Below are 57,671 nucleotides of genomic sequence, written 5' to 3'. Positions count from 1 at the left end.
TAAAGCCGTTTCATATGCGCCTCGAGGAAGACAATCACACCGTCGTGGACGCGCAAGCCCTCCCAAACGCCGTCACCAAGGATATAGCCGCTATCGAATACCGACACTTTGGCGTCCTCACGCGGGTACAACGTGCCACCAATATTGATAAGAATATCGCGGTTGCGCGGGTCGTCTTCATAGTCATGGGTACCGTGGGCCAAAGCAGTTTCTCTTTCTTGTCAAGAACGGGAATCGGTGTAACGCTGAACAGGTTGTTGGGAAGGATGAAACATGCTTCGGATACTTGCAATCCTCTTTCTGATTCTGGGCACGCACCCCCTCGCGGCCCAGCCGTTTGATCCTGCCTCGCTCAAAGCGTGCGGCTCGACGGTGGCAGGCGAAGCCATAAGCGGCGCCCGCTTCAAGTCGGCAGAAGGACAAACCGTTAAAATCGCATTGGTAAAGGCGCCCGAGCTTTGGGCCCCGGATGCGGCGTATAAAAGCTGGCCGTATGGCCCCGAAGCAAAGGCTGCGCTTGATGCGAGGATTCGCGGCAAAATTGTCACGCTTTATTGCGAGGGACCCAGCACAAACCGGTTGGGGGAGTTGGTCGCCCATGTCGTGATGGAAAATGGTGACTGGCTCGCGCTTGACCTTGTACGCGAAGGCCATGTTTTTGTTTTCCCCGGTGCGATACGGCGACATGGCCTGACAACCCTGTTCCAGGAGGAGGAAGGCGCAAGAAACGACCGCCGCGGCTTGTGGCGATTTAGTAACCTCGACCCCGTGGAAGCGCAAAGCGAAGCCGTCAATCCCGGCTGGTTCCAGATTATACGTGGTCAGGTACAGGACGTATCCATCGTGCGCGGCACCTACTACATCAATTTTGGCGAAGACTGGCGAACCGACTTCACCATTGAAATCCCACCGCTTGTCGCACGGCAGTTTGCCAAACAGTCGGTCGACCCCATGAGCCTGAAGGGCGAAAGAGTGGAAGGCCGGGGGTGGGTTGACTTTAAATCAGGGCCACGGTTGCTGGTGCAGGGTCCGGGCCAACTGCGGCAACTGCCAGCCCTACCCTCTCCGTAATACCCAACCCTCACAACATATGCCAAATCACAAGAGCCAAAATCAGTTGGCCAAAGCTGAAGAGCGCAAGACCTTGTCGCACGACGTTCTTTGGCGGACCATCCTACCCGGTGATGAGCTCAATCGAGCCGTGCTGCCCGCCGTTGTCCGCGTGTTGGAAGACAGCGCCTTCAGGACCGAAACTGCCACCGGCACCGCCGCCACCACTAAAGCTCACCCCGCCATCACCGCCAGCCCCGCCGCCCCAGCCGCCGCCACCGCCGCCGCCGTAGCTCCAGTTGCCCTGGCTGCTGCCGCCGCTACCGCCGTTACCACCACCGTTATAACCGATACCGCCTCCACCACCGGTGCCGGTATTGCCTCCGGCACCGCCAGAACCTCCATTGCCGGTACCACCCGCGCCACCATTACCGCCACCCGGACAGTCTCCGCCGGAACCCAGCTCACCGCCCTGGCCACCCGGTCCGCCGCCGTTGGAGCTTCCGTATTGGCCCGCACCGCCGGACCCGTCTGAATTGCCCGCGTCCCCGCCCTTGACGGGCAGGTTCATGCCCGCACTGCAGCCGCCACCGCCGCCTGCGATGATCATATTGGGGCCATTCGGGTCCAGCACGCTGGCACCACCGCCACCGCCAGCATTGTTGCCGTTTTCGCCGCCATACCCGCCCGCACCGCCGACAAACATATGCAGTGTCTGGCCAGCTTGGACGGGCAGTACAGCGGTCACAAGGGCACCGCTACCGCCCGGCACCCTAACGGCGCCACCACCGCCGCCGCCTTTCACAATCGCCTTCAGGCTTGTCACGCCACTTGGCACCGTGTAGCTGCAAGCGCCCGGGTTGGCAAAAAGCGCGCGGGTCGCAAAGCTCAGGGTGTCACTGGTCACGGTTCCGCTGGTGGTCGTCACCGATACCCGGTAATAATATGTCTGACCGACCTGGAGGTTGGATAAATTTGCCACGACCTTAACCGGCGTATTGGCATCCACGGTTGAAGGCGAAATGTCCGCCACCGAACCACCACCAAGATTGATACTGGCCTGATTGGTACTGTAGTGAATCGATAGCGCGGTGCTGGTATCGCCAAATGTATCGACAAGACAGCCAAGGGTCGCGCTATTCCCGGTAATATCTGTCGCCTGGCATTTGGTGATGGTCGCCTTTGGGAAGGGCGTCGTGAATTGTGTCGCGCTGGATGCGGACGAACCACCGTCATTGCTCGCCGTCGCTTTAAAATAATAGACTGTGCCATACTCAAGCCCGTCAATGGTTGCAGAGACCTCGGTCGGGGCGTCGCCGCTAATATTGGCCGGTGTCGGAGTAACCGCTGTTCCTTCTGCGGTTTTGTCTGTGCCATACTGCATGGAGACCGCTGTATCCGTATCCTTGGATGCGGTGACAAGGCAGCTGAGCGTCGCCGTATCACTGGTGACAGACGTTGCCTCGCACTGGCTGAACGTTGCCACGGAGGCTTCTGTAGCAAATCTGGCCGGGGTGGAGGTTGAAGAACCAAGCTCGTTGTTGGCTGTCACTTTGAAATAATAGACGGTGTCAGGCGAAAGCCCTTCAATGCTTGCTGAAACGTCGCTCTCGGCTCCCGCACCAATACTGGCTGGCGACAGCGTGGCGCTCATGCCTTCGGCATTTTCGTCGGTGCCGTAATGGAGAGAAAGGGTGGTATCGGTCTTGCCGTAGCTTTGCACACGACCGCTTATTTTCACACTGTCACTGGTAATATCTGACGCTTGGCATTGGCTGAAAGTAGCCGCTGTCAATGATGTGGTGAAATGGGATGGCACACTGGGAGAAGAGCCGTTTTCGTTGCTGGCGACAACCATATAATAATAGGTCGTGTCGGGCGTTAGACCTTCAACCGTGACCGAAACATTTATTTGCCCATCAGGGTCTACGACACTTGAGGTTGGGTATGCCGTGTTGCCAGACGCATTGGCATCGGTGCCATAGCTGATGTAAATGTCGGTTTCAGGTACGCCGCAAGGTTCCACATAACCACTCAGTAAAGCGCTGGTCGCCTGAACGTCGGTTGCTGACTGCGAATATACCATTGGGGGCGGGCCGCCATAGGTGCCTTTTGTCTTGCCGGTGTCCGTCACTGTGAATTCCCCCTCAAAGCATTGTATTCAGGTTATAAAATACTGTTCACCGATTGGCCTTGGAGGGGGTAGGGGAGAGAACAGGAGGATGTCGCATCAGAGAGTGAAATCCTCCCTGAAACTGGACCGCCCCCCAAGCGCCGCCCACAGCCCTCAACGTCACTTCAGAAGCAACGGTTCAAGACTACAAGCGCGTTATACAATTAAAGCGTGTATAAAGTAAAGTTCGAGTTTGGGCGGTCAGGTTTAAAAGGGATATACGGCATCCGAGGGGAAGAGACACCGGCGCCACCAGAGCAGCGCCGGGGTTGTATGACCGACGCCTAGCCGCCGGCAAGACCCGCCAGCACAGGATCACCAACGTCGGCTGTCAAAGCCTGCCGCAGTTTGCCCAGTGCCTGGGCTTCAAGCTGGCGGACGCGTTCTTTCGAGATGCCAAGCTGCGTGCCAAGAACGGCCAAGGTTACACCTTCTTCGCGCAGTTGACGTTCGCGGATGATATAGCTCTCCCGTTCGGTCAACTGGCCCATGGCTTTTTCAATAAGAACGGCTTTTTTGTTGCCATCATGGCTTTCCATGAACAATTGATCAGGTTGCGGTGTATCGCTGACCAGAAGGTCCTGCCATTCCTGCGCACTTTCGTCCGCGACCGGGGCATTAAGCGACCGGTCAACCCCCGACAAGCGCCCCTCCATGGCTTCCACGTCACGCAGCCGCACACCCATTTCGTCAGCGATCTGGTTTCTTGATCCCATAGACAGGGGCCGGTCAGGGTCCACACCCATACGGGCCTTGAGCCGCTTGAGGTTAAAGAACAGTGCCTTGTGGGCGCTTGTGGTACCGGTACGCACAATAGACCAGTTCCTGAGAACATAATCCTGCACGGCGGCCCGTACCCACCAACTGGCATAGGTTGAGAAACGCACATCGCGTTCCGGCTCGAAGCGGTAGCCAGCCTCCATAAGGCCGACGGTTCCTTCCTGAATGAGATCAGCAACCGGCAAACCATAGTGCCGGTAACGGCTTGCTGCGGCAATCGCCAAGCGCAGATGCGCTTCGGTCAAGCGCTTAAGCGCACGTTCGTCCCGTTCCATCTGCCATGCCAGCGCCAGTTCACACTCTTCTTCCCGGTCGAGCATCGGCGCACGCATTGCAAAACGAATCAAGCGGCGATCTTCCCCAGTGGCCCAGTTTCCTCGGCTCACGCTCACCTCCCAATTTTTAATGACCTTGATTAATGTAGTGCATTATGACGAGTTTTTTTTACCAATGCAGCAACTTTTTTGTCGCATACCGTAAAATCGGTGTGAGCGCCGGGATTCCGCGGCACTGATAAACAGGCACAGCAAAAGTGACGGTGTATTTTCCCCCGACTCGGATTGTTTACATATGTAATCATAATGCTTGCTTTTATCGATTACATATGTAAACGTTGATTCATGAGCGAGGATAAAAAACAGATCAGCATAGCTGAAAGCAAGGTGATGGAAGCGCTTTGGCGCGCCCATCCCCTGAGTGCGGAAGATGTCACCACCGACGTCGCCGCAGAGCACAACTGGAGCGTGGGCACCGTAAAGTCCCTGCTGAACCGCCTTCTGTCAAAAGGCGCGATTTCGGCGGAGAAAGACGGCCGACGATATCTCTATAGCCCGGTGCTGAGTCACGACGACTATATGACCCGCGAGGGCCAAGGCGTGCTGGACCGACTTTTTGACGGTCGGGTTTCCGCCTTGCTGACACACTTCTCCCGGCACGAAAAACTGAGCGGCGACGACATTGCCGAGCTCAAAAAACTGATAAAGGAGCTGGACGATGATGAGTAATATTTTCGACCTCAGGATACAGGCCGCCATCGGCACCAGCGCCGCCATACTTCTGGTTCTTCTTGTGCGAAAGCGCGTGCGCGCCGCCTTTGGCGCGCATACCGCCTATGCGATGTGGCTTCTTGTACCCGTTGCCATGCTGGCAAGCCTTCTGCCGGCAGACCTTGTCGTCCGGGAAACCGCCTATGTTGGCGACCGCACTGGCGGCACCATCCCAGCGGCGGAAACCGCATCTGCCGACCTGCCCGCCAGCCTGCCTGTCCGGGGAACAACCTTCCTTGGTGACCGCACCGAAGTCAGGGCGCCGATGCTGGAACCTGAGGCGTTTAACGGACAGGCTGCCGCAGGCATGCGCATGCCCGAGCTACCACACGGCTGGGTTTTGGGTCTTTGGCTCATTGGAGCCGCGGCAAGCCTTGGCACTCTTGCCTATGGTCAGCACCGTTTCATGAAGCGGCATGGCCTGAGGACACAGTCCAGCAAAAAAAGAGTATCACGGCACGCAGATGTCGGTCCCGCCGTGCTTGGTTTCGTTGCGCCGCGCATCGTTGTGCCGAGCGACTTTCGAGATGCCTACAACCGGCTGGAACGTAAGCTTATCCTGGCGCATGAACAGGCGCATATTCGCGCCGGTGATATGCAGGCAAACGCGCTTGCTATCGCCATCCGCAGCCTGAACTGGTTCAATCCGCTTGCCTATATTGCGTACGGCTTTTTCCGTATCGATCAGGAAATGGCATGCGACGAACGCGTGATGCGCCGTTTCGGCCAGCACCGCAGGACCTATGCCGAAACGCTGTTGAAATCACAGTTGATGGGCGAACGCGCACCGCTTGGCTGTTCATGGTTTGGCGACACAAGACATCCGCTCAAGGACCGCGTGGCACGGCTCGCACGGCGTGAGCTGAGCCCCACGCGGCGCATGCTGGGTGTTGCACTTTTGCTTGGCGCCACCAGCCTGACCGGTGTGGCCGCATGGGCGACGCTTTCAACACAGGTGATTTATGTCGCAGCCGCTAACACTCCGGGCACCAACACTCAGGGATCCAACACTCAGGGGCAAGTCGCCCAAGTGGACGCTTTCATCAATCCCGAAATCGGAATGGGTGGCGGTTTGGGCGGCGCCGCTGCGGAGGAACGCGATAATCTCGCTGATGATCTCGCCGACGCGCAAGCCGCTGCGCTTGTGCATGCCATTCTGGAACGCCGGGACAATCATGCCCGCGCGCTTCTGACCGCAGGCGTTAACGTGAACTATCATGCCAAGCGCGACGGCACACCGCTTCTGGCCGCTACCCTCACCGGCAACCGCGAGATGGTGCAAGCCTTGCTGAAGGCCGGGGCCGATATCAACCAGACCTCGCCCGGCGACGGCACGCCCCTACTGGTCGCTGCCAGACGCGGTGACATGGCTATGGTGCAGTATCTGCTGGGGGCTGGTGCTGACGTAAACGGGTATTCGCCCGGCGACGGCACACCCCTGCTGGTTGCTGCCCGCAATGGTGAACCAACCATCGTCAAGCTGTTGCTGGAGGCCGGGGCTGACATAAATCAGGTTGCACCTGGTGACGGAACGCCCCTGCTGGTCGCGGTGCGGCAGGGCAACCCAGCCATGGTTGAGCTACTGCTGGAGGCTGGCGGTGACATCAATGCGGTTGCACCCGGCGACGGAACACCGCTTATTGTGGCCGCCAGCCGCGGCAGCGAAAAAATGGTCAAAGCACTGCTTGACGTGGGCGCCGATGTCAACGGATACGCCCCCGGCGACGGCACACCCCTGCTGGTTGCTGCCCGCCACGGCGACGAAAAAATGGTTGAACTTCTGCTGAAGTCGGGCGCAGACGTTAACCTGGCCGCGCCCGGAGACGGGAATCCCCTGATTGCCGCCGCAACTGTGGGCGACCTCGATATGGTTAAACGGTTTGTTGATATCGGTGCAGACGTGAACGGTTTTGTGCTGCATGACGAAACCCCGCTCATCGGCGCGGCACGCAGCGGTGAACTGGAGATCGTGAAATATCTGGTGGAAAAGGGCGCCGACGTGAATATGCGGGTGCTGTCTGGCCACGAACACCCGCGCAGCCGCTACCGCACGGCGCTTGGACAAGCGCTGCGCTACGGCCATGATGATGTTGTCACCTACCTGCGCAAAAAAGGGGCAGCCGACCCGGCGGAACAGGAGGACCGCTAGGCCGGAGCAGCGGCCGGAACAAACAAAAAACCCGCCTCGGCTTGAGGCGGGTTTTCTTTGAATGACTTGAAAATATCGTGGCTTAGGCAGCCAGTTCTTTCTCAAGCTTCACCATCGCTGCTGCTTCGTCGATATCTTCGACAGCTGCAAGCTCGCGTGCGAGACGACCAAGGGCCGATTCGTAAATCTGGCGTTCGCTGTAGGACTGTTCAGGCTGGTCCGCACCACGGTGCAGGTCACGCACGACCTCCGCGATGGAAACAAGATCACCGGAGTTGATCTTTGCTTCATATTCCTGCGCCCTGCGGCTCCACATCGTGCGTTTGATCCGTGCCTTGCCCTTAAGCGTGGTGAAAGCTTCCTTGAGCGTGGCATCGTTGGACAGACGGCGCATGCCGCTGACTTCTGCCTTGCCCGTCGGAACACGCAGGGTCATGCGCTCTTTTTCAAACCTGATCACGTACAGTTCAAGCTTGAGGCCGGAGATTTCCTGCACTTCAAGTTCCGTGACCCGGCCTACGCCGTGCTTGGGGTAAACGATATAATCGCCAACTGAAAAGGGATGTTTAGTGGATTTTGCCATAGTGGTTCTATGTCCTTCTTATCTAAAACAGGCACACCTGGCTGGGTCAGGCTTACCGGCTATAAAATAGGCTCCCGCTGGGCACGGTCCTCGCATGGCAGATACCTGCCAAGGCCGCGGAAACCCTTGAGAAAAGCGGCAACTCACGCTTTTCTGGCAAACTGCGTCAAAAAAAGCCTTGCACCGCCCCGCTTGGGGAGGCACAGTCAGGCCTCAGATCAGCATCTTCATTTTTCGGCGGTCCAGCCACCACGCACCCACCCGTTCGCCACAAACAGGTCGCGTAATCCCTTCTTGTAACACAATTTTAGTGATTTTGACAGTCTAATTACGTGTTTTTGGCTCTATTGCTGAATTGCGCGGCACTTTGGCGCAATAAAAAAGCCGGGCAAAGGCCCGACTTTCCTGATGATTCAGTGAATGCTCACGCAACAATATTGCGGCAGATACCCTAGTTGCCGGACCCCGGATTCGGCGAGAAATGCGCCATCTTGCCGTCTTTGTCTTTCCAGTCATCCGCGTCGGCAGGCTGCTCACCCTTGACGGTAATGTTCGGCCATTCTTCGGAATATTTGGTATTGAGCTCAAGCCATTCTTCCATGCCGTCTTCGGTATCGGGCAGGATGGCTTCGGCCGGGCACTCAGGCTCGCACACGCCGCAGTCAATGCATTCATTCGGGTTGATCACGAGCATGTTTTCACCCTCGTAGAAACAGTCAACCGGGCAGACCTCGACACAGTCCATGAATTTACATTTGATGCAGGCCTCAGTGACAACATAGGTCATGAGCGTCTCCTTATATTCCGCAACAGTGGAAAACGGTCGTTTTCATTTATCTGGCTTTATGCCGAAAAGCGAAAGCCGGGGCAACGCCTTTATCTGCAATAGATTCTTATGTGCACAAATTGTTTAGCTTACGATCGGAGGCTTAGTCCCAGTCCTTCAGCTTGTCTGTGGCGCGGCGGTCGGCTTTGGTGGGGCGGCCACTGCCTGCTTCGCGCACCGCGACGGCGGTCTTGCGCTCTTCCTTGAGAGCTTCTTTTTGTGCTTCAATGGGCGAGAGGTCATCATAAAGCGCCTGCGCTTCGGTGGCGGGGCCACGGCGGGTGCCGAGCGCGAGGATTTTCACCACGCGGATATGCGGGCCTTGGGGGAAGGTCAGCACCTGGCCCGTGCGTACAGTGACAGACGCCTTGGCGGCGATAGTGCCGTCAACGCGCACCTTGCGGGCCTTGCAAACCGTTGAAGCGATGGAGCGGGACCGAAAAAACCGGGCATGCCAGAGCCATTTATCCAGCCTGATCTGCCCGGTCTCGAGATTTTCAGCCATAAGACGCGGCTATTTTTTCTTTTGCAGGCTTTCTTTCAGACCTGCGAGTGCCGCGAACGGCGAATCGGGGTCCGCCTGCTTTTCCTTGCGGGGCGGGCGCGCGGTGTGCACACGCGGGCCCTGCGGCTTGCCGCCCTTGCCCTTTGGTCCCTTACCACGCGGGCGGTCAGCTTTTGCACGGTCCCCTTTAGGGCGGTCGCCCTGACGGTCACCACGATCACCCCGCTCACCGGGCTTGCCGCTACGGCGGCCTTCGCCAGCCGGGCGTGCCTTGCGCTTGGGCGCCCACGCGAAGAAGTAACGCTCAACAAGCTCTTCCCCGCCGGTTTCGGCGTCCGCAGCGGCGGCATTCTCTGCCGCACCGTCAGCCTTTTCGGCAACATCGGTAGCGTCACTAACTTCAGCGACAGGTGCTTCGGCGGGCGCTTCGGCAGGCGCAACGTCCACGGGCTTCGGCTCTTCCGCTTTGGCGGCTTCAGTCTCGGCCTCGCCGGTTTTGGCGTCTTCAGGCTTGGCCTCAGGCGCAGGGGCCTCTGCCACTGCTTCGGTTTTTGCTTCAGCTTCCGCCGCCACTTCAGCGGCGGGCGCGGCAACGCCGTCTGGCTTGGCGTCCGTGCCTTCTGCTGCGGTTTCTTCTTTGGCTGGTGCTTCTTCCTTAGCAGCGGGGGCCACTTTGCGCACTTCGTTCTTGTAGCCCGCAGCCTGCATCACTTCGGCAAAGTCTTCACCTGACAAGCCAACAAGGCCCATGATCTCCGGCGTGACTTCAAACCAGTCACCGCCCTGACCCATGGGCCGCACGGCGTCGGCGAGACGCTCCAGCATGTCCATGCGTACGGCTTTTTTGCCGCACACTTGGAAACCTGCCATCTCATAGAACTCACGCGGGGCCGTCGCTTCGGTCTCAACCCAGACCATGCCGGGGGTTGGCAAGCTTGGCAGCGCCGTCAGCTTGCCGGCCATTGCCCACATCATCAGCCTGAGCTCATTGGCATGCGGCTTGAGGATCACAGGGATATAAAGCGAGCTGGCACCAATGCGGATACCAAAGCGGCGCAAGCCTTTGCGGGCGTCCTGGTCAAGCTGGCGTAGGTCACCATCCACTAGCGCGCGGGAGATAACACCGTAATTTTCCAGCAAGCGGTACGCCACGCCCCGGGCAAGCCCGCTGAGCGGCGCGGCACCTTCAGGTGCTTCGGTATCGCCGTTCAGCTCACCCGCCAGCTTCATCAGTGGCTCAAGCTTTTCAGCGATGCGGCTATCAAGCCATTCCTGCGCTTTTTCCCGCACGAGGTCGGCATTGTCACCCTGCAGCAGCGTTGAGGCCACCAGCTTCACACGGGGCGCAAACAGGGCACCGCTGTCGTGCAGGGTCGCGATGGGCGCGCCCTCCCACACCAGCTTGGGATACGCGAGGCCTTCCGAAAAATCGAAGCCCAGCGTCTTGTAGCCCACATTGGCAAACAATTTGGCCCGGCGGGTCAGTTCCACCTGCAAGGCCGCTTCGGCTGCTGCTTTCAGGGTCTTCTGGTCGTCACGAGCGGCGCCCGGCTCGACACGGAAGGAAAATCCATTCAGTTCACCGATCTCGTGTCCTTCGACCGAAACCTGGTTTGTCTCTTCATCAATGCTCACGCTAAGTTCGCCCCTATGCCTGAGCGAGCGCATGAGAACAGCCGTTCGCCTGTCCACAAAACGCTGGGTTAATTTTTCATGCAGCGCGTCGGACAAACGGTCCTCGACACTGCGCGTTACATGGGCCCAATGGGCCGCATCCTTGAGCCAGCCTTTCCGGTGCGAAACGTAAGTCCAAATCCGGATACTGGCAATTCGACCGGCCAAGGTATCTATATCGCCGCTTGTATTGTCAAGGCGCTTAACCTGCCGGGCAATCCAATCATGCGGGATTGTGCCCCCAGGGCCCATCAGATCGACATAAATACGACGTAGAAGGGATATGTGGTCATCATGTGACAATTTCCTGAAATCCGGAATTTGGCAGACATTCCAAAGCCTTTCGACAGCCTCGGGGTGTGCGGCAAGCCCGGATATCTCCTCATCTTCCGCAAGCCGCTTCAGCGCAACGAGGTCGACCGCGTCGCGCGTGCGGTGCAGCCCCTCCGTGCTTGCCGGGGCCTCAAGCGCACGCACGAGCCGCGGAATCGTTGCAAAATCAAGCCGGTGATTCCGCCAATACAGCCGTTTGACGGGCGCGAACTGATGCTCCTCGATCTGCGCGATCATGAGGGGGTCCATCGGCTCCCCTCCCGTGAGCGTGGTGAAGGTGCCGTTCTTCTTGTAACGTCCGGCGCGGCCCGCGATTTGGGCAGCCTCGGCCGCTGTCAGTTCGCGGTAACTGCGGCCGTCAAATTTCGAAAGCCCGGCAAACGACACATGGCCGATATCAAGGTTCAGCCCCATGCCGATAGCGTCGGTGGCGACCAGATGATCGACCTCGCCGCTCAGGTACATGTCTACCTGTGCATTCCGTGTGCGGGGGCTTAGCGCGCCCATGACAATCGCCGCGCCTCCCTTTTGCCGGCGGATGAGCTCCGCCATGCCGTATACATCAGCCGAAGAAAAGCCTACCACAGCAGACCGTCGCGGCAGGCGCGACAGCTTGTTTGGCTTGACCGCCTTGAGCTCCGAGAAGCGCGGGCGGGAGATAATCTCGGCCTCAGGGATCAGGCGGCGCACCACATGGTGCATGGTGTCTGCGCCCAGAAGCAGGGTTTCATGTGTGCCGCGACTGTGCAGCAGGTGTTCGGTAAAGATATGGCCGCGCTGCGCGTCGGCGGCCATCTGGATCTCGTCAAGCGCGACAAAATCCGCGACCGCATGGCGCGGCATGGCTTCAGCGGTACACAGGAAATAGCGCGCGCCCTCAGGCACGACGCGTTCCTCGCCGGTCACGAGCGCCACCTGGTTTTTGCCTTTGACCGCCACGACGCGGTCATACACCTCACGCGCAAGCAGCCTGAGCGGGAAGCCCATGACGCCGGAGGCATAGCCCATCATACGCTCCACCGCATAATGGGTTTTACCCGTATTGGTGGGGCCAAGAACCGCCTTGATGATGCCAGCCATAAAAACGCCTAACAGTGACTTAATAGTAAAGTTTTAGATAACGGTTCCCCGCCAGAAAGTGAAACCCTATAATAAAATTAAACGGGAGCGTGTATGGCTAAACTTGGAATGGACAGGCGACAGATCCTTAAGGGTGCAGGCATATTAGGTGGTATTGCGGCGGCAAGAGCGGCCTATGCCTACACGCCCGAAACACCGAACCCGCCGTTGAAGAACCCTGACGATCTGGCCATTGCCGAACGTATCGCCGGTGTGACTTACACGCCGGATGAACGCGCCATGATCCTCGATGAGCTTGAGGACATGCTCGACCGTCTCAGGCGTCGGCGCGCAGGTGTAACGCTTAAAAACAGCGATGCCCCAGCCATGGCGTTCGACCCACGCCTGCCCGGCAAAACCTATGCAGTGCAGGCGGGCGGGGTACGGCTGGCGTCAGAAACGCCGGGAAGTTTGCCAAGCGATGAAGGCATCGCCTTCGCGCCTGTGCATGCGCAGGCGCACTGGATCAAGAACGGGCTTCTGACCTCAAGCCGCCTGACAGATATCTATATATCGCGCATCAAGCGCCTTGATAGCAAGCTGCACAGCTTTATTACACTGACCGAAAGTGTCGCCCGTGAACAGGCCCGGCAGGCAGACGTCGAGATTCGCTCCGGCCGCTACCGGGGGCGGCTGCACGGCATCCCATACGGCATGAAAGATATCATCGACACCAAAGGCACCCAAACCACCTGGGGCGCAGCCCCTTATCAGGACCGGGTGGCACAGGACGATGCTGTGGTGACAAAGCGGCTCAGGGACGCAGGTGCGGTGTTGCTGGGCAAGGTTGCACTGGGGGCGCTGGCATACGGCGACCTGTGGTTTGGCGGAGTGGTGCGCAATCCGTGGAATCTGGATGAAGGGGCCTCAGGCTCAAGCGCGGGTTCGGCGTCCGCGACCGTGGCGGGCTTGTGCAGTTTTGCTATCGGGACCGAGACCATGGGCTCCATTGTCTCGCCGTCCACGCGTTGTGGTGCGGTGGGGTTGAGGCCTACCTTCGGCCGTGTACCGCGCACCGGCGCCATGGCGCTGTGTTGGTCGCTTGATAAAATCGGCCCGATCTGCCGTAGCGTTGAAGACACCGCATTGGTGCTGGAAGCCATCAACGGGCACGACGCGGGCGACCCCGGCTCGCTTGACTGGGGCTTTAGCTATGACGGCAAAACCGCCGCGGCAGGTGAGATCAAAATCGGCTATGACCCTGCGTGGTTCAACGGCAAGGATGCCACCGACCTTGACCGGCAGGTGCTGGACCAGCTCAAGGGCATGGGTTTCAAGCTGGTAGAAATCCGCCTGCCCAAACTGCCCTATTCCACACTTCTGACCACAGTGGAAGTTGAAGCCGCCGCCGCCTTTGAGGAGTTGACCCTCTCGGACGAGGATGACGCGCTTATGTGGCAAGGCGAAAAGGCATGGCCTAACACGCTGCGCGCCGCCCGGTTCCACAGCGCCATTGAATATGTGCAGCTTGACCGCTTTCGCCGACAGGTGATGGAGATGATGCACGGCATCTATGAGACGGTGGACATGATCGCCTGCCCGAATTTTGCCGGGCACATGCTGGTGATCACCAATTATACCGGCCACCCAAGCCTGACCCTGCCGCTTGGCCTGATCAAGCGCGAAACTTTCCCGCTCACGGGGGCAGACAATAAGAAACTCGGCTTTGAGCGGCGCGTGCCCTACGGCTTCAGCCTGTGGGGCAACATGTTCCGTGAGGATCAACTGGTGGGCGTCGGTCGGCTGCTGGAACGCGCCGCCAACTTCACCACCCACCGCCCAGTGCTTCTTGAAAGCCTGAACCGGGAGGCGTAAACCGCGCAAAGCCGCGCAAATGCTATGGTGTGCGAGTCAAAAGGCTTGACCGGGGATGACGAATCGTCTACCTACCGCGCCAGCTATTGCCCAAAACGGTCATTAGCGAACATGGTTTCATAAAGATTCCCGGGGCATATCCCCGAGCAGAAAAACAAGGATAACGAACATGTCGCGCGTATGTGAACTGACCGGCAAGAAAGTCATGACTGGTAATAACGTGTCTCACGCTAATAACCGCTCCCGTCGTCGCTTCCTGCCAAACCTGACCAAAGCAACCCTGATTTCCGACACACTGGGCCGCTCTGTGAGCCTGCGTATCTCGACCCACGCCCTGCGCTCTGTTGAGCACAACCACGGCCTGGACAACTTCATCCTCAAAGCTCGCGACACCGACCTGTCGGCTGCGGCACAGAAGCTGAAGCGCGAGATCAAGAAGAAACAGGCTGCTGCGAAGGCCTAAGGGCAAGCCTCAACTGAGGCAAAAGCGCAAGTTTCAGAAAAACGCCGTAGCTTCCCGCCGCGGCGTTTTTTAGTGGCTGTCAGGTTGCCTACCGGTCGAGCCGGAAAACCAGCAAAAGCGTGCGCTGGCTTGAGCGGAAGTTATCATCGGAGATCATCACCACCAGCGGTGCCTCGCCCAAACGTTCGATCACATCCAGCCCTTCCATGTTATCGACCGTCTGGGGTGGTTCAAGATGCAACAGCTCCGTGCCCACCAAGGTGGCACCGGGCGTGATGTCGGCCGCAGCGATGCGCAGCAGTTTCACCGACACCCCGTCCATCAGGGAATATCGCCGCAGCAACACCAGCACGTCGCCGTTTTTCATGGTGGCGGCATCTGTCGGCGAATAGTTGCGCGGCGGCTTGAGATAAACCGTCTCGCTACCGCCGTCCCCCACAAGCCAGCCGCGCAAGCGGCCAAGTTCGTCAACCCCGCGTTCAGGGAAAGCAAGCAGCTTGCCACCCACCTTCGCCAGCGCCTCAATACCGCTATTGTTGGCAACACCGGAAAAATCCATCAACGCCGTCAGGGGAGACGGCGTAACGCCGCCATCGGCAGCCACCTGCATCAGCCGGTGGTCTCCCTCAAAAGCCACGAGAAAGCCGTCGCCGTCCGTGATGATACTTTCGGAATCAAACGCGGCTTTGCTTTTGCCGCGCGCCTCTTTGGAGAAGGGGCGCATGAATGCATTGCTGATCGGTGTTTCTGTGGTGAAGCTGAAGTCGGCCTCCAGCCATTCGCCCCTGTCGCTGATGGCTGTCAGTTGACCGCGCTCGCTGACCACAAGGCCTGAAAAACCGCCGAAATGGTCGTTATCTGCCGTCAGCGCCCAGCCCGCCACATACTCAAGCGCCCCCGCGCGCCTTACAGTCGGATCACTTTCAAGCAAGGGAACCTTCCGGGCTTTCACCTCTATCGCTGCGCGTTCTGAAAGGACATCTTCGGGTTTGTTACCGCGGATATGCTGATATCCGGCAAAACCTGCAAGGAACAGCGCTGACAGAAGGAGCGCTGCGAGCTTTTTTGAATGCCTGGCCATGGTATCTACCGCTTGCGCCTTGGTGTGGGCAACGTTTCCTCAAAAAGCGAAGCAAGCTGTTCCGTCATGGCGCCGCCGAGCTGTTCGGCATCCAGAATGGTCACCGCGCGTTTATAATAGCGCGTGACATCATGGCCGATGCCGATGGCTATCAGCTCTACCGGTGAGCGGTCCTCGATCCAGCCAATGACCTGCCGCAGGTGGTTCTCAAGATAGACGCCTGAGTTGACGCTGAGCGTGCTGTCATCCACCGGCGCACCGTCCGAGATCACCATCAGGATGCGCCGCTCTTCCGACCGTGCCATCAGGCGGTTATGCGCCCACATCAACGCCTCGCCGTCGATGTTTTCCTTCAGCAACCCCTCGCGCATCATCAGGCCGAGATTGCGGCGCGACCGCCGCCAAGGGGCATCACCGGTTTTATAAATGATATGCCGCAAGTCATTGAGCCGTCCCGGTGCCTTTGGCCGACCGGCCTGCAACCATTTTTCGCGGCTTTGCCCACCCTTCCAAGCCTTGGTGGTGAAGCCGAGAATTTCCACCTTCACGCCGCAACGCTCAAGCGTACGAGCCAGAATATCGGCGGAAATGGCCGCGATAGAGATCGGCCTGCCACGCATGGAGCCGGAATTGTCCAGCAGAAGCGTAACCACCGTGTCCTTGAATTCGGTTTCGCTTTCCAGCTTGTAGGAAAGCGGCTTGGTCGGGCTTGAGACCACGCGCGCCAACCGTCCGGCATCAAGGATGCCTTCCTCAAGGTCAAACTGCCAGTGGCGGCGTTGCTGCGCAAGCAGGCGGCGCTGTAGCCGGTTAGCAAGCTTGGACACGGCGCCCGAGAGATGGGCCATCTGCTGGTCGAGATATTTACGCAAGCGTTCAAGCTCTTCCACATCACACAGCTCTTCCGCCTTCAGAACCTCGTCATACTCTTCGGTGAACACTTTATAGAAGGGACTGTCCGGCAACTGGTCCAGCGGGCGATTGGGTCGCCACGGGATCGCACCTTCGTGCTTGCCGTCCCCGGCCTCCGCTTCGCTGTCGTCCATTTCTTCCATGGCAGCTTCGGAGGATGCCTCATCTTCGGCGGTATCCCCTTCGCCGTCATCGGACGACTCGGCACCGTCGGCATCGCCGTCTTCATCCTCACCCGGATCACCGTCCGGGCTGTCGGGCGCGCCGCCGTCACCGTCCTCGGGCTGGTCGTCCTCTTCATCGCGGTCCCGTTTCTCACCGTCACCATCGCCGATAAGCTCAGCGATGATACTGCGCGAGACAACCGAAAGGCTGCGCTGGTCGTCCACTTTGTCTTCAAGGCTATCGAGCAGATGACCGACACTTTCCTCAAGCCACTTGCGCTGCCCTTCTACGGCGACAACAGCGTTTTCAGGCGGCGGGGCGCCGGTCAGCCGTTCACGCACCAAAAGCCCAATCACGGACGCGAGCTTGCCTTCTTCATCATCGCTCGGGCGTGCAAGGCCGCTTTCCAGTGCGCGGCGTTCGGTGACAGCGGCGAGGTTAGCTTTCATACCCGACATGGCCCGCGCGCCGATGGCCTCATAGCGTGCCTGTTCCACCGCGTCAAAAATAGCACGACCAATGGCACCGCCGGGGGCAAGCTTTGAATGCAGCCGGGCGTCATGGTGGCGGTGGCGGAGGGCATAACTGTCGGCCTGCCCACGGATTTCGGCAACGTCTTGCGCGCGCACTTTATGTGGCAGGAGGGAAACACGCATCTCTCCGGCAGCATAGCCGGGCACGTCAGCGGTAAACTTGACCTCAAGGGCCTTGTCTTCCGCCACGGCACGCGCGGCGGCCGCAACCGCGTGCTCAAACGTCTCTTTCGGATTTTGGCTGCCGTCTGCCATTTGGTTTACCCTAATCTCGCTTTCACCGCCATGTGGCCTCAGGCGCTAATAACCAGGTTACTGGCCGATTCCTTCAGCTCTTCGCCAAAAGAACGCTGGTAATATTCAGCGACAATCGCGCGCTCTGCCTCATCACATTTGTTGAGGAAGCTGACGCGGAAAGCAAAAGCCACGTCATTAAAGATGCGGGCATTTTGCGCCCAGGTCAGCACGGTGCGCGGGCTCATGACGGTGGAGATATCACCCGCCATGAAACCGGTACGGCTGAGGTCCGCCACCCGCACCATATTGGCAACGGTCTTGCGGCCTTCGTCGCTGTCATAACCCGGTTCCTTGGCGATCATTATCTCGGTTTCAGTGGCGTGCGGCAGATAGTTGAGCGTGGCCACAATGTTCCAGCGGTCCATCTGGCCCTGATTGATCTGCTGGGTGCCGTGGTACAGCCCCGTGGTATCACCAAGGCCGACTGTGTTCGATGTGGCAAAAATACGGAAGGCCGGATGCGGGCGGATGACACGGTTCTGATCGAGAAGTGTCAGCTTGCCCTCGACTTCCAGCACCCGCTGGATCACAAACATGACATCGGGACGACCGGCATCATATTCATCAAAGACAATCGCGGTCGGGCTCTGGAGCGCCCACGGCAGGATGCCTTCCTGAAATTCGGTCACCTGTTTGCCGTCGCGCAGCACAATGGCGTCCTTGCCGACAAGGTCGATGCGGCTGATGTGACTGTCGAGGTTCACACGAATGGTCGGCCAGTTGAGGCGCGCGGCCACCTGCTCAATGTGGGTGGATTTACCGGTGCCGTGATAGCCTTGGATCATCACCCGCCTATTGTGGGCAAAGCCGGCGAGAATCGCCAGCGTGGTGTCAGGGTCAAACACATAGGTGCTGTCGATGTCCGGCACATGCTCGGTTCGCTCGCCAAATGCAGGCACTTCCATGTCGAGATCAAGGCCAAAGGCCTCACGCACGGAAACTTTTTTCTCTGGCAAGGTCAGGCTAGGGAGCTTTTCAGCCGCAGCGGCACTCATGGACAGTATCCTCTTGTCTAAAAACTTTTGATAACCATTCTAAAGAATGCATCTTGGGTTTACCAGTGACTGGGTCAATATGAAACAGCACATTTCGCATGAACGGTATACGCATGGGCTCACGCATTAGCCTTTGTTGCCGGTCACCAGAATAGGAAAGTATGTCAAATATGGGTGAAGTCACCGAGAGAATCGAAAAAAAACTGCGCGCTGCGCTCGCGCCAACCCACCTTGAGGTGATTGACGAATCGGAAAGTCACCGCGGCCACGCGGGCTTTCGCGACGGCGGGGAAAGTCATTTCCGCGTGGTCATCCGCTCGCAGGCGTTTGAGGGCCAGAGCCGCGTCGCGCGGCAGCGCCTCGTTATGGGCGCGCTCAAGGAAGAGCTCGCTGGCCCCGTGCATGCACTCTCCATTCAGGCGGACGTGCCGCAAGGCTGAAATTGCTTTCGGCGCAGACAAGACAGAGCGATGGCGGGGGACATGGTAAAAGCCATGAGGCATGTAACTCAAAATTTCATCGCTCCCGAATAAATTAAACCTGATTATGCTCAAAAAATTCAGTATAGAGAGTACAATTTTTTGATGATTTTGACTGTCAGGCGTTGCAATGAAAATATTAATGATATGCGAGTTCTATAACGAGAAACTTGAGTATCAGGAGAACCTGCTCACCAAATATTATGCCAAACACGGCCATGACGTAACGGTGATTACGTCCACTTACGAATCCGTTTTTGACTATTATGAAAACCGCCACGACAACGCCTGGCCCGCGCGTGAATACCGCACCGAAAATTGCACGGTTATCAAGCTGCCGTTTCGGTACAATATTTTATACAAAATGCGTGCCTACACCCGGATTGATGACATCCTTGAGCGCGAAAAACCTGATCTGATTTTCATTCACGACATTATGCTCAATATTCCGGAAATCATCCGGTACAAAAAAAAGCATCCAGACTGTGTGATCATTCTCGACTATCATGCCGACTATAGCAATTCGGGCAAAAACTGGTTGTCGCTGCGTATCCTGCACGGTGTTCTGCGCAAATGGTTTCTCGACCGCATCCGCAAATATACCAGCCGTATCTTCCCGATTGTACCGGCGGGCACCACCTTCCTGCATGAGGTATACAAGGTACCGCTTGAGGAAATGGAGGTGCTGCCCCTTGGAGCGGACACGGACCTGGGCGCAGAGGCGAAACAATCACCGCGCCTGCCGGAATTGAGAAAAGCCTACGGCATTGCACAAGGGGACCGCGTGATACTGACGGGCGGCAAACTGAGCCCCCGCAAACGCACAGAACTGATTATTGACGCCGTCAACGAGCTTGAAGACAAAAGCCTGCACCTGATTATTGTCGGCGACGCCAGCGAGGAAGATCAGGACTATAAGAACCTGCTGCTGTCCCGGGCACAGCAGGGCGGCAACATCCATTTCGCCGGCTGGCTGGGAACGCGCGAGATATATGAGCACATGGCGATCAGCGATATTGCTGTATTCCCGGCAAGCCAATCTATTTTATGGCAGCAGGCCATCAGCATGGGTTTACCGCTCATTGCCGGCAATACCGGCCACCAAAGCATTCAATATTTAAATTTATACGAAAATATAGTGATTCTGGATAAAGACCGCATTAACACTAGGGCAATCAAAAAAGAACTGACGGCAATTCTGGAAAACAGTGAGCGGCATCAGGAGATGCGGGAAGGGGCAGAGCGGGTCACCCGAGAACAGCTGGACTGGAACACACTGATTGACAGGACACTCACATTGCCGCCCAAACGGGGCTGAGTTCGCGTACACTCTTTTTCTGGTGCGCGCCGCTCAGGATTTATATTTAGATAATATGTTTTGAATTTGAGTATTGATCAGATGAATTACAAAGACACGTTTTGTGCTCGTATCACAGAAAAGACGGCGGTCATCGGTATCGTAGGCTTGGGATATGTCGGCCTGCCACTGATGTTACGGTACAACAGCCTGGGTTTTAAGGTCATTGGCATTGATATTGATGCTGACAAGGTCGAAAAACTCAACGCCGGTAAAAGCTATATCGAGCATATCGACGCAGCATCGATTGCCGACGCCTGCAAAAGTGGCTTTGTCGCCACGTCCGACTTCGCAGACGCATCGCGATGCGACGCTATTATCATTTGCGTGCCAACCCCACTGAACAAATACCGTGAACCGGACATCAGTTTTGTCACCAAGACAACCGACGCGCTGGTGCCTCACCTCAGGGCCGGGCAGGTCCTTTCCCTTGAAAGCACCACCTACCCCGGCACTACCGAAGAAGAATTGTTGCCACGCGCACAGTCTACCGGGCTGAAAGCTGGCGAGGAAATATTTCTCGTCTACTCACCAGAACGAGAAGACCCAGGCAACCCGAATTTTGAAACCAGCACCATTCCCAAGGTCGTCGGCGGGCACACACAGGCTTGCCTCGAGGCCGGGATCGCGCTTTATAGCCCCGCAATCAACAAGGTGGTGCCGGTAAGCTCCACCAAAGCGGCGGAAATGACCAAGCTGCTGGAGAACATCCACCGGGCTGTCAACATCGGGCTGGTCAATGAAATGAAGATCGTCGCGGACCGCATGGGTATCGATATCTTCGAGGTGGTAGACGCGGCGGCGACCAAGCCTTTTGGCTTCACACCCTATTATCCGGGGCCCGGCCTTGGTGGCCACTGTATCCCGATCGATCCCTTTTACCTGACATGGAAAGCCCGCGAATACGGCGTTAACACCCGCTTTATTGAACTGTCCGGCGAGGTGAATCAGGCTATGCCGGACTATGTCGTCGGCAAGCTGACGGAAGGGCTGAACAATCGGGGCAAAGCCCTCAAAGGCAGCCGCGTTCTGGTGCTTGGGATCGCCTACAAGAAAAATGTCGATGACATGCGCGAGTCGCCGTCCGTGCGCATCATGGAACTGGTCAGGGACAGGGGCGCCATAGTCGCCTACAGCGACCCGCATGTGCCGGCCTTCCCGAAAATGCGGGAACACCATTTTGACCTCACGAGCGAGGAACTGACTGCGAAGAACCTCGCGAGCTTCGACGCCGTGCTGTTGTGCACCGACCATAGCCGCTTTGACTATGACCATATTAAAGCCCACGCAAAACTGATTATTGATAGCCGGGGTATATACCGCACCCCGGCCGACCATATTATCAAGGCATAACGGAAAGACTGTCTGATGAAAAACTTTGCCATGATCGGGGCGGCTGGCTATATCGCGCCTCGGCACATGAAGGCCATCAAAGACACTGGCAACACCCTGATTGCCGCGATGGACCCAAACGACAGCGTCGGCATTATCGACAGCCATTTCCCCGACGCTGCTTTTTTTACCGAGTTCGAACGTTTTGAAAGCTATCTCGACAGCCTGCGTCGGGCCCAAGCAGACACCGCAGACTATATTGCCATCTGCTCACCCAATTACCTGCACGAGCCACACATGCGCTTTGCGCTGAAATCGGGTGCCGACGCCATCTGCGAAAAACCGCTTGTGCTGGACCCGGCGGACATCGATGCCCTGCAAGCCATTGAAGGTGATACCGGCCAACGGGTGAATACGATTTTGCAGCTGCGCCTGCACCCGGCGATCATCGCCCTGCGGGACAAAGTGGCCGCGGGCGGGCACGACAAAAAACATGAAGTTGACCTGACCTATATCACCTCCCGCGGGAACTGGTATCTGCAGTCATGGAAAGGCGATACCCGTAAATCCGGCGGCATTGCCACCAATATCGGCGTACATTTCTATGACATGCTGCATTTTGTTTTCGGCGCTTTGCAGGACAATGTCGTACATTATACCTCTGATACCAAGGCTGCCGGATATCTCGAATATGAACACGCCCGCGTGCGCTGGTTCCTGTCCATTGACGTAACCGATGTACCGGAGGACGTGCGGGCGACAGGCCAACGGACCTACCGGTCAATCACCTGTGACGGTGACGAAATAGAATTCTCGGGCGGATTCACCGACCTGCATACCCGTAGTTATGAAGAAATTCTGGCCGGACGCGGCTTCGGGCTTGAGGACAACCGGGTGGCCATCGACACAGTAACAAATATCCGGACAATGACACCGAACGGTGCCACTGGCGACTATCATCCGTTCATCAAAGGCCTGCTGTGATGCCCTACCAGCAACACCCAACCGCTATTGTGGATGACGGCGCCACCATCGGTGACGGCAGCCGGATATGGCATTTTGTGCATGTTTGCGGCGGCGCCGTGATTGGCGAAGGTGTGTCGCTGGGTCAGGGTGTCTTCATTGGTAACCGGGTAACAATCGGCAACCGCTGTAAAATTCAGAACAATGTATCCGTATATGACAATGTGCACCTTGAAGACGGGGTTTTTTGCGGTCCCAGCATGGTGTTCACCAATGTCTACAACCCACGCGCGCTGATTGAACGCAAGGCGGAATACCGAGATACTCTGGTAAAAAGGGGCGCGACTCTGGGCGCCAACTGTACCGTGGTCTGCGGTGTCAGCATCGGCGAATACGCATTTGTCGCGGCCGGTGCGGTGGTCAACAAGGATGTTCCAGCCTATGCACTGATGGTGGGTGTCCCTGCAAAACAGATCGGCTGGATGAGTGAATTTGGTGAAAAGCTGGACTTGCCGATTGAAGGCGAAGCCATAACCGTTTGCCCGCATACCGGTACGCGCTATGCCCTTGAAGGCAAAACCCTGCGTACCACCCCGGCGTCGTAGGAGCGCATATTCATGCAGTTTATCGACCTGAAAGCCCAATATGCCAGCCTCAAGGCGCGCATTGATGCGCGTATTCAGGCGGTGCTGGACCACGGCCATTTTATCATGGGGCCGGAAGTTGCGGCACTGGAAGACGAACTCAGCGCCTATACCGGCGCAAAACATGCCATTACATGTGCCAACGGCACCGATGCGCTGCAACTGGCCTTGATGGTATATGGTATAGGCCCCGGCGACATTGTCTTCACCACGCCTTTTACCTTTTTTGCAACTGCAGAGACCATTGCACTTGTGGGCGCCACGCCTGTTTTTGTGGATATCGACCCGGACACCTTCAATATCGACCCTGACAAGCTGGAAGAAGCCATTGCGGAACATCAGCCAGGCACAGCGAAGGCTGTTATCAGTGTTGACCTTTTTGGCCTGCCAGCCGACTACACCCGGCTGGAACATATCTGCCAACACCACGGCCTGAAACTTATTGAGGATGCAGCCCAAGGATTTGGCGGTTCGATTGAGGGCCGCCGTGCGGGTACGTTCGGCGACCTGGCAACAACCAGCTTTTTCCCGGCCAAGCCACTCGGCTGCTACGGCGATGGCGGTGCGCTCTTTACAGATGACGACGAGGTGGCAGAACTGCTGCGCTCCCTGCGCTTCCACGGCAAGGGGGCCGACAAATATGATAACGTGCGGATCGGCCTGAACAGCCGTCTCGATACACTGCAGGCCGCCATACTGCTGGAAAAGCTGGCCGCGTTCCCGTCGGAGGCCAAAGCCAGGCAAACCCTGGCCGACTATTACACCAGCAACCTCGGGGACCGGTACAAAACGCCGTTTGTACCGCACGGGTACCAAAGCATCTGGGCGCAATACTCCCTTATCGCGGAAGATAGCGACATGCGGACGCGGTTACAGTCCGCCTGCAAGGCGCGCGACATCCCCACGATGGTCTATTATCCGCGCCCCATGCATCTTCTTGGCGCTTTTACGCACCTGGGCTACAAGGCCGGGGATTTCCCAGCATCGGAGGACGTAGCCCGCCGGATTTTCAGCCTGCCCATGCACCCCTATATGCAAGAAGACGCAGCGGCAGAGGTGGTCGACTGCCTCCTGAGCGCCAATTAGGCAATGCGCGAATTTCTGCAAAAAAACGCCTTCGTGAAAAATGTCCTGACGCTTGTTTCCGGCACAGCGATTGCGCAGGCGATACCGATCCTTGCCGCACCGGTACTCACCCGGCTGTATACCCCTGCAGATTTTGGTGTTTATGGTCTCTTTACTGCAATTTCGATCATTCTGGTCTCGGTCGTAACACTTCGGTATGAGGCAACAATCGTGCTGCCCAAGGAAGAGGACGATGCCTATCATCTTCTGATCACCGCGCTGGGCATCACCTTTGGCATCAGTGCTATTGTTATGATCCTTGTCACCCTCTTTGGCGAACAGTTTGCCGCCCTGCTGAAATCCCCCGACATTGCACCCGTGTTGTTCTGGGTACCGCTTTACATCTGTGCCAGCGGCATTTTCCAAAGCCTGCTGTACTGGAGCATCCGCACATCCCGCTTCAGCGCCATCTCCAAAGCAAAAATCCTCCAGAGCGGCGCTCTCGTCGCTGGGCAAACCACGCTGTTCGGCCTGCTGGGCAGCGCTATGGGTTTGGTGGCCGGGCATATTATCGGCATTGTGGCAGCTGTGATCGCATTTGCACGCTACGGCAGGGTGCCGAGACGCGCGGTCGACATCAACCGCCTGCGCCGCAACATCGCGACCTATTCTGATTATCCCAAATACAGTGCGCTGCCCTCCCTGCTTGATGCCTTCACTATTCAGGCTGTGCTGTTTTTTGTCACACGCTCGTACGACTTGGCGATGGTCGGCTTTTTTGCTCTGGCGATGCGTATTCTCGCCGCACCGTCGGCGCTGATAAGTACGGCGATCGGGCAGGTTTATTTCCAGCGCATTTCAGAGCTGGTACACGAAGACCCATCAAAACTCAGGGCTGAAATACTGGCGACAACAAAAAAGCTGGTGCCCTTTTCGGTACTGATTTTTGCGCCGGTTTTTTTCTTTGGCGAATTTTTGTTCGGCCTCGTATTCGGGGCAGAATGGACACAGGCCGGACACTATGCAGAAACATTAAGCATCGTGCTGGCCGTACGTTTTATTGTCTCACCCCTCAGCACCGTCTTTGGCGTGACCAATACATTAAAGCTGGGAGCCATATGGAAAGTTATATATTTTGTCGGCTCTGTTGTGGTTCTTTATTACGCCACACAATTTGAAATCGAGACTTTCTTATATATTTTCGCACTGAACGAAGTGGTGATGTATGCCCTATATTACATCCTGATCCTGTATTCGAGTGCGCGCTATCAACACCGGGGGCTTAAGTAATGTGTGGTTTGGTTTTTCTGGCATCTCGCGAGGCGATTGATCCTGCCGCTCTGAAGGCGATGGGCGATAGCATCAGCCACCGCGGCCCCGATGACGAAGGTTTCCTCCTGTTGGGAGACAGCACAGCATCCGGGACCACGATGGAGGTTCGCCCTCACGCCCTTGAGGGGCTTAATATCGGCCTCGCCCACAGGCGATTATCCATTCTGGACCTGAGCGCACTGGGGCACCAACCCATGGCGTATAAGGACGACCGTTACTGGATCGTCTATAACGGTGAGATCTACAATCATCTCGAGCTGCGCCAGGAGCTCGAAGGCCATGGTTACAGCTTCCGTTCGCACTGTGATACCGAGGTCATCCTCGCCGCCTATGACTTCTGGGGCGCAGCCTGCCAGAACCGCTTCAATGGCATGTGGGCCTTGACCATCATCGATTTGCACAAAAAAGAGCTGTTTGTATCGCGTGACCGTTTCGGCATCAAACCGCTCTATTATTATCAGAACGACAAAACCTTCGCCATGGCGTCCGAAGTGAAGGCCTTGCTTGCGCATCCAGACATAAAAAGCGAGCCCAATGTCAAATATTGCCAGCGCTTTCTGGAAGCGGGCGCGCTTGAATACGAGCATGAAACCGCCTTCGCCAATATCTACCGGTTCGACTTTGCCTCAGGCGTCACCATTGCGCTGGACGCGGTTTTTGCCCCCTTCACGCCTACCCGCTTCTGGGATTATGAGATTGACACCTCGGACGAACCCTTTTGCCCGGAAAAAGCGCAAAAGATTGCCGCAGACTATTACGCACTGCTTCAGGATGCCATACGCCTGCGGCTGCGCGCCGATGTGCCGTTTGGCAGCGCGCTTTCCGGCGGACTGGACAGCGCGTCCATCGTCTACATGATCGAAGAAGAACTGAAAAATACCGACTCCGCCTATAAACAGCAGACATTCTCAACCGTTTATTCCGACGCCTACAAAGACTGTGACGAAAGCGTTTATATAAAGCTGATCACCGATACGCTCAGATTGAAAAGAAACTTTATTGAACCCGATGTCGGGGAGGTCCCCGACCTTCATACACTGGCTGTCGGCAGCCTCGAGTCCCCGTCAGATGGCTTGGGAATGGGAGGGATGAACGTTTACAAACTTATTGATCGGTCAAACGTGGTTGTCACACTGGATGGGCAAGGAGCAGATGAGCAACAGGCGGGATACCTGCCGTATATCGTCAACTTTTTATGCAATAGTCGCCTCCGCGACGCCTACAAGGATCTCAAAGCGCTATCCAGAATCCCCGGCGCTAGAAAAATGACCTATATAGGGTTAGGCCTCTGCTTTTTAAGGAATATTCTTGGAGGCAGCAATCTAGAACGCTTGGTGAAGGGTACCTTTGGCACCAAAAGGCTCCGCCTCCTTTTACCGCTGAATGAAGTGCTGAAAAAAGACACCAACAGCGCGCTTATCAACCTAATCCATTATAGCGACGCCCGTTCCATGCACTATTCGATTGAGGCCCGCATGCCCTTCATGGACTACCGCCTTGTCGAGTTTACCGCCAAAATACCGGCAACTTATAAAATTCATGATGGCTGGACCAAATATTTTGCGCGCGTCGCATTTGATAAAAAGTTACCTGACGAAATTTGCTGGCGTAAAGACAAGCTCGGTTGGCCCGTACCGCACCGGCAATGGTTTAATGGACCCTTGCGGCAATGGCTGACCGATACAATCAATGGGTCGAATTTTGTACAAAATCACTTCAAAGACAGCAAAGTCCCGGATGACCTCAGTACCTTCAGCCTTGACCGGGCAATTCGGCTTTTGAACCTGTCAGAATGGCATAAACGGTTTTTTGAGAGATGAAAATTTGTTTGACCGGAGACCTGTTCCTTGGCGGAGATTTAAACAATAAGTCTGCGACGGATATCGTGCGTGCAGCTGCCTTCAAAAACGCAGATGTGCGCGTCAGCAATCTGGAACAACCCATCAGCAACTCAGCGGATGTTGCCGAAAAATGCACCCTTCACACGGGTTCATATGCTGTGGCCCAACTCGAGCAGTTGGGCATTTCGGTGGTAAATCTGGCTAATAACCATATCCATGACAAAGGCTTGGCTGGCATCATTGAAACAACCGAACACCTCAAAAACGGTCGTGTAAACCAATTTAGCGATGGCGAGAAACTGAAGGACCGCGCATGAGCTATCCGCAGCACGCCCGCTCTTCGTCCTCCGCCGCGGCTATTGTCCTTGGGGGCTATGTGAACGGATATTCCATTATCCGGGAGCTGCATGCCGAAGGTGTGCCGGATATTTGGCTGCTGGATTATGGTACCTCGCTGGCACGGTACAGCAACAAGATTACCGGTTGCAGGGCAATCGACAACTCGGCAAAAAGCCTGCGTGAGGCCCTTTTTGTGCTCAAGGCAAGCTATGACCGGCTTGTCATTTTCCCGACGGACGACCGGCAACTTGAAAACCTGCACAGCCTGTATGACGAGATTGGCGATTTCTGCTTCCTCCCGTTCAACCGCGACACCATTCTTGGTAGCCTTGACAAATACACCCAGTATGAATTTTGCGAGAAGCTGGGCGTTCCGTATCCCAAAACGCGCGCCCTGAACACCACCGCAGACATCGCCGCACTGGACAGCCTCACCTATCCTGTGCTTATCAAACCCAACACCCGCCAGGACCTGACAACACCCGTTTTTCGCAGCCTCTATCTTGAAAGTCCCGCCGCCCTTGCCACAAACCGGAACCAGCTTGTTGGCTTTCTCGAAAGCGGCACAACCTTCCTTGCATCGGAATATATCCCCGGCGACGACACCCACATATACGCCTACACAGGCTACCGGTCACCGCGCGGTAAAATCATCCGGGAGTGGATCGGCAAAAAACTAACCCAGTATCCCGACCTTTTTGGAGTATTTGCCAGCGCCAGCAACGAGGCCCCGGAGGTCGTTCGCTCTCAGGGACGTGCCCTGCTTGACGGTATGAACCTGATCGGCATCGCCGAGCCCGAGTTCAAGCTCGACCACCGGGACGGACAATATAAGCTGATGGAAATCAACCTTCGCTCCATGATGTGGCACCGCATGGGAAACCTCAGCGGGGTAAAACTACAACATGCCCAGTGGCTGGATGCGCAGGGCATGGACATCCCGCCACAAACGCAGGACCTCACGACGATCATACATTTTGTCTATATGAAGCACGAGATCGTCAACCTCCTGAGCCGACCACGGTACGCCCGGCATTTCCGCCAGAATATATGGGGCGGCGACACGCGCTATTTTGCTATATTTGACAAAACCGACATGAAGCCGTTCTTCTATGATCTGCTTAGTCTGCCAAGGGGGATACTTGCAGGATGCCTAAAAGCCTGGCTCAAGCGCTCAAAATTCGAGTGAACCGCCTGCTGCTGCGGCGGCGCGGGGTGATCATCTATAATAACTGCGTGTTTTCGCGAACCGAATTTCGCGGTACCGCAAAAATAGAGCCTTATTGCCGTCTGGTCGGTGATCCGCTGATCTCGGCAGGGAATAATTTTTACCTCAATGCCGGCTGTCACCTGCTGGGGGAAATCCACATTGGCGACGAAGTTATGATAGGCCCGAAAACCGTCATTTGGGGCCGTGACCACGAGATGAAGCCGGGGATACCCATGCGGCACCAGGGTCATCTGCGGGCGCCCATCACCATCGGCAACGATGTCTGGATTTCGGCCAATGTCACCATCCTCAAGGGGGTGACGATCGGGGACGGCGCCGTTATTGGCGCTGGAGCTGTTGTCACAAAGGACGTACCGCCCAACGCCATCGCCGTGGGCAACCCGGCAAAGGTTATTCGGTACCGCGAACAAAAGCCGTGATTGCAGCTAACATTTTTTGCGCCAACGTCTTGCGGTCATAAGCGGTGGCCAGCTGCCGGCACCCTGCCTGACACGCACTATAGCGTGATTTATCTTCTTTCAGCGCAACAATGGCAGCGCGCAACGCTTCGCCGTTCTCAGGTTCGAAATAGAGGCCCGCGTCATATTCTTCGATGATCTTGCGCGCCTGTCCGTCCACCCCCAGAAGAATAGGCTTTTCCATCGCTGCAGCTTCAAAAATTTTCGACGGGATAACTGTCTTGAAGGTGTCGGATTTTCTGAGCGGCACCAATACCGCATCCAGAATGGACAGATAGTCACCCACCCGTGATTTTTCGACCGGATCAAGAAAAGTAACATTCTTCAAGCCCAAAGCGTGAGCACGCGCCACGACATCAGCTTTAGCGGCACCGTCCCCCACGCACAGCAGATGCACATCGCTGTCATCAATTTCCGACAGGGTCTGAACGACAAAATCCAGCCCATGGGCCATGCCGTGCGTTCCGACATACCCCAGGATAAACTTACCCTTGAGCCCAAGGCTATCCAGAAGGTCTTCATCAGGCGCCCTCACGGGAAACACCGATTTATCCACCCCGTTGGTCACGACCGTAATCTTCTCAGGCGCAACGCCGTAGTCAATAAGCCGGTCGCGAAAGGCGTCCGTCACCGGCACGATCATGTCAGCCTGCCTGTACATAAACTGCTCTGCCTTCTCCAGCATGCGGATCGCGGCGCCCTTTTTCATTGCGCCTACCGTAATGATAGATTCAGGCCACAGGTCACGCAGCTCAAAAACCCAAGGTCTGCGTTTCGCAAATGACAGGCTGTATCCAGTGAAGGTGGTGAAAAACTGCGGGGACGTCGCCACAATAATATGTGTTTCCTGAGACAACCCGACAATGAACGCACTCATGGCGAAGCTCATGTAATCCAGAACGCGTCTCATGAAACCGGCGTTTGCCGTGATGTAGCTCCAGACCCGAATGACCTTTATACCGTCCATAATCTCTTGGCTATATAGACGATTTTTATATCCCGGGTACACTTTGCCCTGCGGGAAGTTTGGCGCGCATGTGATCACGGTTACCTCCGCACCCTGTCGGACCCACTCACGGCAATGTTCGTAAGTGCGTGAAGCAGGCGCATTTACCTCGGGCGGGAAATTATCGGTAATAAAAAGAATTTTCATAGCTGGATTTCAGTTATCAAATGCGTGTCAAAATGAACGTCGATACACAAGGCTGGCAGCCGCCGGTTAAATTCGGGCGCATATTCATAGGGTGAAAGCGCTACTTTCCGGGCATGAGTGAAACGAAAACTCGCCATTCCTGCCTCAACCATATTGCCTGACAGCTCAGGCTGGATATCGGGGTGAAGGTGAAAGCGCGCGACCGCCGGCGCGGCAGGCGTCGAGCCCCGAACGCTATCTTCAAGGGTTATACTGCCGGGAGAGAAGGTGAACCTACGTTCGTGGAGCGAGCCAAACCCGTTGTGAGAAGCCTTCAACCAGTCAGGTCCCACTTCGCGGGCCGTTATGCGGGCACGCCGCCCCACCCGAAAACCTGCCCATATTTCGCTTTGCTCACAGTCGCCCAGTTGCACGGTGTTATGCGACTGCGTGGACCGTTCCAGCTGTCGCCGCTCACCAATATCATAGGTAGACGTGCCGGTATCGACCACAAGGGGCGCACCGTGTGCATACAATTCAAACCCCAGCATGTCACAGTGGGCGTGGCCAGGGATATAGTCAGGGCCGATTTGCCCCGCATCACCCCAAAACCCGTAAGTATCTCCGGTATAGCGAAAGTAGCCGCTTGCCGGTAGGTCAACCAACCCCGCCTCCGGCGCGGCGGCCAAGGGCACAGCAAGTCTGCGGGCATAGTCCTGCAGGCTGGCGAGGGATGGACTGATACCATAAGCCGCATCATTAAAAAGTGGCGGCAGTCCGTCGGGGCGGGTCATCACCTCAAGCCAGAAAATCGCCCGCTCTGCATGGGTCAGCAAAGGTATGGGCACAGCGCGACCAAAGGCGCGCATGATATTGACCAGATCCAGCAGATCTTCCGTCAGAGTGGCCTGATAGCTGGTGCTCAGCTCAAAATGTGCTCCGTCGCCTAGAAACTGTTCGGACAGTTCACCCCTGAGAATTTTCTCCCCCTTGTCAAGCCACTGTTCTGTTTGCGGACCGCCAAGAAACAGGCCACCAAAGATCAATGCCTTTGCGTTGGCAAATAAATGATTGCCCAACAAGTGATATTCAACCTGCTGATAAAGCGCCGCGCATTGCTGGGCGAGGTGGCTGTCCATGGCAGGGGACCATGCCCCGCCAGCCATCGCCCATTTAACCCAGTTCACGATGCGCAGCGACGTCGGATAAGGCTCCCACGCATTTCCCTCAAATGTTGGGTTTTCGCTGATCCAACGCTGCAGGAATGCGTGCTTGTCCACGTCATCACCATCGGGGGCCAACAGACCATCATGGTAATGCAGGTTATAGAGCCATAACTTGGACGTTGCGGCGTCGTTCCAGTCATTCGCGGACGTGACCGCCCTCGTCTCGTTCAGGAAGGTGAAACGGCCACCCGGCAAGATGGACTGTGGCCGGGCAAGCGCCGGTTGCCATTCGCCGCAAGCTTCGGCCCGGCACACCGCACTGACATCTGATTGCTGGAGCCTGGTGAACCGTCGCTGCACGCGGTTTATCACCTGGCCGGGTTTCAGGTGGGCCACCGTGCGAACAAACCGCGGTATGGATCGCAGCGACACAGACCTTATCCGGGTTTCTTCAAGCTGGTCACCAGAAGAATGGCGAAACGCCGCATAAAGCCGACCTTGTTGACCAGACGTTCATAAAAAATGCCAAACAGGTACAGCACAAAGAAAATACGCAGATACTCCGGCCGCCCTTCATAGAGGGCAACATCAACGGTTTCAAGGTTGGCGCCGGACGCAAGCCGGCGAACATCTGCAGGGGTATTCAACCGGTAATGGGTGGGGAAGGTGTCTTCCTCGTTCCGTCCACGCAGCTTATTGTAAAACTTGTGAAACCATAAAGGGGTATTGGCGGCGATCAAGGGCATATAATGCCACTTGTTTGGCGTTTTGCCGAGAAAGATACCACCGGGTTTGAGCAGGCGCGCAACCTCATCCAGAAACGCCTCCGGCTTTTCGATATGTTCCATCACATTATCACAAATGATGATGTCAAAACTGCCGTCGTCAAAGGGCGTCTGTGTTACATCGCCGATAAAACCTTTATCGAGAAAAGGGTTTTCCGTTACCCGCTCATCAAGATCAATCCCCGTTGCTGACCTGACCAGCCCCCGGAAATTCATGCAGTCAATAATACCAGCGCCAGCCCCCATATCCAGCAGGTCATGCTCGGGCCGAATGACCGCCAGTACCTTCTCGCGAAACAGGTGGTCGTCCCAGTTTTTCTGAAAATCGGGGTAAAACTTATTGTCGAGATATTCGACCAGGCTCATCCTGTACTCCTATCCATCCGACATTCCAATCATCTCTGCCGCCTGAATGCTGGCGCGTGATACTTCCATGACTTCCTGAAAGGGAATTGGCGCTGCCCCGCCACTTTTCAAAGCGCTGACAAAGGCGGCGCAGCATTCATCCTGCCCCTTTTGTTGCGAAAACGAACGCTTTTTTGGCAATGTTTCGCCAAACCCGACCAACGAGCGGAAGTTGTCGAGCACAAAGGTTTTACCGGCCTGAAAAACCTCGACCCGTTCCTTCGGGAACGCACGGTGCCCATTGGCAAAATAATGCACCGTTGCAACAGAGCCATTTTCAAATTTAACAGTGATGGAAGCCGTATCGTGGCAATCGGCCACAGGCAAGCTCATGCCCACAGCGTGGATTGATATAATGGGGGAACCGGCCAGAAACCGCGCAATATCGATAAAATGGCAGGCTTCGCCGATAATGCGGCCCCCGCCTTTTTGCGGGTCTTGCACCCAACTGTCCGCCGGAATGACACCCGCATTACACGTATAGACAATGCTCATCGGCATGTCGGTTTTGCTGGTTGCTTTTTTCAGCTTCTGCATAAGAGGCGCGAAACGACGATTGAAACCCACCATCACAAGCGGAGGAGACCCGCTTTCGCCAGCCGCAGCATATGCAGTTTCAATCTGGTCAAGCTCTGTATTCGTCAGGGCAAGGGGCTTTTCTACAAATACGCTTTTGCCAGCCTTCAGCGCGTCGATAACAAAACGGCCATGGCTGTTATGTTGCGTACCGACAATAACAGCATCGACATCCTGATCCTCAAACAATGCTTCCGTGTCGGTGGTGGTCTGCTCAAAGCCCAGCTTTTTACCGTAGTGGGTACCCGTTACGCCACCAGATGAAGCAACCGTCTTGAGCCGGGCTTCTGTTTTTGCAAATGCAGGCAGAAGCATGCGGCCGGCATAGTTTCCCGCACCCACCGCAGCCAGCACCGGCGCCGAAGCGCCAGCCCGCCGTCCTCCCCTTTCAAGAGGAAGCGTCTTCTGGCGTGAGGCCGCCTCTGCCTGCGCTGGATAGTCAAGCAACACACCCAGCGCCTGCTTGTCATTCAGCAAGAACTGATACGCCTCGGGCGCTGAGTCGACTGGAAACGTTCTGGTTTTGAGGTCCGCAAGCTGCAACGTGCCTGCCGCCATGATGTCCAGCACCGCTTCAAAATTACGCTGCTCAGTCCAGCGCACAAAACCTACCGGATAGTCATGCCCCTCGTCCTCGTACCGGCTGTCATAACGGCCGGGGCCATAAGAACATGAAACCTGAAAACTTAACTCTTTCTCGTAAAAGTCCGACCGGTTGAGCTCAAGGCCCGCAACACCCACCAGCACAATGCGGCCACGCTTGCGGCACATGGTTGCCGCCTGATGAACCGGATCACTGCTTTTGGTCGACGCTGTGATAATCACCGCGTCAACGCCGCGACCACGTGAAAAGCTCTCCGCCACTTGAACAGGGTCCTGTCCTTCGGCCAGGTTTACCACCTCAGCGCCAAACGCGCGGGCAAGGGCAAGTTTGCTCTCGTCAAAATCCAGCCCGAGGACCCGGCAGCCCTGCGCCTTCAGAAGCTGAACCGTCATGAGGCCAATAAGCCCCAACCCGGTAACCACCACACATTCGCCCAAGGTGGGTTCCGCAATCCGGATGCCCTGAAGGGCAATCGCCCCTACCACGGTGAAGACGGCATCATCGGCGCGAACACCCTCAGGCACTTTGGCGCACAGGTTTTTGGGCACGCACACCATACCTGCATGATGGCCATTGGAGACAACAAGATCACCAATTTGAAATGCCTCGGCGCCCCGACCGACCTCAACAACCCGACCAACATTGGAATAACCCATAGGGACCGGTTGATCGAGCTTCGACCGCACGGCATCAATGGTGGGCAACAGACCATCGGTTTTAACCTTATCAAGCACCATTTTTACTTTTTCAGGTTGCTGTCGGGCCTTTTCCAGATAACTGGAGCGACCAAAATCAACCAGCATGCGCTCAGTCCCTGCAGAAATAAGCGAGGTCAGCGTCTCAATCAGCACGTGGCCTGCCTTCACCTGCGGCATCGGAATATCTGCAACAATGGTTTTGCCGGACCCTAGGTCCTGGAGAATCTGTTTCATTGAAATGAACTAACCTGATTAAAGAGAGCATCCTTGTCGGCGCGCTGGGGATAATTGATCAGCACAGCACGATAGACGCCTTTGAAAACAAATAGGCTGCCAGCGGCAGCACCAATAATACCGTATTGCTCAATCAGCTGCCTTATATCATCCAGACTGCCGGCTCCGCCGAGGACCGTGATAGGCACATGGGTGGCTTCCCGCACCTTGGCTATAAGCTTTTCGTCATAACCTTTCATCATGCCGTCCTGGTCAATGGCATTGACGACGATTTCACCAACCCCCAGACGCTCAAGCTCCCGACAATATTCTATCAGGTCACGCTTGACCTTCTTTTGACCGTTGTGCGTGAAAATTTCATAAGATCCGAACAAGCCCACTTTCTTGACGTCAACCACCGCAACAACACTCTGGCTGCCCACGGCTTCAACAAGATCTGTCACCAAGGAGGGATTAGCTGCAAAAGCTGCGCTCAGGGCGACTTTCTCAACGCCTGAGTTGATGATCTTCACCGCCTGTTCTACCGTTGTTACCCCGCCGCCATAACAAAATGGCATCCTGCATTCGGCGGCCAGATCTTCGATCATGCGATAGTCGGGTTCGCGTCCTTCGGCGGTCGCGTCAATGTCCAGCACGATCAGTTCATCGACTTCTTTTTCATTGAAAATCTTCACTGCATTGATCGGGTCACCCACATATTTGGGGTCCTTGAACTTCACAGTTTTAACCAGTCCCTGATTGTGGACCAGCAGACACGGTATAATTCGGGAGCGCAACATGGCTAAAATCTCGCGAAATTCTTGAAAAGCCGGATACCGTTTTGATGGCTTTTTTCAGGATGGAACTGAACACCGAACACATTGCCCGCATTAACCGAGGACGTAAAAGTGGTGCCGTAATGGGTGGTCGCGAGGACGTCATCGTCATTGCAGCATTCAAAATAGTAGGAGTGGAGGAAGTAAAAACCCCGTTCGACATCAATACCCTCAAAGAGTGGCACGGGTTTGACCGGCGTCGCGACATTCCAGCCAAGATGCGGGATATGTGGCTTGTGCGCCAGCGTGGCGGTATCGAACCTGCGCACATGAGCATCCACCCAGCCCAGGCCTCCGCGCTGGCCTTCCTCGCTCGACTTCGCCATGATCTGCATACCAACACAGACCCCGATAACAGGTGTATGGTCTTCCAACACCTTTTTATCAAGCATCGGTCGCATGCCAGACCGGTCCAGCTGATCGATGGTCGCGTCAAACGCACCAACGCCCGGCAAAACAAGGTGTGTCGCTTGCGCGATCGCATCTGCCCCGGTCGCCACAACACAGGGTATGTTCAGCCGTTTGTATATATTTGTTATGGCGCTGATATTGCCGGAACCATAATTAACGACGGTGATCATCGCTTGCCACCGAGTTCCATTCCCAGCGCCCGCATCACTTTGGCACCCACAGTATAGATGGACCGCTGGTTGCGGTAATCCTTATAGCTTTTGTTGGGCGCATTGAAATAGCCGCGAAGTTCGTCTGTCGTAATACCCAGCTTCGTCGCAATATACTCAAAATCCTGATCAATTGTCTCAGGATCGAAAGCGGGTACCCTGAGCTTCTCAAGCGCTTCTTCCCGCGTCATCTGGCCGGTGACAATAAGGCTTGAATACTGTACTTTTCGCGTATCAAAACCAAACTTCTCCGGCAACCAATAAGCCTCGTAAAACTTGGTGAAACGTGATTCAAAATGTTTTTGTGGATAAGGTTGCCAGCCAAACCGTTCCGTCAACAGTTTTACAGCGTCAGACTTGATGTAAGGGATATAATTTAGCGGCCGTTCAACCTTGATGCCCTTGATATACGGCAGGTATAATTTGTGTTTCAAAATTGACGTAATAGGGAAGTTTTTCAGTGGTCTTGAACCAAACTTGCGGTGGATGTCTTTAAGCTGGATGGAATCAGACTGGTAATACATCCACTCAATAGGGTTGCGGATGCACTCCGTCGAATAATTGGCGCCCGTGAGCACGTTGCGCACCTTATGCTCTTCCGCAAATTTGTACATGGTGGCAAAAAACGCGTGATCCTGCGGCGTATCGATGTGCGGCACACCTGACTTGAAGTAAGCCAACTGCAGATCTTTGATTTCCTGCCAGTCAATCACTTCTGTGTAGAGATCAAGGCCCAACCCATCGACGAGCTTTTCGATGTTGTTTACCGCGATCTGGGAGTTCCAGCCCGCATCGACATGAAAGACGAGCGGCCGAAGGCCCATCATTTCTTTTGCCGCGTAAACGAGGTAGGAACTGTCGATACCGCCGCTCATGCCGATGATGCAGTCGAAATCACGACCCTTGCCGTCTGCCTTGATACGTTCGATAATGCCGTCCAACTGTTCACGGCCCCGGGCATCGGTATGCCAATTAGGTTCGACTTGAGTATAAAAACCCTTGCAATGGTCACATACACCCGCACTGTCAAAAACAATAGCCGAGTCTGTCGTATCCATTACACAATTGGTGCAGATTTGATATTTACGATCGTCCACCACGAGGCGTCCCTCTAATTATTTGCGTAAATTTAATAAAATTCAGTTTTAAAAATTTAAGTTCAACTGGAATGAGCATCCCTACCTTGTGTCACCCTCGCGCCTGATTTGCGTATCCGGAACCCCGCCAAGACGCCGCTTCAGGCCGCCGTTCCGGGTCTTTGCGAACAGCCAGCAATAAAATTACAGACCAGAGGAAGCCATGGCTTACCAAACTGGTGAAAAGATCACTAGAAAAAATCACGGTTCTGATCGGAATCGCTGTCACACAGAGACTAACCCACAAAGGCACACCGGACTGTGTGAGGCTGTCGAGGAATTTCAACAGTATGCACAGCATAAGCACGTAAATGCCAACACCAAATAAACCTGCATGAGCATACCCCCGGCTGATGAAGCCATTGTTGGCACCCATTTCAGGGTTCAGCATAAAGTCACCAATGATGTAGCTCAGCGGCATACTATAATCATAGCTGATAAAAGGCGATAATACGGAGTCAGCCCAGTATACATAAGGTGTCGTACTAAAAAATTCGAAATAGCTGAAGGTTGCTGCAGCAGGCACAAAGAAGACCCGCCGGATGATCATCGAGGCCAGCATTTGCGCATCAAACAAGGCATATCCGGCATAGGCGATCAGCACCGCCAAACCGAACGTGACAGGCAGCGCAATAGCAAGGTTATTGCGTTTGAAGTAGTACCAGATGGCAAAAACGAGAAACGGGAAAAACAAGACTGCTTTGTGGGCCGTGACGCCAAAGAAAAATACCTGTAAAACCACAATCGCGACCACCGCAGTTTTTTTCTTCTTCCACACGGCATAGGTTAGCAAGAATATGCTGAATACCTTGTAGGCCCATATGTTGAGATAGGCGACAAAGCCCACATCTGTGATCTGCGAATTGACGGCACGAAACTCATAAACTGCCGACAGATCAAAGTTCAGGTTGGCAACCGCTCCCGAGAATACATACCACATGGCAACAAAAGCCACTACAAAACCCGACGCAGTTAAAGCCCAGGAAGACACGCCCGGCAAATGCGGTATTCGGATAAGCCTGATTTGTTCTTTACGGCAAACAACAGCGATCACCATGATTGCCGCCGCACTGACCAGCACCGGGTAGAGTGACCGGGACGCGTCAAGACCGGCCACTGTACATAGTGGCCCTATCAGGCCAAGGACCGCCGTCGAGCTGAAATAATCGCTCACCTGAAGCAACCTGTGCCGCAACACCGGCATGAAACTTAAATATATCAACCAGCAGAACACATAGTTCTGTATCTCGACCTCAATAAAAAAACGGTGATAGCTTGCAGCGTACACCACATTGATGAAATTTACATATGCGAAGTCCAGAATGACCTTAAACAGGATCAGCGACAGGATGAAGGTACCGCGACTATGGAGTAATTTGTTTTTCATCTTGGATACAATACTCGAATAATTCCCTGTCGCGCCGGGTCAACAAATTTGAGTTGTGCCAAAGTACGGTAAAGTTGCCACCATACCGCAAAGCGCGATCTTTCATGGCCGCTACATGTTCGTTTACAGCATTTCCATAGCCCAGCGCCATATATTCCTGCGACAACAAGGTTACGTCCATCACAATAAGCGGCCGCTGTATGATATGCAGTCTTTCCTGCTTGTGCCAACACCACATGGGAAATTCGCGGGCGGTTCCAAAACGGAACCCTGTATGATCAGCATATCCACCCGTCGTATCGTATATATATCCAGCGTCGTCCAGAAACCCAGCGGTTGTTTTGGTATTCCAGCGCAGATAATGCTGGCGATTGCCTGCTACAACGGAGTCGATACCCAGTCTTGTCAGGCAGTTTTCCAACAGCTGCTTCTCATGCACTATCTGCTTTTCATCCAGAATTGAATTGTAACTGCCGTGGATACCGACTTCATGGCCACGCGATGATGCACTTCGGATCAAGGCTTCTATCCTGTCATCCTCAAGGCTATAATCTCCATCCAGATCCGATGTGCCAGCCACAAGAAAATAAAATGCTGCCCGCCTGCCATACTGCTCGCATACCGACATATACCAATCGAAGGTATTGTACGGATCAAGCCTGTCCCCAAAACGCCCACGTGCCACGGATGCCAACAGCCGACGTACAGCCGTTCCCGGGCTGCGCCGGCGCAAAACGTCAGCCCCCAGCGATTTGACGGTGCCCATCACCGATGCCGCTGCGGGCAGGAACGGTCTGTCGACATCACAACTAACAAGAATTTCGCCTCTGGGCTGTTTGCGAACAAGAGAAGGCCAAAGCCTCTTCATACACAACCACAATATCTCGACATATTCATCAAGTAATGGGCGGTCAAGAAATCCCCCGGCATATGCTCGCGACGACTTCGCAGAAAACCGGCCATGGCAATCGCGGTTCTCGCTGTGAAAAGCATCAAAATCGCTGAGCATAAAAAATGCGGACGATAAAATATCAAGATGCAACCGCAAACCATCAGCACAGGTTTCAACGCCAGGCGCCCCAAACAAAACAGGCACCTCGGGCCTTACAAAATTACCGTTCAGCCCATTGTCTGCGGGCCGCCACATCGGCAATCGGCCGGAAGGAGGCTCGAATGCGAAGCTCCCATCCCCAACGCTCAGGGCAACCTCCGGCAAATACAAAGTACCTCCTGAAAAAGGTAGCGAGAGTGAGAGGGTCTGAGTTATTTCGCCATCAGACAGAACCTCGCTAACCCAATCAAATCCGAGAAAGTTTCGCAGAACTATATCTAGGATATACTGCTCATATGACGTAAGGGGTTTCCGACTTTTTACCTTAAACCTAGTCACGAACGGTTCAGCTTTCCCGCTTCAATCAATGAACATTTATTCAAATGCGCCGTAAGGCATGTTTTTTGAGGCGAAGCGCGGGCCTCTCCACAAAATGCCAAGAGGCCGCTGCGAATGCGAAGGTGAGGGCTAACGTAAACAGTAGCGAATAAATAGACTGGGATATTCCATAGAACAACAGCACGTTAATTATGGGCATGTGATATATATATATGCCGTAAGAGTAGTCGTTCCGACCCAGTATTCGATCGGAAAAAACTGGCAGTTTGTAAGCTACCTGAAAAACAATTGCCGCCAACAACAAATAACTGACCACATTGATTTCATTACCAGTTCCAAAAGACAGGGACGCCGAAATAAAGTTTAATATAATATAAGAAAAAACTAGTGTGTAACTATTTAGGGACATAATAAATGCTTGCACTTTTACTGAGTGGGCAACATATGCACCAAGCATAAACATGTATATCCAAGGTAGAAAAGAAACAAAAAATAATTTAGAAATTATATCATCGCGGCCATCCATTGTAATCTGCAAATAGTTTAACATAATAAATATCAATATTGCAAAGTATGTAAATATTCTTCTATAATTGAAAATTAGAAATATTAATGGTGTTAGTATATAAAATTGTATTTCTACAGAAATTGTCCACAAACTACCATTTAAAACCCCAACGCCGAACGACCTAATTGCATCGGGGTTGTAGAATTGCATAACGCTTAGCTGCGCGATCACCCAAAACCAAAACTCACCATCTGCCATTTGGGTGAATATTTTGGCATCAACAAGCCAGACCGCGAATAATGAAAATGCGAAACATACATACAGCGCAGGAAACAACCGGAGCACTCGGTTTACGACAAAGGTTTTATAGTGCTGGAAGCCAGTATTTTGCCAAGAGCGATAAATCAAATATCCACTGACAAAAAAGAAAATGGGGACACCAGGGATGTACTGCAATACTGAAATTAACTTAGGGAATATTTCGAGATGATGACAGGCATGAACTAGCACTACTTGGCTCGCGGCCACTAATCTTACGATATCAAAATTATTACGTCCCTCAAATTTCACTCCACACCCCTTTTCCTGATCTTCTCCTGTGGCTTGCTGCGGCGCCAAAAGAGAGAAATATCCACTGAAAGTAAAGCCAAAAAAACAAACAATATGGCTGGTATCTGTATAGGAAAATCTATCAACCCATGCGCCATCACCAACATGCATGCGGGAAAAGATATGGCGAAAGTCAGATGTGACGATGACATCTGCCAAAGCCTCACGAGCCCACACACCCCGAAGGCCATCAGAGCCAGAAACGGAACCAAACCCAGCCCCCATATCATCTCCAGATATTCGCTATGCGCGCGGCGGAAATACTGGTGGATCTCCGGTGGCCGAAACAGGGGGAATATCTGCTCAAATGTGCCCAAACCGTACCCGAAGACAGGGCGCTGTGCCATAGCCTCAAACACTGTCTGGTAGATATGTACACGAGGTGACTGCGACAGATCGAGCGTAAACCGGTGCCCTGCCCCACTCAGCAAAAGAAACACAAACACCAGCCCCATCACGCCGAGCGACACCGCAAGCCTGCGCACAATAGTGCTGTATTGAGCAGGGCCACGCAACCCTCGTTGCATAAACATATACACCCCACAGGCAACAACCGTCGCGGCGATAGCCCCGCGAGACCCGGCGAATGCAAGAGCAGAAAAATTAACCAGAAGAGCAACAACAAGTAGCCCGCCGGGTCCAACAAGCGCTCTTATGGTTGGCAGGAGACCTTTTTCGCTGCCCTTGGCCAGCCGAATAAACCGCCGAAGCCAGTCCATATTAGCCAAAAGCACCAGCCCGCAAAAGGTTGCGAAGTTGTTCCGGTTCACAAAGGTCGAACTGAGGCCTGTATGAGGAATACGGAGCCCCTCAAACCAGAGGATGGAGTTACTGTCCTGCAGGTAGGCGCCCAAGCCATAAATGCTCAGAGCAGTTCCCACCAGAGTGATGAAAGCCACAACCTGTGTCGCGAACTGCCGGTCACGTAAGCCCGTGTTGATGCACAACAAAAAGAAAATAGATGTACCACATATCCACAACGCGGCCTTTAGCGTCTCTTTTGGTACAAAACTTTGCGGCAAATAAACATTTTCAGCGATCCGCGTCATTGGATCGGCATATACAGAAAGGTCTGGCGCCAGCATATATTGCACCAGAAGAAAAACCAGCAAACCAAACACCACAAACAGAGCCATGCGCATACGCTTGAGTGTTTCAATCAAATAGACTGCGCGCGACGTGTGGCGAAAACCAGCAGCAGCCTCACCCATTAGCATTAGGGATATAATGATCGCCCAAAACCAGAGAAAAACAGGCTTAACACTGCCAAGGGCAATTGGCGCCAAGCCAAGTATTATGAAAATTGCCCCCTTCACATCATGCCCCTCCTCAATTGCCCGCCCACGCGAGGCCATATGTCGCCGTTACGTCACAACAGCTCACCGCGCCCAAATAGATAGTCCCGGCACGGGAGAAAAAACAAGAAATAAAGCAGATCAGGCAACCAGATAGCGATGAGAGCAGAATGACAAGAGGAGGCGGTTTGCATCAATGCTAGCGCGGTACCTGGCACAAAGGTGTGGGAAAGGGCGGATTACAGCCGGAAACGTTTCACCTGTACATGGCTGTGAACCATGCCTGCAGCCGCTACCGCGATCAACAACATGGAAAGCAAAAACTCCGCGCCTGTGAATTCCGTCATTTTTTATCCTTCGTAAGGGATTTTTATTCTCCGATTTGGCTATCATGCCGCCGCAATAAGGCGGGAAAGTGAAGGAATTGCGGTCAGTTTGTTGCGGTTTTCCGCGACGAGCGCCGCAACACTGCGGGGCAACGCACAAGATAAATATCTTGTGGTCACCGCATATCTGCCTGATCAGAGGGAAGCTAACTCAGGCCTTGCACAACCCTGCGGCAGTGAGCAGCATTCTTACCACTGGCGTATGGTGTCGGCCCGTCCCAATGCGGCTAGTGTATGGCGCCATGCCGGGGTTGCCAGCAGCGCGGACTGCGCGCTGCCGGTTTATCTGGATATCAGCTTTGTCCGGATAGCAGGCAACCGACACGGTTGCCTGCGCCAGTGTCTAGTGATGGCTTGCGGTAACCGGCGGCTTACCGAGCGGCGGTGCGAAGCTGGTGAGGTTGATACCCTCTACAGCGGCTTCATACTCGGCAATATTTGGTGTACGGCCAAGAACCGTGGCCAGCACCACAACAGGTGTGGAGGCCAGGAGCGATTCGCCCTTCTTCTCGTCGGAGTCCTCGACAACACGGCCTTTAAAGAGGCGGGTGGATGTCGCCATCACAGTGTCGCCCTTCCCGGCTTTCTCCTGGTTGCCCATGCACAGGTTGCAGCCCGGGCGCTCGAGATAGAGGGTGTTTTCATACTGGGTGCGGGCTGTGCTCTTGGGCGCGCTGTCGTCAAACTCGAAGCCCGCGTATTTCTGCAGCACTTCCCAGTCGCCTTCGGCCTTCAGCTCATCAACGATATTGTAGGTCGGCGGCGCGATCACGAGCGGGGCCTTGAACTCCACCTTGCCGTTCTGCTTCTCGATGTTCCTCAGCATCTGCGCGACGATTTTCATGTCGCCCTTGTGTACCATGCAGGAACCGACAAAGCCGAGGTCGACTTTCTTCTCACCTCCATAGAAGGAAACCGGGCGGATGGTGTCGTGCGTGTAGCGGCGGGATACGTCCGCGTTGTTCACGTCCGGGTCCGCGATCATCGGCTCGATGATCTGGTCGAGGTCCACGACAAATTCGGCGAAATATTTGGCGTTGGCATCTGGCTGCAATGCAGGTTTCCCACCCGACTTGATCTCGGCAATGCGCTGGTCCGCGATGGCGATCAGGCCCCTCAGGGTCCCCGCTGCATTGTCCATGCCCTTGTCGATCATGATCTGGATACGGCTTTTCGAGATCTCGAGCGACTGGATCAAGGTCGCGTCCTCGGAAATACAGATCGAGGCTTTTGCCTTCATTTCCGCTGTCCAGTCGGTGAAGGTAAAGGCCTGGTCGGCGATCAGCGTGCCGATATGCACTTCAATCACACGGCCCTGAAAGACGTTGTCGCCAAACTGCTTCAGCATCTGGGCTTGCGTTGCGTGTACAACATCGCGGAAGTCCATGTGCGACTTAAGGCTGCCCTTAAAGGTGACCTTGACCGATTCCGGGATCGGCATGGTGGCCTCGCCCGTTGCGAGCGCAAGTGCTACGGTGCCCGAATCCGCCCCAAAGGCCACGCCTTTGGACATGCGGGTGTGGCTGTCGCCGCCGATGATCACCGACCAGTCGTCCACGGTGATGTCATTGAGCACCTTGTGGATCACGTCCGTCATCGGGTGATACACACCCTTCGGGTCGCGCGCGGTGATAAGGCCGAACTTGTTCATGAAACTCATGAGCTTGGGGATGTTGGCTTGCGCTTTGGTGTCCCACACAGACGCGGTGTGGCAGCCGGACTGGTAGGCACCGTCTACCGTGGGCGAGATAACCGTTGCAGCCATCGCCTCAAGTTCCTGCGCCGTCATCAGGCCCGTAGTATCCTGCGAACCAACGATGTTGACTTTCACCCGAACGTCCGAGCCCGCATGCAGCACTTTGCCCGGTGCCACACCAACAGCGTTTTTATTGAAGATTTTCTCAACCGCCGTCAGGCCCTGATCTTCATGGGAAACTTCTTTCGATGCAGCAAAAACAGCCGGAGCATTGGTGCCCAGGGTCGAGGCAGCAAAAGTTTGCAACTTCTTGCCGAAAACAACCGCATAAGAGCCACCCGCCTTGATGAATTCGACCTTTGGCGAGGTCAGCGCCGACGAGATATCAACGAGCTCTTTTTCGCCCGTCGCATCATAAAGCTTCTTCGTTTTTGTGTTGATCGTGAAAACCGTACCTGTCTCAACGGAATAAACCTGCTCAAGAACAGGGTCCCCATTTGCGTCCACAACCGGCTTGCCTTCCCCATCAAGCTTCTTGACCCAGTTCTTGAGGTCGAGACCAATACCGCCCGTGACACCGACCGTGGTCAGAAAGATCGGAGAGATACCGTTCGTGCCCCCCACAATTGGAGCAATATTCACGAAAGGCACATAGGGGCTGGCTTGTTTGCCTGTCCAGAGCGCGACGTTATTCACGCCGGACATGCGGCTTGACCCCACACCCATCGTGCCCTTCTCGGCCACCAGCATCACACGTGCATCAGGATGCTGCCTCTGCAACGCCTGAATTTCAGCCTGCGCTTCCTCGGAGATCATGCACTTGCCGTGCAGCTCACGGTCTGAGCGGGAGTGGGCCTGATTGCCGGGCGACAGAAGGTCAGTGGAAACATCGCCTTCAGCCGCGATGTAGGTAACAACCTTGATGTGCTCTTCAATATCAGGAAGCTTGGTAAAGAACTCGGCCTTTGCATAGCTCTCCAGAATATCTTTGGCGATCACATTCCCGGCGGCAAAAGCAGCGGCAAGCCGCTCGGTATCGGCTTCATAAAGGAATACCTGCGACTTCAGCACCTCAGCAGCTTTGTTCGCAACTGCCTGATTGTCACCGAACGCCAGATCGAGAAGTACCTCAACAGACGGGCCACCCTTCATGTGAGACAAAAGCTCATAGGCGAAGTCTGCGGAGATTTCCTCAACAACAGCACCACCAAGGATAATTTCCTTCAGGAATCTGGCTTTTGCGCCCGCAGCACTCGTGGTGCCGGGCATGGTGTTGTAGATGAAAAACTCAAGTGACGCTTTTCTGTGCTCATTGCCCTGATCTCTGAGCTGGTCAATGATCTCTTGTGTAAGCGCTCCATCTTCAATGGGCTTTGGATTCAATCCCTGGTTTCTGCGCGTTGCGATCTCGTTCAAATATTCCGTGTACAAACCCATGACTATCCTGACAAAAAGTGTTAGATGAAGCTTGAACCCCGGGCCGCAGATAAATCTGCCAAGCAAGGGAAAAGCGGGCCGGCGCGGATACTATTTCAACATACCCTTGCTTGCAAGAAGGTTCGGCTCGAAAAACATTAGTTTTCGGCCAATTTTTGCGCTTCCCCATGCGTAAAATCGGCCTACCTCAAACCCTTTAAGTGGAGTTCTTGATCTCATGGCATCCGTTGGCAACGACACGCTTAAAACACGCCGCACACTCACGGTGGGCGACAAAGAATATGATTATTACAGCCTCAAGGCGGCGGCTGAAAAAATTGGTGACGTAACCCGCCTGCCATACACACTCAAGGTTCTGCTTGAGAATCTCTTGCGTTTTGAGGACGGTACGTCAGTAACCACCGCCGACATTCAGGCTCTCGCCGACTGGCAGAAAAACAAACGCTCAGACCACGAGATCGCCTACCGCCCGGCCCGTGTGCTGATGCAGGATTTTACCGGTGTCCCTGCCGTGGTTGACCTCGCCGCCATGCGCGATGCAATGGCCGAATTGGGCGGTGACCCTGAAAAGATCAACCCGCTGGCGCAGTGTGACCTTGTGATCGACCACTCCGTGATGGTTGACAAATTTGGCACCCCACAGGCATTTAAACAGAACGTCGACCTTGAGATGGAGCGCAACAAAGAGCGTTACGAATTCCTCAAATGGGGCCAGAACAGCCTGAATAACTTCAATGCTGTGCCTCCGGGGACCGGCATCTGCCATCAGGTAAACCTTGAATATCTGGCGAAAACCGTCTGGACATCCGAGGAAGACGGCCGCACCGTTGCCTACCCTGACACCTGCGTCGGCACCGACAGCCACACCACCATGATCAACGGTCTTGCCGTGCTGGGCTGGGGTGTAGGCGGTATCGAGGCTGAGGCTGCCATGCTTGGCCAACCGGTATCCATGCTGATCCCCGAGGTGGTCGGGTTCAAACTGACCGGCAAGCTCAAGGAAGGCATCACAGCAACTGACCTTGTGCTGACCGTTGTGCAGATGCTGCGCGAGCGCGGCGTGGTTGGCAAGTTTGTCGAATTTTACGGTAACGGCCTTGACCAGTTGACCCTCGCCGACCAGGCGACTATCGCCAACATGGGGCCTGAATACGGTGCAACCTGCGGCTTTTTCCCGATCAGCCAGCAAACGCTTGATTATATGAACTTCACCGGCCGCGATGAAGGGACCATCGCGCTTGTGGAAGCCTACGCCAAAGAGCAGGGCATGTGGCGTGACGCAGACGCGCCCGAACCTGAGTTCACCGACACGCTTGAGCTTGATATCTCCACAGTCATGCCGTCGCTTGCAGGCCCCAAACGCCCGCAGGACCGAGTGGAACTGGCGAATGCTGCCCCTGCCTTCGACGAGGTTATGGCCTCCTACGGTAAGGACGGTACTGGCGAGTTTGCGGTGGCTGGCGAAGACTATAAGTTGAAAAACGGTGACGTCTGCATCGCGGCCATCACCAGCTGTACCAACACATCGAACCCGGGTGTGTTGATCGCGGCGGGCCTTGTTGCGAAAAAGGCGCATGAGCTAGGCCTTGAGCGCAAGCCTTGGGTCAAAACCTCGCTTGCGCCCGGTTCACAGGTTGTGACCGACTATCTTGACCGCGCCGGCCTGACAGAGCATCTGAATGCCCTCGGTTTCAACCTTGTCGGTTACGGCTGCACCACCTGTATCGGTAACTCCGGCCCGCTGGATGGCCCGATCTCCAAAGCCATCAATGAAAACGATATGGTCTGCACCAGTGTGCTGTCCGGTAACCGTAACTTCGAAGGCCGCGTCAGTCAGGACCTGAAGGCAAACTATCTGGCGTCACCGCCGCTTGTGGTGGCCTACGCCATTGCCGGTTCCATGCGCATAGATATCACCACCCAGCCCCTGGCACAGGACAGGGACGGCAATGACGTATACCTCAAGGACCTCTGGCCATCCAACCAGGAGGTACATGACGCCATCACCAAATCACTGACGCGCGAAATGTTCATTGAGCGTTACGCCGATGTGTTTACCGGCACGCCTGAGTGGCAGGCCATCCCGGTTGTGGAAGGCAAAACATACGAGTGGAACAAAAAATCCACCTATGTACAGCACCCGCCTTACTTCCTGGGCATGGGCCCGGATGTGGCCGACACAGCCAATATCATAGGCGCGCGTCCGCTCGCGCTTCTGGGCGACAGCATCACCACCGACCACATCAGCCCGGCAGGCGCCATCAAACCGGACAGCCCGGCGGGCCATTACCTTCAGTCGAAAGGCGTCGCGGTCGCTGACTTCAACAGCTACGGCTCCCGCCGCGGCAACCACAAAGTCATGATGCGCGGCACCTTTGCCAACATTCGCCTGCGCAACCTGATGGCGCCGGGTACCGAGGGTGGCTGGACCACGCACCAGCCGAGCGGCGAAGTGATGAGCATCTATGATGCCTCGATGAAGTATCAGGAAGCGGGTACACCGCTTGTTGTGATCGGCGGCAAGGAATACGGCACGGGCTCAAGCCGTGACTGGGCTGCCAAAGGCACCAACCTTCTGGGGGTCAAAGCGGTTCTGGTTGAGAGCTTCGAGCGCATCCACCGGTCGAACCTGGTTGGCATGGGCGTGCTGCCACTGCAGTTTGCTGAAGGCGACAGCCGCGAGAGCCTCGGCCTTGTCGGCACTGAAACCTTTGACGTCACTGGCATTGAAGGCACCATCAAACCACGCCAGGACGTGACGGTGACGATCCACTATGCGGACGGCACGCATAAAACGATTACCGTTCTCTGCCGTGTGGATACGGAAGACGAGGTTGCCTATTACAGGAATGGCGGCATTTTGCACTATGTGCTGCGCCGCCTTGCCTCGTAACACAGAACCAGAAACCAGAAAAAGGCGGCCGATGGGCCGCCTTTTTCATTGCCTGCCGCCTTAAGTCCGCTACCTTGGGTGGACAGCAACCGACCGTGGCCCAAAAATGCTACTGGTAGCCCTCCCTCACACACAGGTGATTGGCAAGTGACCCCTGCAACTCGTAAGTAATAAGCATGAAAAATTTAATACTGTCCGCACTGATTCTTCTGTTCACAGGCTTATCATCTAGCCTGGCGCAGGCCGATGATAGTAACCGCCTTACTGTTGTTGAACTGTTCACAAGCCAAGGTTGCTCATCGTGCCCACCTGCCGACGCGGCACTGAAGTCTCTGCGCAACCGGCCGGGCACTCTGACCCTGTCGTGGCCAGTTGATTATTGGGACCGTCTGGGTTGGGAAGATACATTCGCGCATCCGCACAATGCGATCAGGCAAGCCGCCTACAACAAGCGGCTCGGCCGCGGTGGCGTGTTTACCCCGCAGATGATTCTGGACGGGCGGGTACAATGCGTCGGTTCAAAGCCCGAAAAGGTGCGCGCATCCATCGCTAAAGTGCGGTCAATGAATCACCCTTGGGTAAGGCCGTCCCTGACATCCATGGCTGACAACACCGTCCGGGTGACCTTGCCTGCGACTGACGTTGAAGGCCCTGTGTCCATCCGCGTGGTGTGGTACCTTGGTGATGCAGAGGTTGAGATTGGTGACGGTGAAAACCAAGGTCGTCGGCTGTATTATACCAATGTGGTGCGTGCTTCGGATGTTGTCGATATGGAATGGCAGGGCAAGGCTGAAACACTGACGCTTGATTTGGGCGCGGGCCGTGCCGCTGGCGCGGATCATGTCGCCATCCTGCTGCAACAGGACTATGTACACGGACCCATCATAGGGGCCGCAAGCCTGACCCTCCCCGAGGCATCAACACAGGCTTCCGCCAAACGCTAGTCGACAAAACAGCGCTCACTGGCCACTCATTCCTTGACATTGTCCCGCAATACCGTCATAGAGCGCGGCGGCGAATATGACCACCCTATGTGATTTATAGGGGTAAGGGCCCACAAGCACCCCGGCAAGATCGGACAGCGAAGCGGCCTCATTAGAACGAAGTTTCCGTGCGAAGGTCGCACTAACCATCTGTGTCTTGGCTGAGCAAAGTCTCAGACTGCCAAACCATCGGTTCAGGAAAAGGCGTTCCCGCCACAAATATAAACGCCGGAAGATGCTGTGTGATGCGGCACTTCGGGACTAACCGATGCTAGGACATACATGACTGACTTCAGTACGCTCTCCTTGAGCGCACCGGTTCTTCGCGCGATCGAGGAACAGGGCTTTACCACAACGACCGAAATTCAAGCTGCGACCATCCCGGCCCTGATGACAGGGCAGGACGTTATTGGCATCTCGCAAACGGGCGGCGGCAAGACCGCGGCTTTTGTACTGCCGATGATCGAACGTCTGATGGCCTATGAAGATAAACCAAAAAGCGGCATGCCGCGCGCGCTGATCCTGGCGCCAACACGTGAGCTTGCGCTGCAAATTTCCGAGACAGTGAAGGCGCTGAGCCGCCACACCGAGCTCAAGAACTGCACCATTTTCGGTGGCGCGCCTTACCGCACCCAAATTCACATACTGCGTCGCGGTGTCGACATCCTTGTCGCCACACCCGGTCGTCTGCTGGACCATATGAAACAGGGCAACATCTATCTGGATGAAACCGAGTATTTTGTGCTCGATGAGGCCGACCGCATGCTCGACATGGGCTTTGTGGACGATGTGCGCCTTGTCGCGGCCAAAATGATGTCCGACCACCAGTCGGTCATGTTCTCGGCCACCATGAACGGCGGCATCCGGACACTTGCGAATACACTCCTGAAAAACCCTGCGCAGATTGAAGTGGCCCGTGAAGCGACGATCGCCGACAATCTGACCCACAAAGTCATGTTTGTGCCCTATGACAAAAAACATGATCTGCTGCTGCACATGATTGAAACCAAGAAAGTGACCAAGTCGCTGATCTTCGTGCGTACCAAGCGCGAAGCTGACGAACTGGCAGGTTTCATGGAAGCCTCTGGTTTCAGCGCCGATTCGATCCACGGAGACAAACAACAGCGTCAGCGCGAGCGCATAATCCGTGGCTTCAAGGGCGACCGCACCGACTTCCTCGTGGCAACAGACGTCGCTGCACGCGGCATTGATGTCAAAGACATCGGCCATGTGTTCAACATCGACGTGCCGGTTGAAGCAGAATCATATGTACACCGTATTGGTCGTACCGCCCGTGGCGGCAAGTCCGGCGAAGCGTATACCTTCTGCAGCAAAGGCGAATTTGGCCTGCTACGCGCCGTTGAGCGAGTGATCAAGATGGAAATCGAGACGGAAGAGGACAACCCTTTCCCGCTGAAGATCGACCGTCACAAGGTCAAGCCACGTGGTGACCGTCCTGCACACCGGCGCGGCGGTGCTCGCCCCTTCGCCAAGGACGGCAAACCAGGGTTCAAAGGCGGGAAACGCCCATCCGGCAAACCATTTACCGGCAAGCGCGCCGATGGTGGACGTGTTGAAGGCAAACGCTTTGATGATCGCCGTGCCGAAGGCCGCAGCGAAGGTAAGCGTTTTGAGGGCAAGCGTTCAGAAGGTGCCAGCTCCGACGGCAAGCGCTTTGACGGTCGCCGTTCCGAGGGGGGGCGCAATGAGAGCAAGCAATTTGAAGGCAAACGTCCTGAAGGCAAACGCTTTGAAGGAAAAAAACCGGCAGGAAAATGGACCGACAGCAAACGCGCTGACGGCGGCAAGCCTGAAGGCCGGCGCGCGGGCCCCGCAAAACCGGCCGGAAAACCGGCAGGCAAAAAGTTCGGACCCAAAAAAGCGGCAGGCAAGCCAGCCCTTAAATCAGGCTTTAAAGCGGGCGGCGCACGCAAAGCTAAAACCGGCGGAAACCAACCACTGAAACGCCGGTCAGCTTAAAGCTTGCAGGTTAGCAATACAGAAAAAAACTGTAGAGGAAGGCGACATTGCCTTCCTCATCGGCTGCTGGCAGGTCCAGGACCTCAAAGCGACTCTGCTGGCTACCCCGAAAAGGCACCATACCAGCGTGTCGGCCGTATGTGGCACCCGCCTGAATGGCCTTGAAATAATCGGCATAGTCACTGAAGGTAATATCTGGCAGGTCAGAGAAGCGACTTCCTTTGCGGATACGGACTCCGAACATTCCCATCGCATTCTCCCCAATCACACGGAAACGCAAGTTTCCGTCCTGTGGCAGTTCTGCGAGAATCATACGAGAGTGCCAGCCGGCAAAATCTTCAAAACGCAAATTAGATCGCTTTGGGACAAAGCCACATCCGTTGCTATCCAGCCAGAGAGGGAGCAACATGCTGAAAGAACACAGAGGTGCATCTTCAGCCTGGTTGGCCCAGATTGACGCCAAATCATTGGTCGTCGCTTTATAACTCTGTCGCTGCAGGCGGACGGCACGCCCGTCTGGCTTATTACTCGATACGTTTAACATCTTTACATATACACTCTTACTAACCCACCACTTGCAGCCGTTATAAGAGGAAAGCTATGAAGAAAACGTTAGCGCTTACTCTCTGCCTTTTGTCGTTGTCGTATCCGGCAGCTTCTGAAAGTCAATCCGCCTTTGAAGCAGGGCAAGCTGCGCGAACGCGCGGCGCCGAAGCCTTCCGCGATGGCGACATCCCTGCAGCGCTTGCCGCGATGGAAGAAGCCCTGAGCTTTCGGCCCACGCATCCCGGCCTTCTTGGTAATGTCGCATATCTGGCAGCCACTACCGGTGACGGCGGACGCGCCTATGCGGCAGCCACGGCGTATGCGGCCCTCGGGCTCGTGCCCGGCGAGGAAGTGCAAGCCAAGATCAAACAGGCTGTTACAGCTGATGCCTGGCGCAGGCTTGAGGCGCTTTTTGCCAAAAATAATCAAAAAATAGGCATGTTCGAGATTTCAGCCTCGTTCGAGCGCGACCTCGTTCTGATCGAGGGAATCACCGAAGATGACGAAGGTACGCTTTATGCCTCAACAGTGGTGTCGGGTGGTATATATCGCCGGGACGGCTGGAAGGCAGTGCAAATCGTCGATGCAAAAGACCATGAATTTGGCAGTTTTTTCGGCATGGCGTTTCATCATGGCGCCCTATACGTGACCTTCGGCCGCATTGCACAAACGCCCGGCTACGAGCCGGACCAGGGCCAGACCGGCCTTGCAAAGATCGACCCGAAAACCGGAAATGTGCTGAAGGTCTGGACGTTGCCGGACGGGACCGACGGCCAGCAGATCGCCGACCTTACCATTACCGAGAACGGCACCATCTACCTCAGTGATGCGCAGGGCGGCAGGGTTTATAAAGTTGTTGGCGATGCGCTGCAACCTGCCTTTACCCATAAAGGCTTCATGAGCCCACAGGGTCTCGCGGAACTGCCCGGCATCGGGCTTTTCCTCGCCGATTACGGTCGCGGCATATGGCGTCTTGATGAAAAATCAGGCGGCATAATCCTTATGGAGCCACCGAAAAACACAAGCCTTCTCGGGATTGATGGTCTTATCGCCCATAAAGGCCAGCTATATGCTATCCAGAACGGTGTGTCCCCACAGCGCATTATCAAGGTTGGCTTTATTGAAGGCGAGATAACATCAATCGATGTTGTCGCGCAAAACCTTGAGCCGTGGAACGAACCAACTCTGGGCGTCAGTACTGATGACGGCGTGCTCTATGTCGCCGCCAGCCAGTGGCCCAAATATGATAAATGGGGTGCCGTTCGTCAGGGGGCGAAACCACCGGCACCCACCCCGATCATGCTGATTAGGGATTAGTCTTCCAACGCACTCTCAGCAACAATGTCGTAGTGATCCGGCAAAAGGTATCGTTCAAAAACACCAACTTTTGCTGTGTAGCCTGGTTTGAAGAAAAAAGGCGCAAGCGTCTCAATCTTCCTGGTGCGGCCATCCGGGAACCGGACCGTGATCGTGCGCCACCCTTCGGCGCCATCTTCAAGTGCAATCACCTCGGCGCTGACCACACGGGTCGGCGCGTCGGGCAAGCGAAACGCAAACCACACGGCGCCAACCACCAAAAGCGCGGCGAACAACAGCCGCCAACCATATACCTTCATGCTTCCCTCTCCAGCTGTGCCTTGGCCCATCCCGCCGCATCGCGCACAACATCGCTGGCATCATGGCAAAGATTGTTCACTGCTGGCAAGTGTTCCCGGTCTCCCGTGTTGCCGATGGCATAAAGCACATTGCGCACGAAGCGGTCGCGCCCGATGCGCTTGATCGGGCTGCCGGAGAAAACCTCGCGGAAGGTGGCATCATCCAGCACGACAAGGTCAGCCAGCGCGGGCGCACCAAGCTCAACCCGCGCGTGGAAAGCGGCTTCATGGCTAGCTTTTGCAAACTTGTTCCATGGGCAGGCGGCCAGACAGTCGTCACAGCCATAGATGCGGTTGCCTAGCGCGCGGCGGAACGCCTCGTCAATCGGGCCCTTGTGCTCAATGGTGAGGTAAGAGATACAGCGCCGTGCGTCGATCTGGTAGGGAGCCGGGAAAGCATCCGTCGGGCAGGCATCAATGCAGACCCGACAACTGCCGCACTGGTCACGGTGCGGAGCATCGGCGGGCAATTCCATGTCGGTATAAATCGCGCCAAGGAAAAGCCAGCTGCCAAACCTTGGGCTGACCATATTGGTGTGTTTGCCTTGCCAACCCAGGCCCGCCGCCGCCGCCAGCGGCTTTTCCGGCACCGGTGCTGTGTCGACAAAAACTTTCAGTTCGCAGTGATAGCTCTCGACAATCCAGCGTGCGAAGGCCTTGAGACGTTTTTTAATCAGGTCGTGATAGTCCTTGCCACGCGCATAAACCGAGATATTGCCATATTCCGGCGCTTCCAGCAGCACCCGAGGATCGTCCTTGGGGCCATAATTGACGCCCAGCATGATCGCGGACCGAGCCTCTGGCCAAAGACCCTGCGGGCTTTCCCGGTGATGCAGGCGCGTTTCCATCCATTCCATAGTGCCATGGCGACCCTTGGCCACGAACGTGCGCAATCGCCCCGAGACCTCATCAGGCAAAACGGCTCCGGTAATACCAAAGGCATCAAAGCCGAGCTCGGTTGCTTTGGCTTCAAGCCCGGCCCGAAGATCGCCAGACCCGGAGCTTCTGCCCGCAAGCATCTAAAAATCCAGTTCCTGATAATGCTTGGGTGGGGTCAGCCCGGTGATACGGTCGGTCAGCAACGCGCGGATGGACCGGCGGGACTTCACTCGCACATACCATTCTTTGACCATGGGCCACTGCTCCCAGGCGATGTCACCAAAATAGTCAATGACCGAGATATGCGCGGCGGCCGCGGCATCCGCCATGGTAAACTGTGGCCCTGCAAGATAGTGCCGGCGTTCAGCCAGATAGGTGATGTAGCGCAAGTGTACCTTGAGGTTATGAGAGGCGCAGCGGATAGTTTCCGAATCCGGCTCACCCATACCCAGGAAGCGCTTGAACAGCTTTTCAGACACCGTGTGTCGCGTGACTTCCGTGCCGACTTTGGAATGGAACCAGCCCGCGAGACGCCTGATTTCATAACGTTCGTCGGCATCACCGATCAGCAGTGCAGGCTCGGGAATCACCTCTTCCAGATATTCCGCAATCGCCATCGTGCCCGAGTAGGCATGGCCGTCATCCATTACGAGTACAGGCACTTCACCCGCCGGGTTCAGCGCCAGAAAGGCGGGCCTTCGCTCCCATTCCTGCTCAAGGCGCAAGTCAAAGTCTACGCGCTTCTCGGCAAGAAGCACACGGACAAAACGAGCGGCGGGACTGAGCCAGTGATGATACAAAGTTGGCATGACAGCCCTCTTCATAACGTATGTTTGGAGGGTCGCCAATTCGGAAATTGCGCCAGAGGAGGATTATCTGGCGCAAAGGTTGCTCACTTTATGCTCACGTCAAGCCGTCAGTTTTTCACCTGACTGCTCATCGCTTACCGGATGCTCAAGACGGTTGATCATTTCCTTCGGTACAATCTGGAAGAAACCGCCTTTTTTGGACTCCCAGTTCGAAAGAACCGTCGCGCCCCAGCGAGAGTGCGTCTCAGCGACATGCTCTTCGATAAGGGACTTCAGTTTCGCTTCCCAGTGTGCGCTCGAAATCCGGTTATACAGCACCGAGTCGCCGTTCACATGCTCCTCAAACGTACCGTCTTCATCCAGCACAAAAGCCATGCCGCCGGTCATGCCGGCACCGAAGTTGTCGCCAACGGACCCGAGGATCACCGCGGTGCCACCGGTCATATATTCACAACCGTTAGCGCCACAGCCTTCAATAACGACTTCCACCCCGGAGTTCCGCACCGCAAAACGCTCCCCGGCCTGGCCCGCAGCAAACAGTTTACCTGCGGTCGCGCCATACAGCACCGTATTGCCAATGATGGTATTATCCTTGGAATTGAACGACGCCCGGTTTGACGGCCGCACCACAATAGTACCGCCCGAGAGACCCTTGCCGACATAGTCGTTGGCATCACCCGCCACCTCAAGCTTGAGGCCCTGCACCGCAAAAGCGCCCAACGATTGGCCAGCCGAGCCTCTGAGCCGTACCGTCACATGGTCGGGCTTCAAACCGTTCATGCCAAAAGTGCGGGTAATCTCACTGGAAAAACGTGTGCCAATGGCGCGCAGCGTGTTTTGTACCGAATAGGTAAGCTGCATCTTCTCGCCTTTGGTGAACACGGCCGAGGCATCCTCCAGCATCTGTGCATCAAGCGAATCCGGCACCTCGTTGCGGCCCTCAAGCGTACAGAGAGAGCGACGGTTACGGCCCCCCACCTGTACCAGCAGCGGGTTCAGGTCCAGGTCATCAAGATGCTCGGCACCACGGCTGACCTGATGCAACAAGTCAGTGCGGCCGATGATGTCATCCAGCTTGTCAACGCCCAGTTCAGCAAGAATCTCGCGGGTTTCTTCAGCGATAAAACTAAAGAGATTCACCACTTTTTCCGCCGAGCCATCGAATTTTTTGCGCAGGTCTTCGTCTTGTGTACAAATACCCACAGGACAGGTATTGGAATGGCACTGCCGCACCATGATGCAACCCAGCGCCACCAGCGACGCCGTGCCCACGCCGTATTCCTCCGCCCCAAGAAGGGCGGCAATCACGACGTCACGACCCGTGCGGATGCCACCGTCTGTACGCAATTTCACCCGGTGGCGAAGGCCATTGAGCGTCAACACCTGATTGACCTCTGCAAGGCCGATCTCCCAAGGTGTGCCCGCGTATTTGATGCTGGTTTGCGGGCTGGCGCCGGTGCCGCCCGAATGGCCGGACACAAGAATTATGTCCGCGTGTGCCTTTGCC

The 57,671-nt window shown here is 55.5% G+C and carries 46 protein-coding genes and 1 pseudogene (1 of these 47 running past the window's edge); 20 read left to right on the top strand and 27 right to left on the bottom strand.

The genetic code is table 11. From position 1 onward, the window contains the following. Positions 1 to 203, bottom strand: partial view of an aminotransferase class IV gene (locus ACN0VM_RS03530; RefSeq protein ID WP_417449463.1) — the start only. The gene continues 733 nt to the left of window position 1, outside the view; only the first 203 of its 936 coding nucleotides appear in the window; it begins with the start codon at positions 201 to 203; the stop codon falls past the left edge of the window. A gap of 70 nt (positions 204 to 273) precedes the next feature. On the opposite strand from ACN0VM_RS03530, the gene ACN0VM_RS03525 reads away from it, so the two are divergent. Further along, entirely contained in the window at positions 274 to 1,071 is a 798-nt protein-coding gene (locus ACN0VM_RS03525) for a thermonuclease family protein (protein ID WP_417449462.1), read from the top strand. A gap of 103 nt (positions 1,072 to 1,174) precedes the next feature. Here ACN0VM_RS03525 and ACN0VM_RS03520 read toward each other — a convergent pair whose 3' ends face one another. After that, the gene (locus ACN0VM_RS03520; protein WP_417449461.1) at positions 1,175 to 3,184 is read right to left on the bottom strand and encodes a fibronectin type III domain-containing protein; all 2,010 of its coding nucleotides are present in this window, start codon (positions 3,182 to 3,184) and stop codon (positions 1,175 to 1,177) included. A gap of 323 nt (positions 3,185 to 3,507) precedes the next feature. Then, the gene (locus tag ACN0VM_RS03515; RefSeq protein ID WP_417449460.1) at positions 3,508 to 4,389 is read right to left on the bottom strand and encodes an RNA polymerase factor sigma-32; all 882 of its coding nucleotides are present in this window, start codon (positions 4,387 to 4,389) and stop codon (positions 3,508 to 3,510) included. A gap of 234 nt (positions 4,390 to 4,623) precedes the next feature. On the opposite strand from ACN0VM_RS03515, the gene ACN0VM_RS03510 reads away from it, so the two are divergent. Both ACN0VM_RS03510 and ACN0VM_RS03505 read left to right on the top strand, forming a co-directional pair. Beyond that, positions 4,624 to 5,007, top strand: a complete 384-nt coding sequence (locus tag ACN0VM_RS03510; protein ID WP_417449459.1) for a BlaI/MecI/CopY family transcriptional regulator — start codon at positions 4,624 to 4,626, stop codon at positions 5,005 to 5,007. Next, entirely contained in the window at positions 4,997 to 7,198 is a 2,202-nt protein-coding gene (locus tag ACN0VM_RS03505; protein WP_417449458.1) for an ankyrin repeat domain-containing protein, read from the top strand. Before ACN0VM_RS03510 ends, ACN0VM_RS03505 begins: the two co-directional genes overlap by 11 nt. An 82-nt stretch (positions 7,199 to 7,280) precedes the next feature. Here the strand turns inward: ACN0VM_RS03505 and ACN0VM_RS03500 are convergent, their stop codons facing one another. The 4 genes from ACN0VM_RS03500 to ACN0VM_RS03485 form a co-directional block, all read right to left on the bottom strand. After that, on the bottom strand, positions 7,281 to 7,781 hold the full coding sequence (locus tag ACN0VM_RS03500; RefSeq protein WP_417449457.1) for a CarD family transcriptional regulator: 501 nt from the start codon (positions 7,779 to 7,781) through the stop codon (positions 7,281 to 7,283). 451 nt (positions 7,782 to 8,232) lie between these two features. Continuing rightward, the gene (gene fdxA, locus ACN0VM_RS03495) at positions 8,233 to 8,568 is read right to left on the bottom strand and encodes a ferredoxin FdxA (protein WP_417449456.1); all 336 of its coding nucleotides are present in this window, start codon (positions 8,566 to 8,568) and stop codon (positions 8,233 to 8,235) included. Positions 8,569 to 8,710: 142 nt separating this feature from the next. Next, the gene (locus tag ACN0VM_RS03490) at positions 8,711 to 9,112 is read right to left on the bottom strand and encodes an RNA-binding S4 domain-containing protein (protein ID WP_417449455.1); all 402 of its coding nucleotides are present in this window, start codon (positions 9,110 to 9,112) and stop codon (positions 8,711 to 8,713) included. Between the two features lie 9 nt (positions 9,113 to 9,121). Continuing rightward, the gene (locus ACN0VM_RS03485) at positions 9,122 to 12,199 is read right to left on the bottom strand and encodes a helicase-related protein (RefSeq protein WP_417449454.1); all 3,078 of its coding nucleotides are present in this window, start codon (positions 12,197 to 12,199) and stop codon (positions 9,122 to 9,124) included. Between the two features lie 93 nt (positions 12,200 to 12,292). Between ACN0VM_RS03485 and ACN0VM_RS03480 the strand changes: the two genes are divergently transcribed. Further along, positions 12,293 to 14,053 (top strand): amidase, encoded by a 1,761-nt coding sequence (locus ACN0VM_RS03480; RefSeq protein ID WP_417449453.1) that lies wholly within the window; start codon positions 12,293 to 12,295, stop codon positions 14,051 to 14,053. Between the two features lie 169 nt (positions 14,054 to 14,222). Beyond that, positions 14,223 to 14,516: a 50S ribosomal protein L28 gene (gene rpmB, locus ACN0VM_RS03475; RefSeq protein ID WP_417449452.1), complete on the top strand. Its 294-nt coding sequence runs from the start codon at positions 14,223 to 14,225 to the stop codon at positions 14,514 to 14,516. Between the two features lie 88 nt (positions 14,517 to 14,604). On the opposite strand, the gene ACN0VM_RS03470 is transcribed toward rpmB, so the two are convergent. Genes ACN0VM_RS03470 through cobS form a run of 3 tightly spaced genes read right to left on the bottom strand, consistent with a single transcriptional unit; the run spans position 14,605 to position 18,499 of the window. Then, entirely contained in the window at positions 14,605 to 15,597 is a 993-nt protein-coding gene (locus ACN0VM_RS03470; RefSeq protein WP_417449451.1) for an esterase-like activity of phytase family protein, read from the bottom strand. A gap of 5 nt (positions 15,598 to 15,602) precedes the next feature. Then, positions 15,603 to 17,462 (bottom strand): cobaltochelatase subunit CobT, encoded by a 1,860-nt coding sequence (cobT, locus tag ACN0VM_RS03465; RefSeq protein ID WP_417449450.1) that lies wholly within the window; start codon positions 17,460 to 17,462, stop codon positions 15,603 to 15,605. A gap of 38 nt (positions 17,463 to 17,500) precedes the next feature. Next, the gene (gene cobS, locus ACN0VM_RS03460; protein ID WP_417449449.1) at positions 17,501 to 18,499 is read right to left on the bottom strand and encodes a cobaltochelatase subunit CobS; all 999 of its coding nucleotides are present in this window, start codon (positions 18,497 to 18,499) and stop codon (positions 17,501 to 17,503) included. A 170-nt stretch (positions 18,500 to 18,669) separates the two neighbouring features. On the opposite strand from cobS, the gene ACN0VM_RS03455 reads away from it, so the two are divergent. The 11 genes and pseudogenes from ACN0VM_RS03455 to ACN0VM_RS03405 form a co-directional block, all read left to right on the top strand. After that, positions 18,670 to 18,939 (top strand): BolA family protein, encoded by a 270-nt coding sequence (locus tag ACN0VM_RS03455; RefSeq protein ID WP_417449448.1) that lies wholly within the window; start codon positions 18,670 to 18,672, stop codon positions 18,937 to 18,939. A gap of 169 nt (positions 18,940 to 19,108) precedes the next feature. Then, positions 19,109 to 20,296 carry a glycosyltransferase family 4 protein gene (locus ACN0VM_RS03450; protein WP_417449447.1) on the top strand — a complete coding sequence of 396 codons (1,188 nt, stop codon included), beginning with the start codon at positions 19,109 to 19,111 and terminating at the stop codon, positions 20,294 to 20,296. Between the two features lie 81 nt (positions 20,297 to 20,377). After that, entirely contained in the window at positions 20,378 to 21,688 is a 1,311-nt protein-coding gene (locus ACN0VM_RS03445) for a nucleotide sugar dehydrogenase (protein WP_417449446.1), read from the top strand. Between the two features lie 15 nt (positions 21,689 to 21,703). Next, the gene (locus ACN0VM_RS03440; protein WP_417449445.1) at positions 21,704 to 22,651 is read left to right on the top strand and encodes a Gfo/Idh/MocA family protein; all 948 of its coding nucleotides are present in this window, start codon (positions 21,704 to 21,706) and stop codon (positions 22,649 to 22,651) included. After that, on the top strand, positions 22,651 to 23,235 hold the full coding sequence (locus tag ACN0VM_RS03435) for an acyltransferase (protein WP_417449444.1): 585 nt from the start codon (positions 22,651 to 22,653) through the stop codon (positions 23,233 to 23,235). The genes ACN0VM_RS03440 and ACN0VM_RS03435 overlap by 1 nt, the downstream gene beginning before the upstream one ends. 12 nt (positions 23,236 to 23,247) lie before the next feature. Beyond that, complete coding sequence (locus ACN0VM_RS03430) at positions 23,248 to 24,360, top strand: DegT/DnrJ/EryC1/StrS family aminotransferase (protein WP_417449443.1); 1,113 nt, start codon at positions 23,248 to 23,250, stop codon at positions 24,358 to 24,360. Between the two features lie 3 nt (positions 24,361 to 24,363). After that, on the top strand, positions 24,364 to 25,629 hold the full coding sequence (locus ACN0VM_RS03425) for a lipopolysaccharide biosynthesis protein (RefSeq protein WP_417449442.1): 1,266 nt from the start codon (positions 24,364 to 24,366) through the stop codon (positions 25,627 to 25,629). Next, positions 25,629 to 27,491: an asparagine synthase (glutamine-hydrolyzing) gene (asnB, locus tag ACN0VM_RS03420; protein WP_417449441.1), complete on the top strand. Its 1,863-nt coding sequence runs from the start codon at positions 25,629 to 25,631 to the stop codon at positions 27,489 to 27,491. Before ACN0VM_RS03425 ends, asnB begins: the two co-directional genes overlap by 1 nt. Positions 27,492 to 27,499: 8 nt before the next feature. Continuing rightward, a complete protein-coding gene (locus ACN0VM_RS03415; protein WP_417449440.1) occupies positions 27,500 to 27,829 on the top strand; it encodes a CapA family protein in 330 nt (109 codons plus the stop codon). After that, positions 27,826 to 29,040, top strand: coding sequence for a hypothetical protein (locus ACN0VM_RS03410; protein ID WP_417449439.1), 1,215 nt, complete (start codon positions 27,826 to 27,828; stop codon positions 29,038 to 29,040). The genes ACN0VM_RS03415 and ACN0VM_RS03410 overlap by 4 nt, the downstream gene beginning before the upstream one ends. Positions 29,041 to 29,312: 272 nt before the next feature. Next, a pseudogene (locus ACN0VM_RS03405) lies at positions 29,313 to 29,486 on the top strand (DapH/DapD/GlmU-related protein); the annotation flags it as partial. Here the strand turns inward: ACN0VM_RS03405 and ACN0VM_RS03400 are convergent. From ACN0VM_RS03400 to ACN0VM_RS03345, 12 genes are all read right to left on the bottom strand, one after another. Continuing rightward, positions 29,473 to 30,693 carry a glycosyltransferase family 4 protein gene (locus ACN0VM_RS03400; RefSeq protein ID WP_417449438.1) on the bottom strand — a complete coding sequence of 407 codons (1,221 nt, stop codon included), beginning with the start codon at positions 30,691 to 30,693 and terminating at the stop codon, positions 29,473 to 29,475. The pseudogene ACN0VM_RS03405 and the gene ACN0VM_RS03400 sit on opposite strands and share 14 nt — an antisense overlap. Continuing rightward, the gene (locus ACN0VM_RS03395) at positions 30,690 to 32,270 is read right to left on the bottom strand and encodes a heparinase II/III family protein (protein WP_417449437.1); all 1,581 of its coding nucleotides are present in this window, start codon (positions 32,268 to 32,270) and stop codon (positions 30,690 to 30,692) included. The genes ACN0VM_RS03400 and ACN0VM_RS03395 overlap by 4 nt, the downstream gene beginning before the upstream one ends. Before the next feature lie 5 nt (positions 32,271 to 32,275). Next, complete coding sequence (locus ACN0VM_RS03390; protein WP_417449436.1) at positions 32,276 to 32,989, bottom strand: class I SAM-dependent methyltransferase; 714 nt, start codon at positions 32,987 to 32,989, stop codon at positions 32,276 to 32,278. Between the two features lie 9 nt (positions 32,990 to 32,998). Then, entirely contained in the window at positions 32,999 to 35,140 is a 2,142-nt protein-coding gene (locus ACN0VM_RS03385) for a bi-domain-containing oxidoreductase (RefSeq protein WP_417449435.1), read from the bottom strand. Further along, positions 35,137 to 35,919 carry an AglZ/HisF2 family acetamidino modification protein gene (locus ACN0VM_RS03380; RefSeq protein ID WP_417449434.1) on the bottom strand — a complete coding sequence of 261 codons (783 nt, stop codon included), beginning with the start codon at positions 35,917 to 35,919 and terminating at the stop codon, positions 35,137 to 35,139. Before ACN0VM_RS03380 ends, ACN0VM_RS03385 begins: the two co-directional genes overlap by 4 nt. A 2-nt stretch (positions 35,920 to 35,921) precedes the next feature. Further along, positions 35,922 to 36,536, bottom strand: coding sequence for an imidazole glycerol phosphate synthase subunit HisH (hisH, locus tag ACN0VM_RS03375; protein ID WP_417449433.1), 615 nt, complete (start codon positions 36,534 to 36,536; stop codon positions 35,922 to 35,924). Beyond that, on the bottom strand, positions 36,533 to 37,672 hold the full coding sequence (locus ACN0VM_RS03370; RefSeq protein WP_417449432.1) for an N-acetyl sugar amidotransferase: 1,140 nt from the start codon (positions 37,670 to 37,672) through the stop codon (positions 36,533 to 36,535). Before ACN0VM_RS03370 ends, hisH begins: the two co-directional genes overlap by 4 nt. A gap of 91 nt (positions 37,673 to 37,763) precedes the next feature. After that, the gene (locus ACN0VM_RS03365; RefSeq protein WP_417449431.1) at positions 37,764 to 39,098 is read right to left on the bottom strand and encodes a hypothetical protein; all 1,335 of its coding nucleotides are present in this window, start codon (positions 39,096 to 39,098) and stop codon (positions 37,764 to 37,766) included. Then, a complete protein-coding gene (locus ACN0VM_RS03360; RefSeq protein WP_417449430.1) occupies positions 39,076 to 40,140 on the bottom strand; it encodes a polysaccharide deacetylase family protein in 1,065 nt (354 codons plus the stop codon). The genes ACN0VM_RS03365 and ACN0VM_RS03360 overlap by 23 nt, the downstream gene beginning before the upstream one ends. Before the next feature lie 388 nt (positions 40,141 to 40,528). Then, complete coding sequence (locus tag ACN0VM_RS03355) at positions 40,529 to 41,614, bottom strand: acyltransferase family protein (RefSeq protein ID WP_417449429.1); 1,086 nt, start codon at positions 41,612 to 41,614, stop codon at positions 40,529 to 40,531. Further along, positions 41,563 to 42,921, bottom strand: a complete 1,359-nt coding sequence (locus ACN0VM_RS03350; RefSeq protein ID WP_417449428.1) for an O-antigen ligase family protein — start codon at positions 42,919 to 42,921, stop codon at positions 41,563 to 41,565. The genes ACN0VM_RS03355 and ACN0VM_RS03350 overlap by 52 nt, the downstream gene beginning before the upstream one ends. Before the next feature lie 708 nt (positions 42,922 to 43,629). Then, on the bottom strand, positions 43,630 to 46,419 hold the full coding sequence (locus ACN0VM_RS03345) for a bifunctional aconitate hydratase 2/2-methylisocitrate dehydratase (protein ID WP_417449427.1): 2,790 nt from the start codon (positions 46,417 to 46,419) through the stop codon (positions 43,630 to 43,632). 217 nt (positions 46,420 to 46,636) lie between these two features. On the opposite strand from ACN0VM_RS03345, the gene acnA reads away from it, so the two are divergent. From acnA to ACN0VM_RS03330, 3 genes are all read left to right on the top strand, one after another. After that, positions 46,637 to 49,312: an aconitate hydratase AcnA gene (gene acnA / locus ACN0VM_RS03340; RefSeq protein WP_417449426.1), complete on the top strand. Its 2,676-nt coding sequence runs from the start codon at positions 46,637 to 46,639 to the stop codon at positions 49,310 to 49,312. 176 nt (positions 49,313 to 49,488) lie between these two features. Then, entirely contained in the window at positions 49,489 to 50,256 is a 768-nt protein-coding gene (locus tag ACN0VM_RS03335) for a DUF1223 domain-containing protein (RefSeq protein WP_417449425.1), read from the top strand. Positions 50,257 to 50,577: 321 nt separating this feature from the next. Then, a complete protein-coding gene (locus ACN0VM_RS03330; protein WP_417449424.1) occupies positions 50,578 to 52,275 on the top strand; it encodes a DEAD/DEAH box helicase in 1,698 nt (565 codons plus the stop codon). A 10-nt stretch (positions 52,276 to 52,285) separates the two neighbouring features. Here ACN0VM_RS03330 and ACN0VM_RS03325 read toward each other — a convergent pair whose 3' ends face one another. After that, a complete protein-coding gene (locus ACN0VM_RS03325) occupies positions 52,286 to 52,624 on the bottom strand; it encodes a hypothetical protein (RefSeq protein ID WP_417449423.1) in 339 nt (112 codons plus the stop codon). A 251-nt stretch (positions 52,625 to 52,875) separates the two neighbouring features. On the opposite strand from ACN0VM_RS03325, the gene ACN0VM_RS03320 reads away from it, so the two are divergent. Next, positions 52,876 to 54,138, top strand: coding sequence for a hypothetical protein (locus ACN0VM_RS03320; RefSeq protein ID WP_417449422.1), 1,263 nt, complete (start codon positions 52,876 to 52,878; stop codon positions 54,136 to 54,138). On the opposite strand, the gene ACN0VM_RS03315 is transcribed toward ACN0VM_RS03320, so the two are convergent. The 4 genes from ACN0VM_RS03315 to ACN0VM_RS03300 form a co-directional block, all read right to left on the bottom strand. Continuing rightward, on the bottom strand, positions 54,135 to 54,437 hold the full coding sequence (locus ACN0VM_RS03315; protein ID WP_417449421.1) for a hypothetical protein: 303 nt from the start codon (positions 54,435 to 54,437) through the stop codon (positions 54,135 to 54,137). The two genes, ACN0VM_RS03320 and ACN0VM_RS03315, sit on opposite strands and share 4 nt — an antisense overlap. Continuing rightward, entirely contained in the window at positions 54,434 to 55,495 is a 1,062-nt protein-coding gene (queG, locus tag ACN0VM_RS03310; RefSeq protein ID WP_417449420.1) for a tRNA epoxyqueuosine(34) reductase QueG, read from the bottom strand. The genes ACN0VM_RS03315 and queG overlap by 4 nt, the downstream gene beginning before the upstream one ends. Continuing rightward, the gene (locus ACN0VM_RS03305) at positions 55,496 to 56,164 is read right to left on the bottom strand and encodes a glutathione S-transferase family protein (RefSeq protein WP_417449419.1); all 669 of its coding nucleotides are present in this window, start codon (positions 56,162 to 56,164) and stop codon (positions 55,496 to 55,498) included. Between the two features lie 99 nt (positions 56,165 to 56,263). After that, the coding region (locus tag ACN0VM_RS03300) for a glutamate synthase-related protein (RefSeq protein WP_417449418.1) at positions 56,264 to 57,671 on the bottom strand (1,408 nt) is incomplete at its 5' end.

This window comes from Kordiimonas sp. (genome assembly GCF_048260245.1).
Classification (GTDB): Bacteria; Pseudomonadota; Alphaproteobacteria; order Sphingomonadales; family Kordiimonadaceae; genus Kordiimonas.
Note: the sequence above shows the minus strand (reverse complement) of the source record. Positions and strands in the feature narration are given on the sequence as shown.

Bases quoted from the DNA above. Each gene is read 5' to 3' on its own strand.
- ACN0VM_RS03450 (WP_417449447.1), top strand. From the start codon at position 19,109: ATGAAAATATTAATGATATGCGAGTTCTATAACGAGAAACTTGAGTAT.
- ACN0VM_RS03390 (WP_417449436.1), bottom strand. From the start codon at position 32,989: ATGAGCCTGGTCGAATATCTCGACAATAAGTTTTACCCCGATTTTCAG.
- ACN0VM_RS03305 (WP_417449419.1), bottom strand. From the start codon at position 56,164: ATGCCAACTTTGTATCATCACTGGCTCAGTCCCGCCGCTCGTTTTGTC.
- ACN0VM_RS03315 (WP_417449421.1), bottom strand. From the start codon at position 54,437: ATGAAGGTATATGGTTGGCGGCTGTTGTTCGCCGCGCTTTTGGTGGTT.
- ACN0VM_RS03380 (WP_417449434.1), bottom strand. From the start codon at position 35,919: ATGTTGCGCTCCCGAATTATACCGTGTCTGCTGGTCCACAATCAGGGA.
- hisH (WP_417449433.1), bottom strand. From the start codon at position 36,536: ATGATCACCGTCGTTAATTATGGTTCCGGCAATATCAGCGCCATAACA.
- ACN0VM_RS03345 (WP_417449427.1), bottom strand. From the start codon at position 46,419: ATGGGTTTGTACACGGAATATTTGAACGAGATCGCAACGCGCAGAAAC.
- ACN0VM_RS03410 (WP_417449439.1), top strand. From the start codon at position 27,826: ATGAGCTATCCGCAGCACGCCCGCTCTTCGTCCTCCGCCGCGGCTATT.
- fdxA (WP_417449456.1), bottom strand. From the start codon at position 8,568: ATGACCTATGTTGTCACTGAGGCCTGCATCAAATGTAAATTCATGGAC.
- cobS (WP_417449449.1), bottom strand. From the start codon at position 18,499: ATGAGTGCCGCTGCGGCTGAAAAGCTCCCTAGCCTGACCTTGCCAGAG.
- ACN0VM_RS03470 (WP_417449451.1), bottom strand. From the start codon at position 15,597: ATGGCCAGGCATTCAAAAAAGCTCGCAGCGCTCCTTCTGTCAGCGCTG.
- rpmB (WP_417449452.1), top strand. From the start codon at position 14,223: ATGTCGCGCGTATGTGAACTGACCGGCAAGAAAGTCATGACTGGTAAT.
- ACN0VM_RS03435 (WP_417449444.1), top strand. From the start codon at position 22,651: ATGCCCTACCAGCAACACCCAACCGCTATTGTGGATGACGGCGCCACC.
- ACN0VM_RS03510 (WP_417449459.1), top strand. From the start codon at position 4,624: ATGAGCGAGGATAAAAAACAGATCAGCATAGCTGAAAGCAAGGTGATG.
- ACN0VM_RS03425 (WP_417449442.1), top strand. From the start codon at position 24,364: ATGCGCGAATTTCTGCAAAAAAACGCCTTCGTGAAAAATGTCCTGACG.
- ACN0VM_RS03500 (WP_417449457.1), bottom strand. From the start codon at position 7,781: ATGGCAAAATCCACTAAACATCCCTTTTCAGTTGGCGATTATATCGTT.
- ACN0VM_RS03480 (WP_417449453.1), top strand. From the start codon at position 12,293: ATGGCTAAACTTGGAATGGACAGGCGACAGATCCTTAAGGGTGCAGGC.
- ACN0VM_RS03365 (WP_417449431.1), bottom strand. From the start codon at position 39,098: ATGAAAAACAAATTACTCCATAGTCGCGGTACCTTCATCCTGTCGCTG.
- ACN0VM_RS03490 (WP_417449455.1), bottom strand. From the start codon at position 9,112: ATGGCTGAAAATCTCGAGACCGGGCAGATCAGGCTGGATAAATGGCTC.
- ACN0VM_RS03455 (WP_417449448.1), top strand. From the start codon at position 18,670: ATGGGTGAAGTCACCGAGAGAATCGAAAAAAAACTGCGCGCTGCGCTC.
- acnA (WP_417449426.1), top strand. From the start codon at position 46,637: ATGGCATCCGTTGGCAACGACACGCTTAAAACACGCCGCACACTCACG.
- ACN0VM_RS03430 (WP_417449443.1), top strand. From the start codon at position 23,248: ATGCAGTTTATCGACCTGAAAGCCCAATATGCCAGCCTCAAGGCGCGC.
- ACN0VM_RS03330 (WP_417449424.1), top strand. From the start codon at position 50,578: ATGACTGACTTCAGTACGCTCTCCTTGAGCGCACCGGTTCTTCGCGCG.
- asnB (WP_417449441.1), top strand. From the start codon at position 25,629: ATGTGTGGTTTGGTTTTTCTGGCATCTCGCGAGGCGATTGATCCTGCC.
- ACN0VM_RS03485 (WP_417449454.1), bottom strand. From the start codon at position 12,199: ATGGCTGGCATCATCAAGGCGGTTCTTGGCCCCACCAATACGGGTAAA.
- queG (WP_417449420.1), bottom strand. From the start codon at position 55,495: ATGCTTGCGGGCAGAAGCTCCGGGTCTGGCGATCTTCGGGCCGGGCTT.
- ACN0VM_RS03320 (WP_417449422.1), top strand. From the start codon at position 52,876: ATGAAGAAAACGTTAGCGCTTACTCTCTGCCTTTTGTCGTTGTCGTAT.
- ACN0VM_RS03335 (WP_417449425.1), top strand. From the start codon at position 49,489: ATGAAAAATTTAATACTGTCCGCACTGATTCTTCTGTTCACAGGCTTA.
- ACN0VM_RS03505 (WP_417449458.1), top strand. From the start codon at position 4,997: ATGATGAGTAATATTTTCGACCTCAGGATACAGGCCGCCATCGGCACC.
- ACN0VM_RS03400 (WP_417449438.1), bottom strand. From the start codon at position 30,693: ATGAAAATTCTTTTTATTACCGATAATTTCCCGCCCGAGGTAAATGCG.
- ACN0VM_RS03445 (WP_417449446.1), top strand. From the start codon at position 20,378: ATGAATTACAAAGACACGTTTTGTGCTCGTATCACAGAAAAGACGGCG.
- ACN0VM_RS03385 (WP_417449435.1), bottom strand. From the start codon at position 35,140: ATGAAACAGATTCTCCAGGACCTAGGGTCCGGCAAAACCATTGTTGCA.
- cobT (WP_417449450.1), bottom strand. From the start codon at position 17,462: ATGGCAGACGGCAGCCAAAATCCGAAAGAGACGTTTGAGCACGCGGTT.
- ACN0VM_RS03525 (WP_417449462.1), top strand. From the start codon at position 274: ATGCTTCGGATACTTGCAATCCTCTTTCTGATTCTGGGCACGCACCCC.
- ACN0VM_RS03440 (WP_417449445.1), top strand. From the start codon at position 21,704: ATGAAAAACTTTGCCATGATCGGGGCGGCTGGCTATATCGCGCCTCGG.